Origin of the sequence: Mucilaginibacter lutimaris (genome assembly GCF_042676625.1) — a bacterium.
Taxonomy (GTDB): Bacteria; Bacteroidota; Bacteroidia; order Sphingobacteriales; family Sphingobacteriaceae; genus Mucilaginibacter; species Mucilaginibacter lutimaris.
This window is the reverse complement of sequence record NZ_JBHTIA010000003.1, coordinates 1381964-1439634: the sequence shown is the minus strand read 5'-3', so window position 1 is coordinate 1439634 and position 57671 is coordinate 1381964. Positions and strand designations below refer to the sequence as shown.

Here is a 57671-nt window from a genome sequence, read left to right as displayed (position 1 = left end):
TCGGCGGCAATAGACGAACGGTGCACCAACAACCCGTGTGGTTTATTAATGGCAATTAAGTGGTCGTCCTGGTAAATTATCTCAAGCATATATCAATGGGCGAAGATAAGCGTTTTAAGGTCGTTTGAGGGTGAGATAATAACAGACAGAAGCAAGTGTAAGATCTGGACATTATTGTTAGAATGGCATAGTCCAAAATCACAGATCTAACATCTAAAATAAGGTGTTCCATTCCGTCCCGTTTTTACAAAAGTGGGACAGCCCTTTAAAAATTTATAAATAGCTGATTTAAAAATACATTGAGCAATTTCAAAACAAGTAGCACTTTAAGTTAAGTTAAAACTTTTAAATTTACAAATTATTGATTATCAACACATTAAATACTTGTCTCGGACAGTGTAATAAATAGTGGGACACCCTGCTTTTAAACGATCGCAAATTGAAATTGACCGGTGATCTGATTAAGCACAGTGCTTTCTCGGGGTGCCGATGGTAGCGGGTCTATCACAAATACGGGGCTTTCCTCGTAACGGGATGCCACACAAACGTAGGTATCTCCGGCATGTTCTGTAAACATTTTTAGGGCGAGGTCGGGGCAGTTATTATCTTTTGATAAATGTGCCAGTAAAACATGGCTCATATAACCCGGCTTATGTTCAATGAACATATTCAGCGCCTGCTTATTAGATAGGTGGCCCTTGCCCCCACGGATGCGGCGTTTCAGGAAATAAGGGTATCTGCCCTGTTCCATCATTTCCTCATCGTAGTTGGCTTCCAGGAAAACGGCGTGGCATTGCGCGAAATGGCGGATCAGGTGTTCGCAGGGGGCGCCAATATCCGTAAATACCCCAATGCGGGTATCGCCATTACTTATCATAAAGCTATGGGGTTCAACAGCGTCATGGTGTTTGGGGAATGGCATCACCTCAAGGCTGCCGATCTTCACAGATTCGTATGAGCGTAAACTAATGCACAGCTCTTTGGGTACATCACCACAATGGTGTACCGTGCCATCAGTTACATAAACAGGCAGCCGGTATTTTTTAGACAGTACCGCCAGTCCTTTAATATGATCAGAATGTTCGTGTGATATAAAGATGGCCTTTACCTTTTGCATAGATAAACCAAGGCGCAGCATCCGTTTCTCGGTTTCGCGGCAGGATATACCGGCATCAACCAATACAGCTTCGCGCTCGTTACCAACGTAATAGCAATTGCCGTTACTCCCCGAATTTAATGACGCTATATACACCGGCATAGCTACAAAGTAAAACATTTCGGCCAAATACTAAAAGCATTAGCGTGGTTTTATTTTCAACAAGCTCAATCCAGTTGTGGGTGTTCGGATCACAAGTGTTCGGAAGATCCGCCTGACAATCAACTCACCCCGCAACACTTAGTGCGCGCAAAGAGGGTAAAGAAAAAAGTGAATCTTTCCACTTGTGGAGAGAGGGGTCGAGCGAAGCAAAGACCGGGTTAGTTAACAGCGCGTAACTCATTCTCAAATAATTTATCAAACCATCCTCAAACAACATTTACTTACATAATAATAACACTAATGCCCGCGGATATTAACTATAATTGTATTGAAAAACGCTTATACCGATGCTATCTGAACCCACCTACCTGCCGGCCCGTATGGTTGCCCCCGAAATTGAGGCGCATTTTAAAACGCACCAGTTGGCGGCACACAACATACCGGATAGTAACGTGGCCTCCGCGCCCGATGCCCACATCATCGAATCGGTAATTGATATAGCGTTTTGGGCAAGCATGAGGCGCGAGGAAGGACGGTCACCCAATATTTCATTAGCCTTGCTGCAGCCTTCCCAATCTGATAAACCGCTTATTTTTGGCGAGAAACTTAGGCTAACCACCCAAAACCTCATCAAACTTGCCCCTGCTGTTGAGCAGCCGGGCATACATTTGGGTGTTTGGCCCGAGGGCGACGACCTGTTTATTTGGGGCACTACCCATAGCGTACCTGCTATTTGTTTTGTGTTAGAAGTAATTGAACCGGGCCTGCTGGTAATAAAACACCGCCGTGTCGACGGCTTTGGCAAGTTTGTAAACGTTGCCGTTTTACAGGGCGACCAGATAAAAGTTTTAGACGAAGCTACTATGGGTGTAGCCGATTGCCCGCAGTTGCTAAAATCGCTTGCTAATATGCCATTGCCCTCCTATATGGGCGAGTCGTTCAATGTGTTGGTACAATTAGCAGCATCTATGAGGCAGCATAAACGTGGTGGCCTGGTTTTAATGGTACCTGCAGGTACAAGCAAGTGGAAGGAATCGATAGTGCAGCCGGTTAAATACCCGGTGATACCCACCTATGGTTCTATAGACGATCTTTTAAAACTTACAGATAAGGAAAGAAAAAAACTGGAGTGGCAGGAATCGTTATTGGAAGCGATAGACTTGATTGGTGGTTTTACCGCTGTAGATGGGGCAACAATTATAACTGACAAATACGGCCTGCTGGCGTTTGGCGCTAAGGCTGCCCGATCTGAAAACAGCACCCCTGTAGGACAGATCATCATGACGGAACCTGTTGCTGATGGTAAGGCAGTTAGAATGCACCCCGCCCAAAGTGGTGGCAGCCGCCATTTAGCAGCCGCCCAGTTTGTAAGCGACCAGCATGACGCCATTGCCCTTGTAGCATCGCAAGACGGTCAATTTACCGTTTTCGCATGGTCGGTAGAGTTGAATATGGTACATGCCCACCGGATAGATGTGTTGTTACTTTAAAAGATGATAAACAGCGAGCTCCTCTCCCTTTGCTCCAGGTTGCTGCTACGATGGCCTTTGCCTGTGGTATCTTCCATCAACAGCACCTCACCTTGCAGAAATGCGCGCTTCTCTCCTGTCGACGTTTCTATCTCTACACCACCATCAAGCAGAACAACATACTGCTTTTGCGGCGCGTTATGCAGATCATTATAGCCGGCAGGCACTTTTCTGAACTGTACCTGCTTTACCGCTACGTTTTGAGATAAAAAGCCAATTGGCCCTGCATCAGTTAATGGGTACATCACTTCGTCAAAATGGCTTTCGCCAGCTGCATCAGCATAAACACGGGTTACTTTAAAGCTTGCCATATTACACTACGATACGGTTCCATTCGGGATGGCGCTTTAAAAAAAATTGCACATAGGCACATAAAGGCACCAATTTTAACCCCTTTTGTTCTATATAAGTTAACGCCTTCTCTACAAGAGCGGCCGCTATTCCGCGGCCTTCCAGTTCACCGGGCACCTCGGTATGCACCAAATAGATCTTATCGTCTTTCAACCTGTAATCAATAAATGAGCGGTGCCCATCTACAACCAATTCAAAATTATGGATGGCCTGGTTATTAACCAGTTCAATTTCGTCGTAATTCATTTTCTTACTTTTTTAAACTGGCGCGATGTCCATAATGCCAGTAAATAATCTATCAGTTTTTTCATAAAAACACAAGCTGATTAGCTAATGCAATTTCGTTATAACTAATGGTATGCTGGCGGCCTTTATATACTTTTAAAGTCACATTTGCATTCATTCCTTTAAGTACATTTACACTTTCTTTTACCCTGTTCAACGGCACATGCGGATCCGGATCGCCGGTGGTAATCAATACCGGTGTACTCGCAAAATCGCTTTTGTAATTTGCGAGATCAAGTTCTTCGCCAATTAGTCCGCCTGTAAAAGCTACCGCGCCGCCGTATTGTTTGGCGTTGCGGGTTATATATTCGAGTGTTAAGCATGCCCCCTGAGAAAACCCCGCGAAGTAGATCTTATCCGCGGTAAAGCCATCGGCTAAAGCCCGTGCAACTACCTCATCAATCAACGAAAGAGCCGAGCTTAGGGCGGGTTCATTATCCTCAACAGGTGCTAAAAAACTATAAGGGTACCAGCTATTATTAGTAGCCTGTGGCGCGTAAACGGTCATGTCTTTAGCGTTAAGCTCATTGGCAAGCCGCATAATATCTATAGCCGAAGCGCCCCTGCCATGCAACATAATAAGGGCAGCTTTTGCATTGGCGGCGGGTGCGCCGCCAATGCTTATTTGTTTGCTGTGTGTGTACATTACTTAGTTTAATTTGGGTAACGATTTTTCTAAATGGCTGCGTAAACGCTCGTGTTGTTCAGGCAGTTTCAGGTTTCGGCCTAACTCCTCAACCGGTTCGTCAACACTAAAGCCCGGGTTATCGGTTGCTATTTCGAACAATACGCCTCCTGGTTCGCGGAAGTATAGTGAATAGAAGTAGTTACGGTCTATCTTATCGGTAATATGTAAACCTAATGCGGCTATCTTATCGCGATATTGCATCAACACGTCCTCATTTTTAACCCTGAATGCTACGTGGTGAACAGAACCACCTGCAACATGCCCGGCAACTTCACCCTGCACTTCTACAAGGTCTACTATATTTGCGCCATCTGCCGCATCGGTTACAAAGCGGTAACGATTAACATGCTGTTCTAATAATTTATAGCCAAACACATTAGTTAAAATGTCGGCAGTTGGCTGCATTTTGTTGGTTGTGATGGTTACATTATGGAAACCTTTGGTCGCATTGTCAGCTTTTATTTCGTCGGTTTCCCAAGGCAAACGGGTGTCAGTGGTTTTCGAGGCTATCAGTTCCAGTTTCAAGCCATCGGGATCTAAAAAGGTAAGGTATTGCTCGCCAAATTTTTCGGCTACCTTGTTATAGGTTACATTATATTTTTCGAAACGTTTCAGCCAAAAATCTAAGCTACTCTGGGGTACGGAGTAACCTATTTCAGTTGCCTGCCTTGGGCCTCTCCTGCCTGTACCAATGCCTTCCCAAGGGAAGAAAGTAAGGATGGTTCCCGGCGTACCTTGTTTATCGCCGTAGTATAAGTGGTAAGTTTCGGGGTCATCAAAATTCACGGTCTTTTTAACCATGCGCTGGCCTAAAACTTTTGTATAAAAATCATAATTGCGTTTAGCATTACCTGCTATTGCAGTTATGTGGTGTATTCCGTTTATTGTATTTTCCATGATTGCGTGTGTGTGTGTGTTTAAAATTTATGTTTTAATTTAATTTTGTTTAAAATTCGAGTGTGCCGAATAGACCGCTCTTATAGTCCTCAATGGCCTGGTTGGTTTCTTGGGCAGTGTTCATAACAAAGTTGTCCTTAGCGGCAACAGGCTCATCAATAGGTTCGGCGCTTAGATACAGTATCTGTGTATCCTCTTCGGCAGTGATAATGATCTCCTCGTTGTCCTTTTCAAATACCACCAAATTGTACTGCCCTACCGTTTCCTGGTTTACGTTTACACGGCCTTTGGCTATATAAAGCAATGTCCAGTAACCGGGGGTGGCCATCATTTGCACCTGCTTGCCCTGTGCTATCTCTCCTACTATTGATATTACCGGGGTGATGCTTTGTATCGGTCCTGTCTGGCCATCGTAAATACCGCTTGCCAATCTTAATTTAACTCCCTCCTGCTGCAACACGTTTGGCTGCTGCGCTTTGGTGGCCGATTGATAAGTCGGCTGGTCCCATTTATTAGCTTTGGGCACATTTATCCAAAGCTGGATCAGTTCCTGCATACCGCCGTTCTTTAGGAGTTCGGCAGTTGGGCCTTCGCTGTGTAAAACGCCTTTGCCTGCAAACATCCATTGCACATCGCCGGATTTAATAGTGCCGCTATTACCCGCGCTGTCTTTATGGTAACCTTCGCCCTGTAACTGAAAAGTAACGGGTGCAAAGCCACGGTGCGGATGCGGATGGATCCGTAACTCCTGGCCTGGCTTAACTTCTTTAGGCCCCATGTGATGTAGCACAACAAATGGATTAGCAAACCTAAAATCAATGTGGGGCAACGGCTGCCTCACCGTATCTTCTTTTGTTATTTGCTTCTCGCGGCCTGCAAGTATGTGTTGGATCTTCTTTTTCATATCTCTTGCGATTTGATATAACAAAGATAGCCTGCATTCGAACGCGGCCCAATAATGTAGGTTAAGGCCAATACTTATGGCAGGTTAAGAAGAAAACTTAATATAGATTAAGAGCAAGGCTTAATTGTTCTATTGTTTGATGGCTGTATTGTTGAATGCGCTACTTAACTATCTGCGTATTCAGCATCTTACTCAAAAACTCGGGTGTAACACCAATATAGGATGCCACCTGTTTTTGAGGCAGGGTTTTGATAAGTGAGGGATAAAGCTGGCAAAAGTTGGCGTAACGCTCCATTGCTGCGAAGATGGCGTTATCTATTTGCCTGTGCTGGTAGGTGGCTATAGCGTTTTGCCCAATAATGCGGTTAAAGCGTTCAAATTTGGGTACTTTAACATTCAGTTCCTCAAAATCGTTCTTATTGATAAAGATGTACTCGCTATCGTCTATAGCATCAATATTAAGGCGGGCCGGTTCGGCGGTAATGTAGCTACGCATATCGGTTATCCACCAGCCGGCAGGTGCAAATTGCAGTACATGCTCGGTGCCGTTCTTATCAACCGCGTAACTGCGCAGGCACCCGCTTGTCACAAAAATAATTTTAGAGCTTATGTCGCCCTCCTCCAGCACAAGTTGTTTGCGTTTGGCTTTTTTATAGTGGAGTATAGATAACAGCATTTGCTCCTCTTGCGCATCAAGCGTAACGTGTTTGGCAATACTGCTAAGCAAAAGGCTGTTATCCATCGGTATAAACTTAGGCAATTATACCTTTTTAAACAAGGCAATACCATTGTGACCGCCAAAACCAAACGTGTTGCTTAAAGCCACATCAACCTTTTTGTTGATAGCTTCTTTTATTACAATATGTAAGTTAAACGGAACTTCCGGGTCAATCGTTTGTGTGTTGATAGTTGGTGGGATAATACCATCTGTAATGGCTTTTACTGCTATGATAGATTCGATAGCGCCGGCGGCACCTAAGAGGTGGCCTGTCATCGACTTTGTGGCGCTTACAGCAAGGTTTTCGTTACCTCCAAATACCGCGCTAATGGCTTTAGATTCGCTTAAATCGCCAACTGGTGTTGAGGTTGCGTGGGCGTTTACATAATTTACCTGTTCTGCATTCAGCCCGGCATCATGCAGCGCGTATTTCATTCCCTGGATAGCGCCTTTACCCTCTGGATGAGTGGCGGTAATGTGGTATGCATCAGATGTCATGGCGGCCCCGGCAACTTCAGCGTAGATTTTAGCGCCACGGGCTACCGCATGCCCATACTCTTCAAATACCAATACACCTGCGCCCTCGCCCATTAAAAAGCCATCGCGCTCCACATCAAACGGACGAGAAGCGGTTTCGGGAGATTCGTTACGGGTTGATAATGCTTTTAAAGCGTTGTACCCACCAATTGATGCTTCGCTAATAGGCGCATCGGCCCCGCCTGTAACGATAATTTTGGCTTTACCCCAACGGATATAATTAAGGGCATCCATTATGGCGGTATTTGATGAGGCACATGCCGATACCGCAGAAAAATTAATACCCATAAATCCGTATTTAATAGAAATAAGGCCTGCTGCCATATTCACCAGTGTTTTAGGGATAAAAAAAGGATTGAAATGTGGTTGAAAGCCATTGGCTGCATAATCCCTCACCTGTTGTTCAAAGGTTTCGAAACCGCCCTGTGCCGAGCCCATGATAACGCCTATATCAAAAGGCGAGATCTTGTTTAGATCAAAGCCCGAATCCTCTATGGCTTCTTTAGCGGCAACCAGTGCGTATTGGGTGTAAAGGTCGTTACGTTTAATTTCATTACGGTCGAGATGATCGGCCATCGAAAAATCTTTTATTTCCGCGGCAAAATGTGTTTTAAAACCACTCGCGTCAAACCGGGTGGTCTTAGCGGCGTTGCTGCGGCCGTTCACGATGTTTGTCCAAAAACTTTTCAGATCGTTCCCGGCAGGAGATAAAACGCCAAGGCCCGTAATAACAACTCTTTTCATGCTTAATATACTGCTAAAAACCGGCCAAAGTTTTAATACCCCCTGCCGTTGCAATTATGGGCGCAAATGTAAATGAATATGCGCTTAAATAGGTAATAGATATTTAAACTTTTCGGTATGAATTAAAGCCATCTTTTAAAATGGTAAATTGCACCTTTATTTTACGCTATGGAAGAGTTGAAAGAACCATTTGATATATTGGTGGGCGGTGTTGTTTACTCCGTTTTCCCCGAGGAAGATAACGTTTACGCCATTTTTAAGGCGGGTACCGAGTTTGGTAAAATTGAGAAAGACACCGAAAATATTTGGTTATTGCTCGACCCCGAGACAGAAACCCCCATATTTAACAACAACCCCGAAGTTGATGCCATTGGCCAGGCTATCACCAACTATGTGCCCGAACCGGAAGATGATGAAGACGAGGATTTTGAGTAATATAATGCTATATTAGGCCACCAATTCCTAAATAAAATGCAAAGACGTTCGTTCGTAAAAGGCTCGTTAATTAGCGGCGCCGCTGTTGCCGTTGCACCTGTAGCAGCTATGGCACAAACCAAACCCTTAAAAGATAAAATACCTTCTTTAGAACACTACGAATTAAGGGTTTATACTTTTAAGGACGACCGCCAGCAAAAAATTACAGAAGATTTTTACCGTAATGTATTTGTGCCCCTGATGAAACAACAGCGGTACGAAACAGTGGGTGTTTTTACAGAGTTTAACCCCAAAGTGCAAACAAAATTATATGTTCTCATCCCCTTTAATACCTACGTACATGCCGAAGGACTTTATTATTTTTTAGAAAACAACAAAGATTACTGGACCCGCGGCGCGGCTTATCTTAACGCACCTGCCAGTGACCCGGCATTTGAACACCTGGAAACTTCAATGATGAAGGCTTTTAAGCACATGCCATCAAAACAATTACCTGCGCGAGAGCAGCGTATTTTTGAGCTTAGGCAATATAAAAGCGCGAGCGAGGCAGCCGGGAAAAAGAAAATTGAAATGTTTAACGACAAAGGTGAGATAGATATTTTTAAGCGCCTTGGTTTTAAACCCGTGTTCTTTGGCGAAACTATCATTGGGAACGACAGGCCAAACCTTACCTACATGGTTACCTTCAAAAATATGGAAGACAAAGCCGCCCATTGGAAAAGTTTTGTGGACGATGCCGAATGGAAAAAGATAAGCGCCGTGCCGGAGTATGCCGATGCCTTGCTGGTTTCCAAGATCACCTCAACCATGCTGGTGCCTACAGATTATTCGGGGATATAGGCCAACCTTTCATCTCGTTTTTATGATTTTTATACCATTGCTTCGCGTTTTTAACACCGATGGCAATGGCTGCCCCTCCTCCATGTGCTTATCTATAAGCAAAGTATTGGCAATCTCTACCGCTTTATCACGGATGGGTTTGGGCAGGTTTTTACATGATGGCGGGTAGTCGCCGTTTCTCCAGGGCATAACATTTTTTAGATATTACAAACGTAGCCCAATATCTGTTTGCGGCTTTTAAAGCCCACCCGCTCATAAACCCGCACGGCAGGGTTATCTTTAAGGACGTGCAGGAAAGGAATTTTGTCGACAGCCATGATCCGTCTGATCTGTTCATTCAGTAACAAGCCCGCGTAACCTTTGCCCAAATGATCGGGATGGGTGCAAACAGCACTTATCTCTACGTAAGGTAGTGGTTGCATACGCTGCCCGGCCATGGCAACCAGTTTACCATCCGCAAAAATGCCGGTGTACTCTCCAAACTCTATTGTGCGTTGCAGGAACGGGCCGGGCGCGGTTAGTTGAGTTAATGCTATCATTTCGGGTATGTATTCTTCGCCGAGATCAGTTATTTGTACTGATGAATCAACTTCCGGCATCGGTCCATCATAAACCATTTGCTTCATTTCAAAAGCTTTTACAACCTCCCATGGTTCAGGAAAAGTGATCTCATTGGGACTAAAAAATACGTAAGGCCCGCCATCTGTAATTTGGTGTTGAAGAGCGCCAAAGTTCTCATCAGTAAATTCATTAAGGCCGGCAAATGGCGCTACATCTCTGCGGAAGTGAAGGACATTATCTTCCCCTGCTGATAAATGATTGTTACCGCCGGAAAGGGCATTATAAATAGGGTTATCAAGTACGTGCTGCATAATATTACGGAAGCGCAAACTTATAATATTGTACCAAGTGCGCCATCATTTTTAAGCAATAAAAAACCCGCGGCATCTCAAACCGCGGGCTTAAACCAAATATAAATTAACCAATAATTTTTATCTTACTAATACCATGTGCTGGTATGGCTGCAGGTACAGGCTGCTGCCTAATGTTACAGGCGCATTAGTGAAAGCGTTTTTCCAGCCCGCTCCTGCCAATGCGGGTGGCACGGTGTACGTAGCGTTATTGCCTCTTATGTTGGCTATTATCAAAACTTTTTGTTTATCGTTTGATTTTGTGAAAGCCGCCACGTTATCGCTGCTGTATTGTGCAAGGTCGCCGGTTTTAACCGCTTCGCTGCCCGCCCGGAAATTCAGGATGCTTTTGTATTCGGCGGTCATGTCCGGGTTGGTACTCCAATCGATAGGCGTGTTATAAAAGAAATCTATCTTTTGCGTAGTGCCAACTTCTTGACCGTTGTAGATCATCGGTACACCTTTCATGTAAGCAGTAACCAAAAACGCCGCCATAGAACCGGCTTTACCACCATAAATATTTACGGGGCTGCCGTCGCTCAGGTAAACGTCGTGATTGGTTGTGTACCTCACCACTTGCGAACCCGGTAATGCAGGCGCATATTCGGCAGTGTTTGTGTTTTGCAGCACACTTAATGAGTTTGATGCGTCAAATACTTTATTCTTAAGGTCGTAATAATAACCCATGCCGTACACCATCTGGAAACCTGCCTTAAAGTGATCGGCACGGGTACCTTCGGCAAGCATCAGCAATTTATGGGTGGTGATACTTTTCATGGCATCGTTTGCTTCCTTCCAAAAATCAAGTGGTACAAAATCTGCGGCATCGCAACGATACCCATCTATGTTGGCGGTATACACCCAATATTTCATCGCGTCTATCATCGCGGCACGCATATCTTTATTGCCGTAATTAAGCTGTATCACATCGCTCCAGTTGGTACCGGTTGGCGGGATAAAGTTGCCTTTGTCATCCAATTTGTACCAGCTTTTGTTGGCTGTCCAGGCATTATCCCACGAGGTATGGTTAGCCACCCAATCCAACATTACAGCCATGCCTTTAGCATGCGCGGCATCAACTAAAGCCCGCAAATCGTCGAGATTACCAAATTCGGTATTAATGGCTTTATAATCTTTTACTGAATAAGGAGAACCCAGGCCACCTGCCGATTTTACCACTCCCACAGGGTAAATGGGCATCAGATAAACCACATTAATACCAAGGGCTTTGATATCATCGAGCTTGGCGGTTACGCTTTTAAAATCGTGATTTTGGCTAAACGCGCGAAGGTTAACCTGGTATATGGCAGCATCAGTAGTGTTTGGCACACCGGCAAAGGGTGTACCATATTGCGCATAAGCCGAATCTGTTTTTACGTTATTGTTACTGTCCTTTTTACAAAAACTAAAAATGGTTACGAGCGATAAAAGCAGCAGTTTCATTAGAGTTGGTTTGAATTTCATGATATCAAATTAAATGGGGCGACAGATGGCCATCGCCCCATGAATTAATTTTTCTTTAATTTAAAATTGTAGTTTGACGGATCGTGCAGATCCAGGGTGATGGTATAATTACCATCAGACGGTACGGTGATGTTTTGCACCGAGCCATCGTAACCAAATACCGGGTTATCGGCATAAGCCAGGTTGCCATCAGCGTTCACGCCAAAATCTATCACCCAAGCGTTGTTGGCCCTAAACTTGAACGAGCCGTCCTTTTTCATATCGCAGGTGACGGTCCATACCTGTTTGGCAACATCGTAGCTCAACTGCGTATCGGTATTCCAGCCCCCAGGTGAGGCATCGCCCAAAATAGACCAGGTAGTTGGCACCGCCGACCATGTTTTTGTATTCAGGTTGATAGATACCTGTACATAGCCCGGCCCCGGAGATACTAAACCACCTGCCAGGCCATCCTCGGTAATAGAACCGTTACCGCCATCGCCGTAGTTAATATGGTTCCAGTCCTGCGCACTGGTAAACTTAAAGTAGTAGTTATCAGCAACCGGCATGTACACATAGCCCTCATATATCTTTGGCTTTAAAGCCGCGGCAGTTGGCGCAGCACCGGGGTTCCAGCCTTGGTAATTACCCGGGATGTATAGCAGCGGATAAGTTGCAACCGGCTGGTAAGGCGTAACCTTTAATGTAAGTGCCTTGGTGTAAGCGTACTGATCTTGGTAAGACTGGATCCTCACCACCAGCGTACCTTCGGTAGCCGGCAGCAAACCCATATCGAGTGCGATAGTATTCAGGTCTTTACCCAGGTAAGATTTACTTAGCACATCTTTACCTACAACTACTGTTTTGGCGTTTGCCCAGGCGTTGTTACCAACCGTATCGGTAGGGACGTCTATCTGTAAAGCATAAGTTAACTGCGCCTTAACCGGGTATTTAACTGCCGGCCAGGAAAACGTGACAACTGAAGAAGTATCCTTTGCCTTAGTAAGCGTTAAAGAGCTTGCCGAAGCGGTGGGCTCTGAAGAGAATGATACCACCGCCATTTTGGTGATCTCGGCCTCTTTTTTACAAGCCGTAAAGCCTGCAATAAGTATGATAAAAAGGTATATTAATTTTTTCATGATGTTTATTGATTAATAACCGGGGTTTTGTTTTAATGTAGGGTTTGCGTCAAGCGCGCCTGTTGGTATCGGAAAGATCTGCTTATAGGCAGGAGTTGTAGGTACAAAACCATGCGCCAAAGTAAACTTGCCAAAGCGGATCATGTCCTGCCTGCGGTGGCCTTCCATGTTCAGCTCAAAGCCACGCTCATCATAAATATTATCAAGCGTTGGGCTGGCAATGGCGCCTAAACCCGCGCGTGTGCGTACCTGATTTAAGAACGGAGCAGCCGCGCCGGGGTTACCTAAGCGCACGTTACACTCTGCCTGCATCAGCAAAACATCGGCATAGCGGTACATTGGGAAATCGTTTGAGGCCCCGCTTGCATCAACAGGTGCAGCCGGGAAAAACTTCACGTCCCTAATGCCTTCGTTAGGGCCTGCTCCCGGGTCCATTAATGAGGTTACATCCCTGGTGTAAGTTACACTACCGGCCTGCGGGCCAACAAGAAATTGTTTCTTACGGATGTCGTTATCGGCAAACTTGTCGTAAAACTCCGACGGGATAATCGTACCGTTCCAGCCGGCAAAGCCAATTAATGCTGTACCATTAGCGCTATTTAAGCTACGGATACCCAGGATGTTTCCGCTGATGATATTCTCCGTAAGGAAAATAGCCATAATGGTTTCATCATTAGGGCATACATCGCCAAACAATTCGTAATACTGGTTACCCAGCGGGCTTGCGGTATTAGCCGCGCCGCTATGCAGGGTAAAGCCACCTGTAGCTACTTTATTGGCAGCTGCAAGTGCATCTGCCCAGCGTGGTGTGCCTGTGTACACTTCGGCATTAAGATAAAGTTTAGCCAATACCATGTAGCCTGCCCATTTGTTAAAACGGCCATAGTACTGCCCGCCACGGGTTTCAGAAAGCTGGTCAACGTTTTCTTTCAACTCGGTTTCTATGAATTTAAAAACATCGGCACGCTTAGCCTGCGGAATTTTTGATACATCAGTATTGTTATCGGTGTAGAATGGCACATCGCCAAAATCATCTATCGCCAAATAATATAACCATGCCCTTATTACCTTCGCCTCCGCAATTTTTGATGGATCGGCTTTGGCAGCGGTAAGTTGCGCAACAGCAAGGTTGGCGCTGTAAACCGATGAATAGATCCAATTCCAAGTGTTATTGATGATACCCAGGCTTGGCAAGGCTGTGCGTGTATAAAGCTGCGCGAAGTCAAGCTGCCAGTCTCCCGTGTTACGGTGAGGGATCACCTGCTCATCACTCGAGTATGAGTTTAGGTCGTACCAGCAATTATCGCGGCCGGCATAGTTACTGCCCCAGCTACCGGTAACCTTGCTGTAAACATTAGCAAGGGCAACATCGGCACCTGCAGGCGACGCGTAAAATTCGTTGGTACTATATTTATCGTAAACGTTTTCGTTTACCTTGGTGCAACTTTGGGTAACCAGGCCCAAAACCGCGGTAATCATTAATATCTTTTTCATTTTTAGGATTGGTTATTTTAAAACAACATTTAAGCCTACAGAGAAGGTGCGGGTGCGCGGGTAGATACCATTATCTACACCCGAAGAAGCACCGCCACTTGCATCCAGTTCGGGATCCAAACCTTTATAGCCTGTAATAAGCGCCAGGTTTTGCCCGGTTAATGATACACGCAACGCGCTGATGTATTTGGTTTTAACATCTACACGGTAACCGAACGACAGGTTCTCGAAACGCAAGTATGCCCCATTCTCTAACCATAAGTCAGAACCGTATTGTGTAGAGGCTATGCCCAGCGGTACAGCGCTTTGCAGCACATTTGATTTACCCAGGTTTTCAAGCAAACTAAATTTCTGCCTGATAGCGTTGTAAATTTTGTTACCACCCGCGCCTCGCCACACCATTGATACATCAAAGTTCTTGTAACTAAAGCTTGGGGTAAAGGCATAGGTGTATTTTGGCAGCGACTGGCCTTCTTCTACCCTGTCTTTACTTTGAGCGCCCTGGTCAATTACGCCATCGCCGTTCTGATCAACAACCGTTTCGGCGTTGTTGGCGTCTTTGCCATCATGCTGTATGATAAGGTAGGTACCAATCGGTTTGCCTTGTATCAGGTACGCGTTAGCCCCCCAGCCTATAAAATTGGTTGGTATATCGTACCCCTGTATATTACCGCCAAGGCTCAACACTTTGTTTTTCATAATAGAGCCGTTAGCAGCAAGTGTAAGCGTCATTTTATTGTTGCGGATCACAGTATAGCTCAACGCTGCCTCTAAACCCTGACGTTGCAGGCTACCTACGTTTGCCAGTATGTATGGCACTAAAAACGGCCCGACAAGTGGTACCGTGTAGTTAAATAACAAGTTATCTGTTTTTGATGAGTATGCATCAAATGAACCGTTAAGGCGTTGATCCAACATCGAGAAATCTAAACCTAAGTTGGTTTGTTTAACAGTTTCCCACCTTAGATTAGGGTTGGCATTTTGAGTAGCCGCATAGTTAGGAATAATGGCGCCGCCAAAATATACTGAACCTGCCTGGCCTACCAGCGGAATAGAGTTCTGCGGAGATATACCTTGTTGGTTACCCGTTACACCGTAACCGCCACGCAGCTTTAAAGAGCTGAACAGTTGCTGGTCTTTCATAAAACCTTCCTGGTCAATTCTCCAGGCCAACGATGCCGACGGGAAATTTGCCCATTTGTTATTGGCACCAAACACAGTTGAACCATCGCGCCTGAAGCTTGCAGTTAACAGGTATTTATTAGCGAATGAATAGTTAACCCTTCCAAGGAATGATATCAAACGCCTGTCGTTTTTGTATGAAGATATGTCGCCAACAACAGCTTTGGTAATATCGCCCAGTTGCAAAGCATTGTAAGTAGCAATATCATTTATAAAACCTTTCGCCTGCGCGAAGTTACCGTTGTAGGTTTGTGCCTGCCATTCGTAAATTGCGGTCGCGTCGATGTGGTGCGCACCAAAATCGCGTTTGTAGGTCAGGTTTATGTCCATCAACTTCTCGTCGGTATGGCGATTATTTACGTTGGCAACGCCTTTAAAATCTATAGCCGATTGAATGGTTGACGACACCGGCGCATAATAGCCCGAGTTTTCATCGATCTTTCTCCAACTGCCAAACCAACCTGCTGAAAGGCCTTTGTAGATCTCCAGATCAGCTTTTAAACTACCAAACAGGTTGTTGATATTGTTATCGTTTTTGATAGTAGTTGCCACCGCGTAAGGGTTGGTGTACTGGAACACGTTAGGGTCGCGGTAAAAAGTCCCATCGGCGTTTAACACAGGATCAGTTGGGCGGGCAACATATGCCTGGCTAATGAGGTTTGAGTTGAACGCTACGTTACCCACACCTGTTGGGCTGTAAGTGGTTTTGTTGATACCACTGTTCAGGTTCATGGTAAGCGTTAACTTGTTGTCAAGCGCTTTTTGGGTTGCTATAATGCGCCCAATGTATTTTTTATAACCCGAATTGATAACAATACCGGTTTGATCGATAGCGGTTACAGATGCACGATAATTAAAATCGTTTGTGCCGCCCCCAAAGGCTAGCGTATGGTTTTGTGTTACGCCATTTTGGGTAAGGATATTATACCAATCGGTATTTGAACCGTGGTTGGCAGATGCATCTACGCCCTGTGCCTGGGCTTGTGCTGTCCAGCCGGCAGCGTCAAGTATCTTTAGCTTGCGGGCAATCACATCTAACGAGGTATTTTCGGTAAACTCAATGCTTGTTTTGCCTGCCTGGCCTTTTTTGGTTGTTACCAAAATAACACCCGGCGCGCCACGCGAACCGTAGATAGCGGTTGCCGAGGCATCTTTTAAAATGTCTACAGATGCTATCTCGCTTGGCGGCACCTGGTTTAACAGGTCAAGGTTACCCTGTACACCATCAACAACCACTAAAGGGTCGTTACCGCCTTGCAATGAGGTAATACCACGGATACGCACACTTGGCGATACGCCAGGTTCGCTGCCCACCTGCGAAACATTTACACCGGCGGCTTTACCTGCCAGCTGTTGCAGCGGGTTCGTTATGGGGCCTGGATTAAGGTCTTTAGCGGCTACGTTAGATACCGCGCCCGTAATGTCAGATTTACGGCTGGTTCCATAACCCACAACCACTACCTCTGATAATGATTTTGAATTTTTCACCATTTGGATAGTTAGCGGCTGGCTTGCAAGCAGTGTTTTTTCGGCAACATCGTAACCAACAAAGGTTACAGTTACTACAACGGCCTGCTGCGAGCTTCTAACTTCAAAAGCACCGTTAGCATTAGTAGCAGTGGCTACATCGGTCCCCTTTACGCGCACAACCGCTCCGGGTAACGGCTGGTTGTTCTCGTCAACCACCTTACCTTTAAAAGGGACGGTTTGTGCAAAAGTTAGCGTAGCACAAAGAAAAAGAAGCACAGCCAAGCCGTACTTGAATAAGGAAATGTGTTTCATTTAAAACGGTTTAATTGGTTTAATAATCGGGCTGCCGATATGAGGGCGGCAACAGTATCAAAGTAAAAGAGCTTTACGCGTGTGTACAATATGTACAGAAGTTGATATTAAAAAAAACAGACACCATACTTATATAAGTAACTGATTATTAAAAATTTATATAAATAATTAGCAGAAGGATATATAGATAATTATGAACCTGAGTAATTAAAAATTAAGAAGTTTTAGTACACTATGGCGTGCAAAAACAAAACAAACAGGATACTATAACGCAACAAAATAGGGATATGATCTGACAAAAGATCTTTAAATAATAACCGGCACTTCTTTTACAGCTTTAATAGCCATCACTTTTTCCTCAAACAATTCGTTTGGGATAAAAGAGCGGTTCTTCACCTTGGTTTTGTAGGTGTAGATGGTGTTGACGGAGTAATTCAGGATCTTGGCGATAGTTTCGTTCTCGTCAATCCCTAACCTTATTAGCGCGAAGATGCGCAATTCGTTATTAAGCAAATGCCCTTCGGCCAGGTGGGTTTGATGGTCGGCATCAAATAGCAGGTTAAAATCCTCCACAAAATTGGGGAAGATGTTTAAGAACACCTTATCAAAACTGTGCGACAGGTTCTCGCGCTCAAAATTGGTGTTTAAGCGGTTGAGCACCAGTTGCACCTCGTCGTAACGTTTCTCTTTTACTATTTTTTCTATGGAGCGTTTTAGCCTGTCTATCTTCTCAATATAATCTGAGTGAATATTAAAGAAATTACCAATATACTCATCCTTGATCATGTTGGCTTCATCCAGCTTGATGTTGGTATGCGTAAGGGAGCGGTTGGCTTTATCGAGGGTGGTGTTAACCTTTGTAAGCGAGGCATTGGCGGTATTCAGATCATTATTCTTTTTAACAATAATCTCATCGGCAATACGAAGCTTTTTGAGCTGGCGCGATGTTATCACCGCGAAAATGATCACCACCACAATAAGCAATGTAATGATAGAAGCATACATCATCAGCGACCGCTTTTGCTTCTCTATCCCGTTTATCTTCTCATTCTCGATGATGGGCAAAATGCTGCTTATTTGTGCTTCGCGGTGGCGGGCACCGTAAAAGGTAGCATCATTAATAGCGTTGTGTATGTACAGGAAGGCGTTTTTGGTATCGCCCTGCTCATACAGGCGCGTTGCCAAGTTGGTAAGCGCTACCGATTCTTTAGTGGAGTGCATATTATCAATTATTGCCGCCTGCAACAGGTGCTGCATCCCCAAATCGTTGTTTTTATTTACAAAATAAATGTAGCTCAGGCAGCTTAAATTCACCGCGCTATCCTGGTAGGTTTGCGGCAGCTTCATAATGGCCAAATAAGGCGATAAGGCCGTTTTATAGTCGGCGCTACGCAAAGCTTTTAATCCGGCTGCGGATAAGTACTCGTAAGTGCCGGGCTTGTGGTCATTTAGTATCGAATCACAATATTTTAAGCCTATGGCGCTATAGTGATTGTAGTAATCGTCTATTTTATCAAAATCGCCAATATCAAAATGGCTGCGGGCTTGTAAAAAAAGATATTGGAATTTTTGCTTAGCCGTAAGATAGCGGGTGTTTACCTTACTTAAGGTATCGAGCCCCTCTTTAAACATCCCAGCAGATATCAGCACAAAACCCATATCAACCTTGGCATAATTAATTTTATTTTGATCATTTAGCTGATAGGCACACTCGTTAAGCTTCTTACTATACACATATGCCGAATCGTGCACGAACGATTTGTAAGCATCAAAAAGTTCCTGATAGTAACCGTACCTCGCATTTAGCGACGAATAGTTTGCCTTAAGTTTAAGCTTGATCTTATCAATTGCCGCAAACCTTGCCTGGTCATATTGCTTCTTGTTATCCAGGATGGTGTTTAGCACCTTTTGCAGGCTATCAATTCTATTACCGGCTACTGCCCTGTTTGCCTGCAAAAGCACCAGAAGCAATATGATACTATAATTGAGTATTAACTTATATAGGCCACCGGTTCTCATTCACTAATTTAAATAATTGGTACTGCAAAATAAGTAATTTATATGACGAAACATACCGGAGTTTACAGCCTTTAAAAAATGGCCGGAGCACATATCACAGCGTATGCTATTGCAACTAATAATTTTACTTTTTAAGCTATACTAAATCCGGTGGGTAGCTATACACATCCACACTTTTGCGATTTTATTGTATTTTCGTTTTATGCACTACCTTATCATTCAGCTTACCTGCCTGCTTGCTATTATACTGCTGGTGGTAATGATAGCCGAAAAATTAAAAATAGCTTATCCAATTTTACTGCTGCTGGTAGGTTTACCCCTGGGGTTTGTACCGGCTTTGCAGGGTATAGAAATTAACCCCGATGTTATATTTGTAATATTCCTGCCGCCATTGTTGTACGAGGCAGCCTGGAACACGTCATGGAAAGATTTTTGGAAGTGGCGAAGGATCATCTCCAGCTTTGCATTCCCCATTGTTATCCTTACATCAACCATAGTTGCCTGGGTATCGCAGGCAATTATCCCCGGTTTTACATGGTCGCTGGGTTTTTTACTGGGAGGCATCATCTCGCCGCCGGACGCAGTATCGGCTACGGCAATTTTAAAGAACATTAAAGTGCCCAAAAACTTTGTAAGTATTATTGAGGGCGAAAGCCTTCTTAACGATGCATCCAGCCTGGTGGTGTTCCGCTTTGCTTTGGCGGCTGTAGCAACAGGCAGCTTTGTGTTTAGCCATGCCGCTGTAGATTTTGTACTGGTAATTATAATGGGTATTGTTATAGGCCTTGCTGTTGCTATAGTATTTTATGCCATACACCGCTGGATGCCTACCACAACCAATATAGATATTGTACTTACGTTTATTACCCCATACGCCATGTATATGATAGCCGAAGAGTTTCATTACTCGGGTGTATTAGCGGTAGTAAGCGGCGGGCTTTTCCTATCGGTAAGGCGGCAGGAATTTTTAACAAACCAAAGCCGGTTACAAAGTATAAACGTTTGGCAAGCCGTAGCTTTTGTACTCAATGGCTTTGTTTTTATACTTATAGGCCTCGAGTTTCCAATAATAATCAAAGGCCTGGGGCCTGTGGGGTTAAAACCTGCAATAAACTATAGCCTTATTATTATAGGCGTTTTAATTGTAACACGTTTTGCCAGCGCATTTGGGGCTACATTGTTCACGATGTTTATTGGCAGGTACATTAAGGTAGCCGAACGTTACCCGGGCTGGAAAGCCCCTCTCCTTTTTGGGTGGACAGGCATGCGCGGCGTGGTATCATTAGCGGCTGCGTTAAGTATACCGCTAACGCTATCCTCGGGGGCAGGTTTCCCCAACCGTAACCTTATTTTATTTATCACCTTTTCGGTTATTATCGTTACGCTGGTGCTACAGGGCTTAAGTTTACCATTTTTAGTAAAATGGGTGAATATCGGCGACCGCGAGGGAGATATACCGCTGGTAAAGCAAAGGCAGCTTATCCGCAAAAAACTTTCGCACCTATCGTTAACCATCCTGAATGATAAATATGCCGAAAAACTTGAGAGCAACAGCATGCTTAAATCGGCTGTTTTGAGGTTCACGTCAGATGTGGAGTTACTTAAGGACTGGGAAACCGAAGGCAACAACAGTAAGGCTGAAGCATTTTACCAGGAATACCAGGCAATAATGTCTGATCTTATAAAACAGCAGCGCGCTCTACTTAGCACACTTAATAAGAAAGAAAACATCAGCGAAGACCTTATTAAGCATCAACAGGAGCTGCTTGATCTTGAAGAAGAAAAAATCCGCCAGTACTTCGCATAATGATTGCTGCTATTAAACAAGAAGCCCGGGTGAGATCATCCGGGCTTTTTGTGAAATATCAAACAGTAATTATTTTACACGCTCAACATATTCGCCGGTACGGGTATCTACCTTAATTTTATCTCCCTGGTTTACAAACAGGGGTACTTTAACTTCAACACCATTTTCGGTAGTAGCATTTTTTAACGCGCCAGAAGATGTATCGCCTTTAACAGCCGGCTCGCTGTATGTAATTTCTAACTCAACAAAGTTTGGGGCTTGAGCCATAATAGGCTCTTCGCTTTCAAACGAAACAATAACATTCATGCCCTCTTTAAGGAATTTAACAGCAGGGCCAAATAAAGCCTTAGGGATATTATGTTGCTCGTAGCTTACATTATCCATAATTACCATGCTATCACCCTCTTCGTACAGGTATTGAAAATCGTTGGTTTCCACGCGGCAAATCTCAACCTGCTCATCGGTACCCAAACGGGCCTCAACAATTTTACCGGTTTTAATGTTACGGAATTTATCGAGATAAAAAGCGCCCCCTTTGCCCGGTGTGCGGTGTAAAACTTCGGTAACGGTTACTAATTCACCGTTAAAACGTAATATATTTCCTACTTTAATTTCAGATGCCTTTGCCATTTGATCGCTCTTGTAAAATTTTTAAGCCTCAAAGATATATTAACTTCTGATAAACCCCACTTAAAAATTCAGTCTTTTATAACGCTTAAGCAGTTTGCAGATAATGAAAGCTCCTTACCTTGCTTTACGTGGCAAATACTTTTGTAACAGGCCTTACGCGCACAATGCGTTAATGCTGTTAGCTTACATTTTTAACGGGATTAATGATTAGCTAAAAAAAATCAATCCTGAACCAACAAAAACCGCTGATATTCGTTTGAACAAACAATATCGGTCGCATCCAGCTTTATAATATCGAAATTTTGCCCGGTATTCCCGGAGATTACCTTTAATAATGGGTAAGTCCCATTTAAATTTATCGCAATAATATAAGAAAAATACCTCTACCTGATGAAATTAACAAGCGTTCTCCTATTTATTGTTTGTTTGATATTCTTGTCTCCAAATATCTTGTCCGCACAGAACTTACCTATCGACAACGAACAACAACTTCAGCAGGCAATAACAAAGGCCAGGGCCTCCGGCATGACCGACAAGCAAATAATGGACGCTGCAAAAGCTCGGGGCGCAAATGCCGAACAGTTAGAGATTTTACAGCGTAAATTAAACAGTAAGAACACTTCGCCGGAGACTAACAGCGCCGACACCGCTTTACAGCCGTCGGCAAGAAAGCTCAATTACCGGGCCGATAGCAGCAAAATCGGTAAGAAACTAAATGAGCAAAAGAATATATTTACACTGCCCGTTTTTGGCAGCGACCTGTTCTCTGAGACCTCCTCTACATTTGAACCAAACCTCAATTTAGCCACGCCGGTAAACTATACCGTTGGCCCTAACGATCAATTGAACATCAATGTTTCGGGCAGGTCGGTGGTTAACTGGAAACTACAGGTGTCACCAGAAGGCAACATTAACATTCCTGGAATTGGAATGGTGCCGGTTGCCGGCAAAACCATGTCAACAGCTACCGCGCTTATTAAAAGCAAACTGCAGGCCAATCGTTTTGCAATAGGTAACGGTTCAAACCTCTCGGTAACCCTTGGCGATATCCGTAGCATAAAAGTTATCATGACAGGGCAATTAAAACGCCCGGGCACTTATACCCTTCCTTCTCTTGCTACAGCATTTAACGCTTTATATGCTGCAGGGGGGCCCGGTGAACTGGGCAGCTACCGTAACATTGAGATCATAAGGAATAACCATGTGCTTCGCAGGCTGGATGTTTATGATTTCCTGACCAAAGGCGACCAGGAAAGCAATATTAGTTTACAGGACCAGGATATTATTCGTGTACCCTCTTACCAGATACAGGTTGAGCTTGGCGGGCAGGTAAAAACACCCGCGAAGTTTGAAATGCTGCCCGGTGAAACACTTGCCCACCTGCTTCGTTTTGCAGGAGGTTTTACAAATGAGGCATATACTGAGAAAATAAAGGTTGACCAGGTTAGCGAACAGCAACGAAGATTAAGCGATATACCCGAACAAGACTACAAAAACTATCAGCCTTTAAGGGGCGACCGTTTTTTTGTGGACCGCATAATAGACCGTTATATCAACAGGGTAACAATTTCGGGCGCTGTGTTTCGACCGGGTACTTACGCGCTTGAAAAAGGGATGAACTTATCATCGCTTATTTCTAAAGCTTCGGGCCTAAAAGAAGACGCGTTCCCGAATCGCGGTATTATAACCAGGTTAAAACCCGACAATACAAAAGAAATTATCTCATTCGACCCTTCTGCCATAAAAAGCGGTAAAGACCCGGATATAACTTTATTACGGGAAGACAGCGTTGTTGTCCCTTCTATATTTGACCTGCGCGATACATATAAAGTACGTATTACAGGCGAAGTACGCCAGCCGGGTGAATATAACTTTGGCGAAAAAATGACCGTTGAAGACCTTATTATTAAAGCAGGCGGGTTTAGCCAGGGCGCATCAGGAATGCGCATTGAAGTTGCCCGAAGAATAACCGACAGCGACCCAACAGCCGCAAACTCGGCTATTGCAAAAATTTTCACGGTCAATGTAAATAACGATCTGCAATCAACGGGAAATTTTTCGCTGCAGCCTTATGATGTAGTGTCTGTTTATCCGCTGCCCGGTTTTGAAAAGCAGAGGCTTGTTAAGGTACAGGGCGAAGTGCTTTATCCGGGAACTTATGCCATACAGCACAAAAACGAAAAAATATCTGATCTAATTAAGCGCGCCGGCGGGCTTACCGCATCTGCAGATGCCGAAGGTGGTACCATGCAAAGAAAAATGATGGCGCTTAACAGCACACAGGGCAACGGGGCTGATTCTTTGGCCCTGCAAAGGGCGCAACAGCTTAACCGCTTAAAAATACTTTCTAAAGACAGTACACAAACAAGTGCCGAACAATTAGTAAATAACAGGGTGGGAATACAACTTGCCGATATAATTGCTAAGCCCGGTTCTGTAAGTGACATCCCGGTAGAAGATGGCGATGTGCTTATAGTGCCTCAACAACAGCGTACTGTAAGGGTGAATGGAGAGGTGTTATATCCGGGTACTGTGGTTTTTGAACGTGGCAAATCGCTTAGCGACTATATTGATAACGCGGGTGGCTTTGGCCCAAGAGCTTATAAAGGGAAAACGTATGTTGTGTACCCTAATGGTACAGTTAAATCAACCCGCCATTTCCTTTTCTTTAAGAGTTACCCACAGGTTAAAGCAGGCAGTGATATTCTGGTACCTAAAAAACCCGAAAGAAAGGGTTTAACAACTGCAGAGCTTGTTGGTGTAACAAGTGCGCTTGCCTCATTAGCCGCAATTGTTCTGGGTATCATAAGTTTACATAAATAATTTTCACTCAAATAAAAATTATTTACCGCAAAGGCTTTAAACAGAAAATAACTGCATGGTTTTTGTAACGTTATAGGTAATTAATTATCCTATGACGTTAAAATACTCGCGATATCTTTACTTGCTTCTTTTTATAGCTGATTTGGTAGCGCTAAACGCGTCTCTTATTGTATCACATACACTTATTCACGAAATATATACAGATAGTAAAATAACTGTCCTGTTTTTGTGCATAGTAAATGTTACATGGGTAGTAAATTCTATACAGTCTCAAAGCCTGCGGCCACGCCTTGTAGCAAAACTTAGCGATAATTTAATATACCTGGCCAAAGCCATCTTCTATCACCTGCTTTGCATAGGCAGTATTATATATTTTTTTAAGATAAATCTTGTTTCGAGAACCGAGCTTACCCTCGGCTACTCCATGTTTTTTATAAGCGTAGCATTTTTGCGCTTTCTTGTATATACAAGGGTACTTTACAAACGCAGCAAAGCTCCTGTTAAGGATAGGATGATTGTTATTGGAGAGGAAGATGTTGCCATTCGTTTTATAGACACCCTTACAAGGGATATATCACGCGATTACCAGCTAATGGACTTTATATCGCAAAAGAATGCTTTGGATATGCCGTTTTGGGATCTCTCACAAAAAATATCCTCGTTGCGCCCACACCGTATTTACATGTGTGTTGTTAAGGCTGATGATTATTTATTGAAGCAGATATCAGCCATTGCAGAGAACCTTGATATTGAATTTAAGGTAGTAACAGATGTAGTACTCAATAGTGTGCATGCTGTTTCACTGGAACGATATGGCAATTTGCCCGTCTTAAATATTACATCAGAGCATTGCCTAAGCCCCGAGAAGATGTTTCTGAAACGCACATTCGATATACTTTTTTCGGCCCTGGTAATGGTTGCCGGTGCACCAGTTTTTGCCATTGTTGCACTTATTACAAAATTATCATCTAAAGGCCCTGTATTTTACCGCCAGGAGCGTGTAGGATTAGGCGGGCGTACATTTAAGATCATCAAATTCAGGAGTATGATCACCAATTCTGAAACAGCAGGGCCGCAACTCACTATTAATAATGACCCGCGCATTACCAAGTGGGGGTACTTTATACGCAAAACCCGGCTTGATGAATTGCCCCAGTTTTGGAATGTTTTTAAAGGAGAGATGTCTGTTGTAGGCCCAAGACCCGAAAGACGTTATTTTATAGACCAGATCATTCAAAGAGACCCAACTTACGCTACATTGCTAAAACTTAAGCCCGGTATAACTTCATTAGGACAGGTACATTACGGATATGCAGATAGCATTGATAAAATGTGTGAGCGCCTGCAATACGACCTGCATTATCTTAAAAACGTAGACTTTAAAGCCGACCTATCTATTATATACGGTACTGTAAGGGTGATGGTGCAGGGAAAAGGAAAGTAATTAAGGTTTATCAGAGAAACCTTTTTTATATGCCAGCCATTTGTTAGCTATTCTTACAGGTACCAAAGGCAAACTAAAGGGGTTATTTTTAAATACAAACCACAATTGCGAAAACAATAATTTAAAGCCCTCTTTTCCCGGTTTACCAAAATTATCAAACAGCCACAGGTTTCGTTTGTGAAACTTTCCTATCTCGCGGTAGCGGGCAGCTTCCTCTGCCAGGTTATAGCCATGCGAATGTACAACGGTAGCTTCGGCGACATAAGCTATCTTCCAACCCCTTTTAATAATTTTTGCCGTCAAAATAGTATCCTCTCCAAATTGTGCTTTAGGCGGGAAACCGCCGCTCTCCAGGTAAGCTATTTTTCGGTACGCAGCAAAAGAGTTTGAACAAAATATGGTTTTAAAACCCAGTTTAGGGATATCCGCTTCTGACCTGACAGATGATACTTCCGGGTAATTAAAAAGGCGCTCTTGCCGTTCAATGGGGCCTGCTTCGAGGCGAGGCAGTTGACGGCCATAAGCTACTCCTACCGAGTTATCATTAAAAGCTTTAACTAAGTTTGCCAGGCTTTGGTTATTGGCAGGTATGGCATCCTGGGTCATGAAAATAAATATGTCATTATCCGGGAAGCTTTCTGTAAGGCGATGCCTGGAAAGGCCATGGGTAAACTCTTTTTGCGCTATGTTAAGCACCTGCGCCCCGTAGTCCTTTGCAAGCTGCACTGTAGCATCAGATGACCCGGAGTCGATTACGGCGAATACATTGGGGCGAAGGCTTTGCTGTTGCAGTGCATGTAATAATTTAGCCCAGCTATCGCCGGCATTATATGTAGGAATAAAAACTGAGACTCTCATTTGTTTCTCTTGGGCCATAATGTTAGCGTACAATGTTCTTTAATATGGTTTTACCTGTACAAGCGTTAACTTCAATTGTTTTATAGGTGTATGCGTTCTTTACCAGATTGCATCGGCTAAAACTGTTATTTTTTAGGGTTAAACCATCTATTTGCGCCAGATACACGCCGTTAACCGCACAACTATCAACAGTATTACCGGTTACAAAAACATCTTTTATACGGCTTAGCGGATGGCGTATAAAGTCTTCTTTATCGTTCACAGCAATGTATATAGCGCATCGGCCACTGGATAATTGCCCCAGATTATCGTACATCTTGTTTATAATAAACTGACTATATCCGTTACCAAACAACGTGTTTTTACTAACCAGTATTTTTTGGGCACGTGAAGTATGCCCCGGAAACAGGTGCTCGGTATTAAATACCGCAATGCCCGCGTTTACTGTGTTACGGAACTTGTTATTTGTTATTTTAACATCTATACATCCAATAGATGAAAAGCCCTGATAGGTGTTAGTGGTAACATTTCCTGATACCACTACATGGCCGGCTTGTTTATATCCGTTTGCAAGCAACACCTTTTTTTGACCGGCAATGCCATAATCATGAACAGACATGGCATCGTCCTTTATGTTATTAAGCTTGTTGTTAAGATATTTTAAATTGACTGAATAATGGGCGTATATGCCATCCCGAAAACAGTTCTGGATCTGGTTGCCAATAATATTGGCAGTTATTACATTCATTAAACTGATGCCCATTTGGGGCGAACCGTTTATAAAAGCATTTTTTATGGTGATATTCTTACAGGTTTCGAAAGTAAAGGTATGTTCTTTACCTGTTTTACCAATCACATCCGGCATGCGCTGCCGGGCCCAGGTACCGCCTTTTATGGTAATATTGTTACAGTTTTCAAAAAAAAATGAGCCTGCCAAATCATCTGAGTTGATAACAGTGCTGCCTGTAGCAATAATTGTTTTATTGTTTTTTTTACGGATATACACCTGCTTTCCTATTTTGAAATTGCCTTTGGGAATTACAATGGTATCCGCATGGTTTATAGCATCGGTAATAGCTTTAGCATTATCAAAATCGGCGTTGCTTTTAGCACCATACGCTATTATACTCACCCGTTTAAAGGTTTTGCTTTGTGCAACAACATCCGTTGTTATTAATATAAGTATGAGAAGAGCAGTATACCTGTGCAAAATGTTTAACATGCTATAAATTAAAGCTTACGCCGCTGCCATTAAATAAAACGTTGCAATACATCCCAAGTTTGCAGTGATGTTTTATTCCAGTCGAACTTTTTACATTGTTCCGTCCCTTTTGCAGCCAGATCTGTTCTCAGGTTTTCATCGCCTACCAGCCTCAACAGTGCATTTTCACATTCGGCCGGGCTATTGGTATCTACCAGCAAACCGGCATCGCCTACTACTTCGGGCATTGCGGTTTTATTCCCCACCAATACAGGCGTGCCTAAAGCCATGGCTTCCAGTGGTGGCAAGCCAAAGCCTTCGTAAGCAGACAAGTAAACAAAAAACATTGCGTTTTTATAAAGCTGTGTAATATACTCGTCGGTAACATGGCCCGTAAAATGCACCCTATCGGGAATGTTGGTTATACCTGCATCCTTAAAAATTTTTGTATTGCCTCTGGCTCCTACCACTATCAAACCAACATCCTCCGGAAGCTTGGGCAACACTGCATTCCAGGCATTTAATAGCAGCGGGATATTTTTTCGTGGTTCTAACGAACCTAATGATAAAACGTACCTTTTGAACGGCAATTGCATGTCGAAATTGCTTAAAACCGGCAATGGCAGGTCGGCGCCGTTATAGATCATGCTTATTTTGTTTTCGGGGACTCTGTACAACTCTATAAGGCGCTGCCTCGTAAAATCAGATATAGCAATAATATGGGCCGCTTTTTTACAAAGTACCGGCAACATATAGTTGTACCATGTGGTAAACTTTTTATTGAACCACTCCGGGTGATCAACAGTTACAAGGTCATGAATAGTAACCACCTGCTTGCCTACCAGCATTGGCCCCGAGTTACTTGGTGACCAGAGTAAATTGTTTTTAAGTTTGACGGGCAAGATAACCTGCTCCCATAAATGGCCTATCATTCCGCGGGAAATACCGGTAGACGGGGCCAAACGGATCACCTCATCCGGGAACGACGCCAGGATCTTTTGAGTATATCGCTGCGTACCGGTCAAAGTAGCGTTTAAACACCTTGTATTGCAAATAATGGCCATGTTATTTACTCGCCCCCTCCTCTATAGCTTAACTTATCAAAAAAGAAAATCACCTGGAAAAATGATGCCAGCGTTTGCAATAGGCCGTTTCTGAATATGCCGTTAGAGAGCATCACCGTAGCCACTTTAAACCGCCCCGATTGAAACGCGTGCAGGAAGGTTGTTAATATCTTTCTGTCTGGGGCGCTCATTTCTTTTTGATATAGTTGATAAAATTTTTCGAGCATGCGCAGCCTTGTTCTTAAATTATTTAACTCTTTCTCCGGCGCTGTAAAATTTCTTTTTAAACGAGATGTCAAGCTATTATTGCCTGCAACGTTACCCGAGGCATTATGCCCGTGTTGCCTATACCGTAAGAGTGGTTCGTTAATAAACCCGCTTTTGTAAATAGACGCCACAAGGGCTATCCAATAATCGTGGTTAATGGCTATAGCCGGTATTGCGGCTATCCGGTTAATAAGGGCACGGTTTAGCATAGTAGTACAGCCATAAACAAAATTAAAACTCAACAGGTGGCGTAAATGGATGCTGTGCTTTAGCTTAAACTCGCCCGGCATATAAGCACCGTTAGCGTCCATCAGTTCAAAATTGCTGTAAATTAAGGTTGGCTGGCCGGGGTCGCTTTTTTCTATAACCTGCATAGCATCCATCGTTTTTTGTAGCTTTTCCGGCTTCCATATATCGTCCTGATCACAAAACATGATGTAAGCTATTTCGGGATCATGGTAGGCAATGTCGAACAAAGCCGCGAAATTGGCGCACGCGCCTTTTTCGGGCCAGTTTTTTTCAGCTAAAGAAATATGAGGGTATCTATCTGCAAATTCTTTTATAATATCTATCGTTTTATCGGTAGATCCGTCGTCCCTGATAATAAGCTGCCAGTTGGTATATGTTTGTGCAAGCAAGCTATCCAGCTGCTCAGCTAAATAGTGTGCCCCATTGTAAGTGGCCATTAGTATGGTAATTCGTGGCGTTTTTATCATGCTTACTTAAAAATCATTTATGGTTGGCAGTGTGTGTACTAAAAAAATTGTTCGGTGCTAAGCCTATGCACAAACTTTAAAAGGAACGGGTATAAAAGTTGCAGACCAAGCCCCGAGTAAACCAGCATATTATCAAAGAATGAAAAGAAATAAATGTTTGTTAATACTGCAACCCCTAATGGCACAACATCCTTATCGTATCCAAGCAGCCCGAGGTAAACAAAAGGCAACAACAATAAAAAAACCAGCATAAAGATCATTCCGGCCCAGCCCGCGTATCGGTAACTTTCTGCAAAAATGGTAGATACGGTTAACTCTTGTACAAGCAGTACAGGCTTCTTTTGTTCTTGCCCGGTAATGGTATTATATCTTTTAGATAAAAAATCCCAGGTAAACTCGTTAACACCGTAAGAAATCACATCGGGCAAATTAACGGCTGGGGCTTCCTGTTCCACATTATGTTCCAGGTTGCTTAGGGGTGATGAAATATACAGGTAACCCCAAAAATATTCATCGGGGACAAAACTATCCTTGAATTTTTGAGAGGCCGAACCAACTAAAAGTATTGCCTTGCTGCTGTAGCTTTCTGCAGCCCTGCCTGTTTGCGAAGCTATGAGCGTGTTCATGCGGATGTTACCTACCACGCCGAACAGATACAGTACTAACAGGAAAGTTGCGGCGCTACCTGCTATAAAGCCCGGCCGTAGCGTATTCTTCTTTGAAGATAACCAAAGAAAGAACATAGACATAGCCGTCATGGCAATTAACCCCCTCGAAAATATTGCTATAAAACAACCTATACAAACAGCTATATAAACTAAATTGATGCGCTTTTTATTGGTTAGGTAGCGATGGAAAAAATATAAACACAAGAAGCTGTTAAAACTCATGGTGAATACGATAACCGTTGGCATACCAAAATCCCGATAATCAATATCGCTGCCACGCAAAACTTTCAGTATAGGGACTCCACTGTAAGCAAAACTAAGCAGCCACGAAAAAAGATCAATGGCGAGCAGGTAAATACCTATATCTAAACCGGAGGTTTCTGCGGGGCGGTAGGCAAATATCGAGTGCCTGTTTGTTACTACAGCCGCTGCTACACTAAATATTATGGCGACACACAGAAATAAAGTAAGCCCTGCAGAAAGGTTGGGAAAGAGGTCAGACCAGCCAAAAAAGTAAAACACAACAGCCACAGCCCATATAAGGGCAAACATTGTATATGGATTCGATAAGGCCCTTAGTTTCATCTGCCTATCTTTTTTAAAGCCAACTGATAAAGTTCCCTATAAAGTACGTTACGCGTAATAAAAACTTCAACTAATAAATAAACCAGGCCGCATGCACCTATTTGTACAATAAAGGCCACTAAGTGGTTGCCGGCAGGTGCTATATAGGTAAACCCAAGCCTTACTACACCAAAACAAATACAACAACTTATAAAGTTGAGCAAAATGGTTTTTAGAGAAATTTGGATATTTTTAAGATACGGCAATGCATAAAAATATAACAGGCCACATACAAGGCATTCGGTTGCAAGAAGTGATATGGAAGCCCCCACATCCCTGAACGCCGATATAAGGAAGAAAACGATACATAGGTTAAATATCATTCCATACACTGTGGCCTTTAAAAAGTCGCGCTCTTTACCAACCGGGGTAAGTATATTTAATGAAAGTACATTACTGATACTAATAACCAGCACAAGGGGTGCCAGCAGCAACAGATCTGCCCGTGCTGGCAAAAAACGTTCGCCCAATAAAATATGGATCACCGGCCCGGCAAAAAACATCATAACAGCTATAATAGGCAGGCTAAAGTTAATGATGACGTTAAAATTGCGGGATAGCAGCCGGGCACTCTCCTCGTGCATATTGGCCTGATGATAGGCTGATAATTTGGGTATCAAAACCGAACTGAAGGCCAGTATTAAAGTTACACTTACGGTATAAATTTTGTAGGCCGATGTAAAGTAGGCTACATAAACCTTGTTCTCCAGGTAACCTATAAATACCGATAACAGTATAACGTATATACTGGTTACAAACCTTGTAGAGAAAAAGGTCATCACCGGTTTCAAGTGACGTTTCAGATCAAGGCCTTTGAAATTTATATAACTATAACTGGAAGACAGGCTAATTACCATATTAAGCACAACCGCGCCCGACCAGATAGTATAATACAGATATACATCATGCTCGTTCTTAACAAATATCAGGATGGCGGCAATACTTAGTAACCGCATAACAAATGAGCGCAGGGCAACAGCAGCATAATTCTCCATCCCCTGAAAAAACCAATCGGTAACAAAAGCGCTTAGCAGTACCTGCAGAAGCCCTAAATGAAACAACCGTTCTTCTGCATGAAAACGGTCGAGGCATAACACTAAAACAAGATAAACGCAAAATAACACCGCAGAAGTAATGATCTGTATAAGCAATAACTCCGAGAATGTTTTCTTAAGCGCTACGGGCGAACCCACTACTTTAGCTATCTCGCGGATACCATAAATGGGTATTCCCAGTGATGCAGTTATGATAAAATACTGGGTTGCACTATCCACAAAAGAAACCCGTCCAAGTTGAAAAGGCCCTAAAACCCGGGAGATATAAGGCAGGCTGACCAGAGAAAAAGCGATCTGACTGGTTGTTAGCAGGATATTATAAAAAATATTACGTTTTATGCTGGCCAAAATATTTTCTAATTAATCTGCTTTTTATAAAACAGCCCCCAAATTATAAACCATATTGTTATCAATACAGCCCCTGTTATCCCCCCAGCTATGGTATAAATAACCTTGCTTATTTTTTCTTTTTCGAGCGGAAGTTGAGGTTTATCTATAGATTGGATAAGGGGCGTTTCGCGCAGTAAGGTAAGTTTAGCTAATTCCAGGTTTTTAATTAATTCTGCATAAACAGCGGCGTTTGCCTGCAGATCTGCCGATTTACGTTGCGAAGGAACTTTAAGCGACTGCTCCAGCGGGTTGGCATACGGTACATCATCAAGCGCCGCGGCAGCACCTTGCATATTGGCATTTAGTGTGCGCTTAACGCTATCCGTTTGCCGTTGCAGCACCTTAACGTTTTGGGCGGCCTTTGCAGATTTGATCTGCACAAACAACGCGTTAACGTTGCCAACCAACTGTTCATTAAAATTCTTGGCAAAAAGCTCATCTTTTGAGGTGACACTCACGGTTATAATGGTCTTTTTTTCCAGTTTGTCAACAGTGAGCGCTTTTTTACGGATCTCTTTAACTACCTCGTATAAAACGCTGTCGGCAGTGCGGTCGCGCTGTGTACGGTTTGCTGTAAACTTAATATGCTTTTCTGCAACCAGGTCACGCCATTTAGGCTGCGAAGCAATATACCTGTCAATCAACAATTCTGATTCATTTCCGAATGCTGCCCGGGTGAGCAGGGTGTTCTCTAAAAGCGTCCTTGATCTATATAATTCTACGATGTTATCCGCCGAAAATACGCCGCTGCCATTATCCATACTAACACCGGCCAATGCGGCAATACTGGCAAAATTACCCATACCACTACCTGCGTTATTATCAAGAACAAAGCTGCTTTCTGCCGTGTAAGCAGGTTTTTTAATAAAAGATAATATAAGGCCACCAACCGCAAATACCAGGGCGGTAAAAATAATATACCTACGTTTTGACCGAAGGTAATTAAACAAGCCACTAATATTCTGTTGCAGTGTACCGGGAGTTGTATCCTCCGTAAATTCTGTGCTCATGCTATTTACAAAATCATATTTAAAGCTGTATGGTAAGCGGCAGCCGCCAGGTAAATAAACGTTGATACCTTCTTGACAACTTAAATGAATAAGACATTAACCGGATCTGGGCTTTAACACTATTTATAATAAGTGCTGATATAAGGCAAAATGTAGTAAATCCTAACCGAAACACCTTGCAGCCAGTGTTATGCTGAGCCATATAGCTTTTTTATAACCTTGTAACCAATACTTCTCCAAATTTGTTTGTGCGTGTATTAATTTTATAATTATATTTTTTGTAATTAAACACGCTTTTATTGCTAAAGTAGCTAAATTAACCGAGTGGTAAGGTGATCATGTAAACGCTGTTCGCCATTAGAACGGGGATCTAATACGCTCATGTTTCCCGAATTTACGGGTATTGATAAAGGGTTAATCCAAGTAACTTTGTTATATGTTAGCATTATGATTGCTTAGCATGGAAAATTGAAAACTAAAGATATGAAGACACAAACGATAGAATTATAATGATTTAGAGGATTTCATTGTTCGAAAGTATTTCACTTCGTGCCCGCATATTATTCAACCATATATAAATCAATCATATATAGTTGCCAAAAAATCTTTTAAACCAACCGGGCTTCTGCCCAATAGTTGTTTCATATGGCTTTTATTAGTAGCAAATTCTCCGTTAGCTATTGCGCCAGAGAATCTTGCAATGTACGCTGCGTCATCTTCAGAAAGCCCGGCTTGTATAAGCTGTGTCATATATGCGCTTATCTCCGGCTGGTGATAAGTTATTTTTTTTCCTGCAATGTCCGATAGTAGGTCCGCAATTTCTGCGAAGGAAAAAGCAACATCTGCAGCAATAACATATTCTTTATTTTCGTGCCCCGTTGTGGTTAGTACAACAGCGTTCGCTTCAGCCATTTCTGTTATGGGCAAAAAGGGAGTTTTGCCACCCCCGGCAGGAATGGAAATACCATTATTTACTATATCCTTTCCGGCAAGAAAGGGAATCATGTCCGCATACATGGTGTTATTCATTAAAGTGTAAGTAATACCTGTTTGTTTTAAATAATCAGCTGTGTATAAATGGTATATAACCTCTTCCCCCATTATACTTTGTTGTAAGTTTTTCATGCCAAAGCTTGTATAAATAATATGGCCTACACCAGCTTCCCTGGCTGCATCTATCGCATTTTTGTGCTGTTCAAATCTCCTGCTTATATCCGATGAAGATGATACCAGCAGCAACCTGTCTACACCCTGGAACGCGCTTTTAAGAGACTCAAAATCTCCATAGTCGCCGGGTTTTATTTGAAGTCCTTTTGATTTTAATTCTGCCGACTTGGCTTCATCTCTTACTAATGCAGTAATATTATGGGGGGCTACACCCTTTTCCAATAATGCATTAATGGTGGCTTTACCTAAATTCCCTGTTGCACCTGTTACTAAGATCATACTTTTTCTTTTTAGATTAATTACTTTTGTTAGGTAAAGAAACAAATATTGATATTGAAAAGTTGCCCTTGCTTTGGGTAACAAGACAAAAAGTGGTAACCTAAAAGTGACCAATGGAAAATGAATTAGACTATGCAGACTGTCCTGTTACAGCAACGATAGCCTTGTTTGGAGGGCGATGGAAGTTGCCGATTTTATATATACTTTCAAAAAATACCAGACGTTTTGGCGAGATACAGGTAAGGGTGCCTTCCATTTCAAAAAAGGTGTTAACCAACCAATTGAGAGAGCTTGAGGCTGATGGCCTTATCAGTAGGAAACAGTACAATGAAGTGCCTCCCCGGGTAGAATATACACTCACTGATTTTGGAAAGACACTTTGCCCCTTGTTAATTGATATAGCTGCCTGGCAAAAAAAGAGCATTGGCACTCTAACCAGGATGAAATAGAGCTTTTCGATTAAAGCACAACGAATAACCTTTAATCAAAGTGTCCGGCAATAAAGGTATGAAACGTTTTAGGGCTAACATGGAGCGTAAGCAACAATCTTAGCTTTGCGCAAGCGGTAACGTGAAAAAGAAGGTAGAACCTATCCCTTTTTTACTTTCAGCCCAGATGCGGCCGTTGTGACGACGGATGATTTCTGAAGAAAGGTACAGGCCTACGCCGAATCCCGAAATATGGCGGGTGTGTTCGCTTTCCGCACGGTAATACCGGTCAAAAATATTTGGAAGATCCTGCGGCTTAATCCCCATTCCCTCGTCCTGTACACTCATCAATGCGTTTCCATCATTACTTGTACACCTAACGGTGATCGCTTTGCCTTTAGGTGAATATTTTACAGCATTAGATAAAAGGTTTGATATAACGGAGCCGATTTTTTCCCGGTCCGCCCACACCTGAACGGTAGTATCAGATTCGAGGGTAAATATGTGGCCGCTGGTGGTCAGTCTGATCTCGTCGAGTTGTTCGGCAGCTAATTTGGACAAATCAACAAGTTCTTTGACGATTTCCAGCTTACCCGACTCCAATCTGGAAACACTAAGGAAGCCATTGATCAAGCTGCTCATCTTTTTGGTCTGATGTTTCGCTCTGTCCAGCGCATTAGAGACAAAAGAGTCGGCGCTGTTGCCAAGCTTCTGAGATAGTACCTGGATCAGTGCCGATAAAGAGGTGAGCGGTGTCTTGAGTTCATGGCTTGCCATGCCGATAAAGTCAAGCTTGTGCTGCTCAATGTGCTTCTGTTCAGTAATGTCCCGGGCAATCTTAGAAACACCAATCACGTTGCCCTCCTTATCGTGAATTGGCGAAATGGTTAAAGATACATGAATCAACCGTCCATCTGCGGTCTGCCTAATGGTTTCATAATGATCAATTTTTTCCCCGTTACGAAGCCGCTCTAAAATAACAGGCTCTTCATGTTGTAGGTGTACCGGGATCAGGGTTAGAATGGGGCGGCCAACCATATACGCTTCTTTGTAGCCGAAAATCTGTTCTGCTCCGCGGTTCCACGAAGTGATAACCCCATCCAGGTTTTTGCCGATGATAGCGTCATCCGAGGATTCTACAATAGCCACCAGTTTCGCGTTGCGTTCGTCCGCTTGCCGAAGCTCGTCAACCAGTTCCAGCAAGCGCTGCTGGCTTTGGGCCAGTTCCTCATTTGTCGCCAGTAACTGTTCGTTTGTTGCCGCCAGTTCTTCATTAGTGGCAGTAAGCTCTTCGTTCAGCGCCTGCGTCTCCTGCTCACTTTCCTGCAGAGCCTGCGTACGCTCTGAAACCTTCTTCTCCAGCGAATCGTTTGCCTCTGAAAGTTCCTTGCGGGCCTTAACCAGTTCATCATTGGTAGCCATCAGTTCCTCGTTACTTGCTGCTAATTCTTCGTTCAGGGCGCTAAGTTCTTCGTTCAATGCCTGGGTTTCTTCGCCGCCTGCCTCTACAACGCGGTCCATGCGTTCCTTCTCCCTGATGTCAAATACCACCTTCCGGTAAGAATATGCCGTAACCGCGGCAGCCAGTATTGCAGCGAGGATAATAAAAACAGGTACAATCGCCGAATAACGGTCCACTTGTAATAAACGCAACGTTAACACCTTCCGCTCAATAACTTCAGCTTGCCTGACCGCATCGCGGAAAGCATCCATCGCCACCATACCTGCATCCAGGTCATTAATCGCAATATCCGCATGCTGTTTTTTACGGTTCACCAACCGCTCTATATTGATGATACGCTGTTGCAGCAAAAATCTGATATGTGCTATATTCTTCTGCTGCGTTCGATTATCCGCAGTTAGTCGCTGCATTAGAATAATTAACTTATCTGCCCGAAGGTAGGCGTTGTTGTAAGATTGCAGGGACTCTTCTTTACCCGTAAGCAGGTATTCGCGCTGGCCATTTTCAGTGTCTTTTATGAGAGACAACAGTTCACCAAGGCTTTGAATGACCTCAGTGCTGCGCATAACCGACCGGTTGCTACGCACAAGGCTTTGTAAGGTAAGATAGGATACTAAACTGACAACTACCAGTATAAGTAGCGTAAAACCATAGCCCAGCTGCAAGCGGCGCTCAAATTTGTTCATCATGGCAGGTAGGTAAAATTTGACCGTTAAAGATAGTAGTTTTGTTTTACTCCTAAAATGTTTAAACCATGCACCAAAGGGTCGGTATTATATTGCAGTAGCCTTGATGAATAAACCTAATGCTATCGGAGCGCGGTGGAATCAGTCTTCGTTTTACCCCGTTATACGCGCAACTGCCGATATGGTTTTCAAGAATAGAAATAATCGTTTTAAAACGATAGATCTATCACGGCAATTTTAGCGTCAATCTCTAATTACCCAAGAATTTGGATAAGAAAACAATAAGTAAGTTATTGTTAATTATTAATGTTTTGGTTGTTTGTAGGGGTCACTTGCCGATACAGAAAGTAGTTAGGTGGTGATTATCAGTAAGTTATGAGATTTCAGTACCAAATGAGAAACAAACTTTTCGACCTAAATTTAGGTCTATTTTGATACTATCTTGTTACCAGAGGTGTGGATAACTTGGCAATAGTAGGCATTAATTTTCAATTTTAGTCAAATAAGAATGAAAATTTGTTGAGTTAAATTTTAAAATCTTAGTTATCCATTTCGTTGCCCTAATCATTTAGCACAAACCGATAAACTCCCGTATATCAAAATCCCGTTGATCAATAAACGTTCTTCGCCTACCCATTTTTTAATATTAAAACGCTTTAAGGCGTAAGTAATATATTAGATAATAATTCATGCAACTTAGATTTTTGGTATTAAATGAATTAAAATTTTGTCTATTAATACAATGTGACCATAAGCAATTCAAACTCATTATTGGCACAGTCTTATTATAATTTTAATTACCGAAATAGTACGCTATCAATTATACCCTTTTAGAATCGTGCCTTAGAATTTGCCAAAAAAGCTGTTTAAACTATATTTGATCTATTTTATTTTTTACTTTAGCTTGAGATTAAAATAATTTCCTATTAAGACTTTTTTGGGTTGTCGAACGAACCCAAGGCTGCTTATTTAGACCTTTTCAAATGAATAATGTAACCGGATCGGCCGAAAATATTCCTACCTCAGTTCAGTTTCCCGTTGTTGGGATCGGCGCGTCAGCAGGAGGCTTGGAAGCGATCAGAGAATTTGTTCAGGCTATCCCCGAAAAATCCGGTATGGCCTATGTCTTTGTGCAGCATCTTAACCCCGAACACCCCAGCGCCCTTGCCGAGATCGTAGGCAAACTGGCAAAAATTCCGGTTAAGTCAATTACCGACGACATTGATCTGGACACCGATCATTTCTACATCGTACCTGAAAATAAGATCGTGACAACTGTTGACGGTAAACTCAAACTTTCCCCGCTCGATAAAGAGCGGCATACTGTGAAAGTGATCGACCTTTTCTTTTCTTCACTGGCGGTCGTACACCAGAGCTTTGCAGTCGGCGTTGTGCTATCCGGGACGCTTAACGACGGCACACTGGGTTTACAAGTAATCAAAGCCTATGGCGGTATTACCTTCGCGCAGGATGAAGTTTCAGCCACCTACACGGGCATGCCAAAAAACGCTGTTAACAGCGGCGCGGTCGATTTTATCATGGCTCCGGCGCAGATCGTCCAACAATTACTCACGATCAATAATCCATTCCACACCGACGCTACACTAGCGGTATCCGAAAGCACCACCAATCAAAAAGACGAAGATATCTATAAGCAATTGCTGACCGTGTTGCGGGTTCGCAAAAACGTTGATTTCGGTTATTATAAATCCAGCACCCTTAAAAGGCGAATCATGCGGCGGATGGCTTTAAACAATATCGAAAAGCCCGCCGAATACCTGATTTTTCTGCGCGAGAATCGCAGGGAACAGGATGACCTGTATAACGACATGCTCATCTCGGTCACGAGTTTTTTCCGCGACCCGGCAAGTTTCAAATTCCTGTCCGACACCATCATTCCAAGTATTTTAGAGCATAAAAACGAAACCGATTCCCTGCGTATCTGGGTAGCCGGCTGCGCGACGGGAGAAGAAGCCTATTCCCTGGCCATCGCTGTTCAGGAAAACCTGGGTGAAAAGACTGCGGACTATAAAATACAGATCTTCGCGACAGACATTTCTGAGATCGCGATCGCCAAGGCGCGGACGGGTATCTACAGCGCCTCCGATGTCGATGGCATATCAGCTGCCCGCCTGCAGCAATATTTCAGCAAAATAGACGGAAGTTATCATGTCAGTAATCCATCCGGGAAATGTGTGTTTTCGCGCATCATAACTTTTTAAAAGACCCGCCATTTTCAAAAGTCGATCTCGTCAGCTGCCGCAATGTGATGATCTATCTCGAACCGGTATTACAAAAAAGGGCGCTGAACACTTTTCATTATGCGCTTAACGATCAGGGTATACTGGTCCTCGGAAAATCAGAGACCATCGGTCAAAACCCCGATCTGTTCGTTCCCTATACTAAAAAAGAACGGATCTACCTCCGTGCAGGAGAACGCGGGCGGTTCATGCCGGTCACGACCATTAAGCTGGAACAGGACCTGAAGATCATCGACCGGTCGGTACAGAAAGATGATGCTAAAAGCGATATTTTTAAAACAGCCGACGAACTGGTTTTAGCCCGGTATGCCCCCGCCGGCGTACTGGTCAACGAAAATTTTGACATTATCCAGTTCCGGGGGAACACGGAAAACTGGCTGACGCTGACACCCGGAAAAGCAAGCCTGAACGTGATCAAAATGGCCCGTGAAGGATTAGCTTTTGAAATACGAAGTTTACTCCAGCAGGTTAAAAAGACCAGTCAGCCCGCAAAAAAAGAACAGATCAGTTTTTTCGCCGGTACTGGTCAGCACTTCGTCCATGTAGACGTATCCCAGTTACACCATCCTGCGGGGCATTACTACCTGATCCTTTTTCAACATGCACCGCCCGTTATTTCACCGGCGATAGCCACGAGAAGAAAAAAATCTGGCATAGATCCAAAGGATCTGCGCATCGAACAGTTAGAGAAAGAACTGATCCAAATCCGGGCGGACATGCGCATGATCACCGAAGAACAGGAAGTGGTGAACGAGGAATTGCAAAGCGCGAATATGGAACTACTCTCCAGCAGTGAGGAGCTGCAAAGCGTTAACGAAGAACTCGAAACATCCAAGGAAGAGCTGCAAAGCACGAACGAAGAGATCGTGATCGTCAACAACGAATTGCAGGACCGCAATGAACAACTCAACGCCGGGAGGCTCTACACGGAAAGTATCATGAATACGATCCGCGACCCGCTGATCCTCCTGGATAAAAACCTGATCGTTAAAAGGGCCACGTACGCTTTTTATAAAAAATTCCGGGTATCCGAAAAAGACACCGAAGGCCAGTACTTTTACGACCTGGGCGAAGGCCAGTGGAACATCCCCGCGCTGCGCGACCTGCTGGAAAAAGTCCTGCCGCAAAAGAAAATGGTGGTTGATTTTGAGGTTGACCATGTTTTCCCGGACATCGGCCACCGCGTTATGCTTCTGAATACGCAAAAACTGGAAATGAGCCGGAGCGAACAATTTATCATCTTAGCCATAGAAGATATCACAGATAAAAGGAAGGTCGAACAAGGATTGGCTGAAGTAGAACGGCTTTTCCAGGAAAGTAAGGAGCGTTTGCGCCTATCTATCGATGTTGCCGGACTGGGCATCTGGGACTATAACCCGGTTACAGAAGAGCTGATCATGGATAACCGTTGTAAAGAGCTCATTGGTATTCGTCCCGAGAACCAGATTACTTATAAGCAGTTTATCGATATGATCCATTCCGACGATAAGCCTCATGTTGAAACAGTACTCAGGCATACCCTGGCCGGTGATCATAACGGCGAATTTGAACACGAGTTCCGGACCTTTACGGCCAAGGGCGAATTGTTGAAGTGGATCAGGTTTAAGGCAAAAGCCTATTTTAATGCTGCTGGAAATGCGGTACGGTTCGTCGGCACCGCGCTCGATATTACTGCTCAAAAAAATCAGGAAGAAGCCACGGAAAACCTGCTGAAAAGAAAGGATGAGTTTATCAGTATTGCCAGCCACGAGCTCAAAACGCCGGTAACAGTTTTGAAGGCTTCCCTGCAGATCCTGGAAAGGATGAAGGAGAATCCTTCGGCAAATGTGCTTCCAAAGATGATCAGCCAGGCCAGCCGGAGTATGGATAAGATCACTACCCTGATCGAAGACCTGCTCAATGCCAGCAAGATCAATCTCGGCCAGTTGCAGCTTAAAAAAGCAAAATTTAACATCGCGGGGCTGATCGAGGAAAGTTGCGCCCATGTGCACCTGAATGGTTTACAAACGATAAAAACCGAAGGCCAAACCGACCTGGAGCTTTACGCCGATGCTGACCGTATAGAGCAGGTGATCGTCAATTTCGTCAATAATGCCATCAAATACGCCCCCGGGTCTAAGGAAATTTTAATCACGGTGGGGCAAAAAGATCAATTGATAAAAATTTCAGTAACTGATAAAGGCCCTGGTGTTGCCCCCGAAAAGATCCCCCACTTGTTTGAGCGTTACTACCAGGCTGAGGGAACCCAGCCCCAGTCATCCGGCCTGGGATTAGGCCTTTACATTTGCTCTGAGATCATCAAAAGACATGGCGGCGAGATCGGCGTAGACAGTGAAATTGGCAAGGGAAGCACCTTTTGGTTTACCTTACCGGCTTTGTGAGGGTAACAAGCGAAATACTCCTATATTGTTTTAGTTTGGCCGCCATGCTTAAAGTAGTATGCGGAACAGCCATTAATCTTTCTTTACGGATCAGGTTTCCCGTTTCGCGGCATATCCCGTAAGTTTTGTTCCCTATTCTGACCAAAGCCATTTCTAACTGATCAATGAATTTTCGTTGCCGGCCTGCCAATTGATTCATAGATTCTCTTTCGAGCGTCGCAGCTCCATCTTCCAATGTTTGATGTGTTCCTCCTGTATCATCCGTTCCATTCGTATTAGATGCGCTGATCGTTGTTGACAATATATTATATTCTTCCTGTGCAATGGCTATTTTCTGTTCGATGATAGTCTTAAATTCTTCTAATTCAGCGTCTGAATACCTTGTTTTCGTTTTAACTTCACTCATACTAATTATAACGGTGCAACTATTTAAAAAGTCTTCATGCTGAAGTCGGCTCTCATTTGAACCATGACTTAATTTTTTCGGCCAGTGGCTTTTCTTTTTTTCCTTCGTCACCATTACCTATCAGGTAACCATATGGTTTTAATGGTTCAATATGATCGCAAACGATCTTGACCATCCCCAAAACCGGGATAGCCAGCACCATGCCGCCCACACCCCATACCGCTTCCCCCAATACCAAAACCATAATCGTAAAAAGCGGGTTTACATCCACGTCCTTGCCAACGACCAGCGGCTGCAAGATATAGCTTTGTATGAACTGCACTAGGCCATAAGTAATTAGTACACTAATTACCATACTGCTTCCGCCGCCCTGTGCTAAAGCCATCAACACGGTAAGGCCGGTGCCGGTGATATTGCCTACAAAAGGGATGATTTCCAGTGTTCCGCAAAGTATAGCAAAGAATATCGCATTATTTACGCCAATAACGGAAAAGCCTATGCTGTACATGATCCAAAGGCAAAAGATCATTTTGGCCAATCCGGAAACGTAGTTCTGTGCCACTTCTGTTGTTTGCGAGATGATATGTTTCGTATTGGCCTGGTCTTCCGGCTTTACCAATTTTAATATGAATTTTTTAAAATGTGCCCTTGAATTAATAAAGAGGAAGACATAGATCAACATCAAAATTGTTGTGGTCAATGAACCCAATAAAGTTGCTGCAAATCCCGCGGCATAAGTTGCTGCACTTCCAGCCCCGGAAGTTCCTTGCTTCTTGAGCATTTGATCCTGCTGCTGCTTTGATACACCAAAGCTGTCGTTGATATAATTTTGTACCTGCCCAAGGTATTTGTTGAATTGCTGTTCGATCTGATCCAGGTTCGCCTGCAAATTAGAAACCCGCCAGCTTACCAGGAAAACGAACCCGGCAACCATCAGGATAAGGGTCAATACACAGATAACCGCGGCAACCGTACGGTTCACGCCTTTTTTCTCCATCCATCTGCTAAAGGGCAGGAAAAGCATGGCCAAAATCCCTGCCAGTGCAACGGGCGTTAAAAAGCCGGCCGAAAAATAAAGGCCGCCAAAGATCAGGAACATTAATAACAGCGTTTGCACACTGCGGGGAAGGAAATCATTTACTTTATTCATCGCTAACTATTATAGCCATTCCAGGCTTTGAGGAAGGTCAAGCCGCGCAACTCCGATCCGGTTGTCGGCCATCCCATAATAAACATCATAACGGTCAGGCATGCCAATGTCGGTCCGCTGGTCGATACCGGTAGGGAATACAACATCAGCGATAACACCTACTTTTTCTTCAGGAAGCGTTGGCGTCAATATCGGCTCAAATGATCTGAACGCAATATCATAAGGATCTTCTGCTGATAAAAACATTACGCCTGCAGAATAAACCAATTGTTGTTTTTCAGGTGTAGATCGCTCAGCTGCATGAACACCGTGATATAAAAACATCCAGCCGAACTTTGTTCTTACTGGCGGTGTCCGGAACCTATCTTTACTTTTTCCCAATCAAACACGGGCACAGCCAGCGGGCGGTGTGAGGTGAATTCTGCCGGGTTCCATTTTTCGCTTTCCTGCCTATCCGGATGAATATGGCAATAGGACAGCCAGATACTTTCATGATGTTTATCAACCACTTCATCCCATGGATGCGCAGCTTTTTCCTCCGGCGAAGTGCCCGGAAAAAGCGGGCGATGCAGCATGCCTAAAGCTCGATGCCTATGAGGGCTCGGTATCTGCAATGGAAAAACGCAGGCGTCCTTGTTATTTACGTTATCAAAATCAATATTTTCATAAGGCTTATAGTGCACTAAGCCTAAACGCTCCCAATGGAAGAGGTCTTTGGATTGAGCCATCGCTATCCTTGGGCCATCAGGCGAGAATGCGGTATAGGTCATGATATAGCGTTCTAACGGCTCCACATAAGTTACACGGGCATCCTCACAACCGCCGCCGCCATCAGGTCGTTTTTCGTAATCCGCTTCCGGTTCGAGGGCGATACCAAGGCGCTCTACACCCTTTGGATTTCCCTCTTTATCAAACAGGGCTTTAACGATCCCTATTCTTGAATAATTATCTTTGGTGGCCATACGCGGGAACAAATACAAGTTTCCATCTTTTCCCCGTGCGGCGGCCGGGTTTAATACACCGCCTGCCTCCATGGGATTGTTCATATCAGGCTCCATAATGGTATCCAGGCGTTTTAATTGTAATGCTTCCATATTATTTCTGGCAAGTGATGATCGTTTGAATGATGATTTTAGTATCCTCCGGGTCACGCACCTGAATGCAATCTGCACCGGTTGTTTTGGCCGGATAATCATTACCGCCTTCAAAAAGCGCATCGCCTATAAAAAGCATTTCCGCGATACTGATCTTAAGCACTTCTTCCAGCTTATGCATCCCGTATGCTTTATCGATACCGGGCTTGGTAACATCAATAGAAGTAGCACCACCCAGATTGACCGCAAATTCGGGTATCATCTTTTCCAACAGCGACTTGATCCTTTTTCTCTTTTTAAAATCAGGGTCCCAGGCTTTCTTGGGTTCCAGCGGAGCTTTTTGGCCTAAGGCCGAAAAAGTGATCTGGCTGTCACGGTCTTCGATCTGTTTGCCCCATGTCTTTTCTGCTTTGAACCCGGATTCTTCGACAGCTTTTTTTAACGAATCTTCTATTTTTTGTTTTTGTTCACCGGTGAAGTTTTCTGCGTAAAGCTTTTTCCAATCACCATTCTCATAGCGATAGAATTTGGTGCCACAGGTAGGCAAAATAGATAATTTTTTGAGGTCGCTGCCTTTCGGCAAGTGAGCGATCACCTGCTTTTCGAACTGCGGCCAGGCACCGCCCGATATGATAGCTACCCGGGCAACTTCAAGAAGGTCGTGGAATAATTTTGCCATATCTTTATCAATAGCTGCTTTACTCTCCGCAAGCGTCCCGTCCAGATCGAATACAATTAATTTTTTCATAGGATATATTTATGAGGGAATGCCAACCTCCAGTATTTCTATAAGCCCATTGGGTATAATTTGGCAAGCACCCATTTGTGCAGGTAATAGGAATACATTCCCCTTTTTTATCTGGCAGTTTTCATTACTCTCGATCTGCCCATTTCCGCTCACGCACACTAAAACTCTTGGCTCATCAGCGCCGCCAACCGTGAAAGCTTCTTTTTCGCTGTGTTTCCAAACAGTGAAGTAATCGGAGCTTAAAACAACGGGTGGCTGAGATGGAGATGGTTCTACAGGACCTATATTTATCTGATCATAGTCTATACAAGCCAAAGCTTGTTCTACTTGTAAAGGTCGTGGCTTTCCGGTTTTTTTATCCGTCCGGTTCCAGTCAGAAAGCCGGAAGGTGATATCGCTGTTTTCCTGCACTTCGAACACAACTACCCCTTTTAGGGTATGGATTGTGCCTGCTTTTATAAATATGCTGTCACCGTTCTTTGGCTTAAAACTGTGCAAATGTTCTGCTACATTATGCTTATCCAGCGATTTTTTCAAAGATTGGGGTGTAGTGCCTACTGTTAGTCCGGCATAGATCAGGCTGTCATCCTGCGTTTCCAACACCACCCAGCCCTCTGTTTTACCGTGTTCTCCTTTTGGAATATATTGCTTTTGCTCATCGGAAGGATGTACCTGGACGGATAAGACATCATTACAATCCAAAAATTTTAACAATAAGGGAAAACGATCAAAACGGTCTGCAAATTTTCCCATGATACCTTTTTCATCCTGCCGGAGCAACTGTAAAAGCGTTTTGCCTTTTAGTGTGCCGTCCGCTACCACACTGGCATGTTCATCACGGTCACTTAACAACCATGCCTCACCAATCGGGCCATCGGGTAATTTCTCAGTAAGAAGATGTTCTAACTTTCTTCCACCCCATAACCGGTATTGATAAATGGGTGGAAACCGGAGTGGATAATAGGTTATATCTTCCATGACGTAGTGAGTAAGTTATTTTTTGCTGTTTGTGATCTTATCGTTCACCTTATTAAGCATTCCAGTTAATATTTGTTCAGTCTCCTTTTCCGGACCGGAAGATAGCAACTGTGAGATCATTGATTTCAAAGTGTTTTGTATGTAACGGTCATCGCTGCCATAATCCCATATGGGTAATATGCATTCGGTGAATAATTCGCTATAACTTCTGCCGGCCAAATAAATACAAGCCCGGCCGTCCTTATTTTTTATTTCTAATTCAGGATGATGATTTAACCTGTACTCAAAAAGATCTGCCAGGGCATGAAGGCTCAACACTGCCGTCTGGGGGTCGTTAATGCCGGGACTTAAGGCTTTTAGTGCCACTTCTGTTAGCTGATGAAAACCATAATAAAAATTTTGGTCGATAGACTGCCCTGTGTAAAAATCCAGCGATAGTAGCAGGTCTTCGCTATCTTCTTTTTTCAGTAAAGCGTTTGCGTAAAACACTGCTACCGGTTGACCTTTTAAGAGAAAAGTACCCGGGGGATGCAGCAGTTTAACTAAACCATTATGCTGTGCTGTAAATTCAACTAATTGCTTTTTGTCAATACCCTGGTAATATGCGGAAGAATTGGTGACCATAACCTGGCCACCGGATAATGGTAGATCGGTATTTGATTGATCGTTCACCGCACACGCATTTTTGAGTGCATTAAAGGTCTGCTTGTGCACGCGCGAAATGATCGTCTCGAATTTGACGGATTGTGTTACATAATGCAGGAAATAAATGAACATAAAAATGTCTGCAATGGTAACCATTAATAGCAGGTATATACTCAAAGCGGGGACGTAAATACCGGATTCGATATCTCTGATGGTACTTAACAGGAATAGCGCATAAACAATCGTTCCGATATAAAATCCTAATACGATTTGCTGAAACCGGTTCCCGATCATACTTTCCAGCATGCGGTTGCTCATTTGCGATGCCGCCTGGTTCAACAGGATCATCACCATCGAAAAGCTAAATACCATCAGCGAAATGATGCCGCCTGCAATGGTGGACACAATTGTCCGCGCAGTGCTGGCGTCCTTCAGTCTTACCCAACTATAACTTGCCTTTATATGCTTGCCGGCATCCGAAAAATCCAGTTCAAGCATCAGCCAGGACAAGAATAAAAAACCAATTGCGATCAGGGCTGGATAAAAAGCTATGCTGTTTACAGTCTTATTGTAAACAGCCCTTAATGATTTAGAGATCCGGCTGGTCATGATCAGGGATTAACACCGGGTTTCATAGCGTAGATACTGTCCACTACAAAATGGCTTACTCCGCGCCATGGCAATGTGTGCAGATATTCTTTGTAATGCAGTTGCAAAAAGCCACCGGCATGATGATTTAGAGTATCAGCCAGCCGGGAATCAGTCACTGAAAACATAAATTCATTGGAGGCGATCATCCCAGGCTGCTGCGTCTTAACACCGGATTGTATCAGTCGGCCCTCATGTGTTTTAAAAACATATCCCTTCTCTACAAAGTAATTAAGCTGGCCGGCCTTAACGCCCTCTCCGAATACGAAGTAGTAGCGGTAATAGATCAGCGATGCCAGGCCGAGAAAAAGGACGGTACCTCCAATGATCAAGGTTTTCCTGATCAATGGCCTGTTCCCGGAGGATCTTTTGGAAGTCGGCGTTATAATATCTTTGTTGTCTTTCATTTTGAGTTATTTAATTTCAATGTCTACCCCGGACATACGCCCGGAATAAACTATTGAAAAAGCATCTTTAAGCGTTTATACCTTTAATAGGGTTGGAAAAATAAAATCCTCCAATATATTATGATGTGCCCTGGAAACGTGGTTTTTGAATGCTCGCATACTTTTATGCATTACCGTCTTGTATATTTTGCCGAGCTTCAGAAGTATATTGTCAGCATCCGATAAAAAATCTTTTAAGTTTTTATCCCGTTCAGTTTTGCTTTTGGGAAGAGACTTGTCAAGCTCTTTCCAGTTTTGTTCAAATAATTCTTCCGAGCGTTTATAAAAATCACCAAGTACCGGATCGGCTGTATAGGTCTTCGTATGTTCAAATGCTATTGCTGTATTTTTCTCCTGATCGTCTGTTGTGCCGTCCGCATTAGCAGCCAATAAAGAAATATATACGGGAAACTTTAAAAGTTTCTGCTGGTCTGTGGAAGATAACTTGTCGTAAGTGGTCATAGTTTATATTTTTAGGCGCCGAGTGATAAATTGAAAACGATGCGGGCCCCATCCGGCGTCACACATTCAAAACGGACAATACCATTGCTGGCCGTCTTAAAAGCATTAGCCATATCACTGGTGCTATTGATACGGCGGCCGTTTATACTTAAAATAATTGCCCCTCTCTGAATTCCGATCTGGGCAAAAAGCCCTTCAGGGTCAACGCCGGTAACGGCCAAACCCGTGGCCATATGGTAATGTTGTTTAAAGGCATCGCTTAGTGGGGCAAATGTGGCACCAAGCTTTGATGCTAAAGCAGGGGAGTTAGGATTTTTGTCAGGCTCAGGGGTAGCATCCTGGGCTTTAAGGGTTACTTCTGCTTTAATCGCCTCGTTGCCCCGCTTAATCGACAGAGACAATTTATCGCCGGGATTATGCCTGGCGATCCGTTCAGATAATTCTACGGAAGAACCGATCTTCGCGTCATCGATCTGTTGTATGATGTCGCCGGGTTTTAAGCCACCTGTGGCCGCTGCACTGCCTTGCTGTACACCCGTCACATAAGCGCCCTGAATGCTGCCGGGTTTAATGCCCTGGCGGATCAGGAACTGATCTTCTGTTGCGGGTGATGGGAAACTAACACCCAACAATCCACGTTTAACCATTCCAAATTTGATCAGGTCATTGACGATCTTTTTGGCCAGGTTTACCGGTATAGCAAATCCGTAGCCTTCATAGCTCCCGGTTTGTGAGGCAATAGCGGCATTGATACCGATCAATTGGCCGCTGGTATTGACGAGCGCGCCACCGCTATTACCCGGATTGATCGCTGCATCGGTCTGGATATAAGCCTCTACCGCCGAACTCATGGCTGAGGTAGTTGCCGGCTGTCCGTTCTCCGGTTTACCGATAATGCCTATGCTTCGTTCCTTCGCGCTTACTATACCTGCGGTAACGGTTGTATTAAGCGAAAAAGGATATCCTGCGGCTAACACCCACTCGCCGATCTGCACATCATCAGAGTTTCCTATTCCAATCGCTTTAAGATCATTTGTATTAATTCTGATTACTGCCAGGTCTGTGTTTGGATCACGGCCAACGAGTTTCGCCGGGAAAATACGTTTGTCAGTTAATATCACCTCTATTTCGGTAGCACCTTCAACTACATGGTTATTCGTTACGATATAACCATCTTTGCTAAAAACTACGCCCGAACCGGATGCCATTACCTGGGCAGCCGGTTGCCGTGAACCATAATAAGGATCGTATTGATTATTGTCGTCAGCTGTTCTGTTAAGTTTTACTTTAATGTGCACAATGGATTGAGTAACCAGTGCGGCCGCCTGGGTAAATTCCGGCGTATTAGATGGTGCACGACCTCCTTCAGGTGTTTTAGCGAAGTAAATCGATTGTGCGGCTGTATCCGCGGGATCTGCTGCAACCGAATTGGAAGACCCCATGATCTTAAAAGTAGTAAAACTGACCAGGGCAGCCACCACGGCGGTAACGGCAATTAGTCCAAACTTGTTCATATCATATTGGTTATTTAATGGCTCATTTTTTCTAAAGCTGTTGTCAAAACTTTCTTTATCTTTTCAATAGCCGAATTAACAGCACTCTCAACCGTTTCCGAATTAGCAGTCACTGACAAAGGTTCACGGCCTTCCAATCGGGCTTCTAAAAGGCAGCGTTTGTCATCCGGACCGCTTTTCCCGGCGTTATCATCGCTCAGGTGAAGCTCAATTCGGGTAATATGGTTTTCAAAGCGGCCGAGCGCGTTCGTTATTTTATTCTCCAGGAATGCTTGCAGGCGTTCATTGCCTTCAATGTTATGGTCTGTATTGATCTGTATCTTCATTTTATGTAGTTTAATTCATTTTAGATAATAGCTCAGCTGAACGTTGGAAAAATTGTTTCACCTTACTTTTCTGATCCAGTGTCATAACATCCGGATCGATCTGTTGTGCTGCTTCCGAAACTGCTGCTACCTCAGCTGCGAGCGTAGGGTACTTGGCTTTCTGCAGGTTATTTAGCGCCTCAATTAAAATGTCAGCGGCTTTACGGATGTTGTCCGCATGGGTGATCGCCAACGGATCGCGCGTGATCTTATCGGCATCTGTCTCCGCTTCGTTCAAATTTGCCTTAACCACATAATCTGTAGCACGTGCCATAGCGCTGACCGCCCTGGAAAGTTTAATCAATGCCGTATTGGAATATTCGTGATCCAGGCTCATTTTATTAGATCCATCGCTTACATAGCTAATGAAGTCCGTCACCGTTGTGTCGTTTTCATGTCGGTTGATCAGATCGGTTTGCTGTGCGCTCAAATCAATTGTTTTATTTCCTTTAAAACGGTTGACGTAAAGGAAATAGGCCACGAAAGCCATGATTACTATTACCAATAGTACCCAAGCAAATGGGAATAATTTATTTTTATGTTCAGTCATGAAGTTTATTGTCAATTGGTTTTTGAAAAATCTCAGCATCAAGTGCAGTCCATTTAGCATGAATAGCCTTCTCCTCCTGTGCGTTGCGGGGGACCAGTGCCAGCATTATTTTGCCGTTTTTTAAACCTTGTGTGATCAATTCTGATTGTGGCTCAGGTGCTCCAGGAGACAATAATTTCCCAATGATTCCACCTGTCAGGCCACCGGCACCTGCTCCTAAAAGGCCAGCGGCCAGCGGCCCCATCACCACCAGGCCCAATCCCGGAATTAAAAGGTTGCTACCGAGTGCTCCTATCGTAAACGCGATGCTACCGAGCAAGCCACCTGTTATGCCGCCATCTATGGTTCCGTCGTATTTTTGATCCAATGCTGTCTCAGGAGTTCCTATCTGCATCTCCGCTGCTTGCAGCTTATCACGGGTTGTACTGGCCATAGCCACATTGACCTCTTCCGGCTTATAGCCCATAGCGAGTAGTTCGCTGTAAGCTTTTTCCGCTTTACTCATTTCAGTAAAAAGGCCGGAAAGGAAATATTGCTTGTCATTGTCCATGGCTACTTATCTTAATTCTTTCCTTTTGTGGTGAGAATAACCATACTACCGGGATACTGGATATTAGCGTCATTTTCGGCAGTAATGAAAACGCGTTCCGGCTTAAAGGAACTGACTGTATTCAATTCCCCTTCTAAAACACTGGAGAAAAAACCACTGCTGCTTTTAAGCTGGCCGATATTTTTTGTGCCATTGTTCGCGGTCACCATCCACACAACATATAGTTCGCGTTTGGGTTGCAGTCGGCCTGGTTCTGCTAAATGCGTTACCTTAACATGGATAGCATAGTTGTTATTATTGTCTTTATTGACCTTTGCATAGCCCTCGGCAGCCGGCACTACTGAAGATGTATTAAATGAGAGTTTTCTAGAACAAGATGTTAAAGCAATTGATAAAGCAATGCTTATTAAGGTGACAAAACGGATGGAATGTTTCATTGGATTGTTTAATAGAAGTTATAAATAGACTAAGAATAGCTATACTTCTATAGAAACCCTTTATTATATTACATTAACTATTCCTATTTGTTTCCGTTAATAATATTTCACTTTATTTAACAATTTAGCTTTTTGGGAAATTTTACAAAACATAATGCCTTTCCCTTTGTAATAAAAATACCCTCTCTCTTAGCGACCTTGATTTGAATGGTCAAAAATGTCGCTTTCCCAGCAGGCTAAATCTTAATAAAACCCTATATGAAAAAGTTAAGCGTCATACTGATCGCACTTGGAATCGTATTAATAATTTGTGGAAATGTTTTTTACGGACACACCCAAAATGCAGTCGACACCGGAGGTTCTGCATCAATTACAACTTTTAATGGCGCATGGTCAGTAAAAATACCCGCCTATTTTGGGGGTGTTATGCTGTTGTTTGGTTCTATTTTTCTTTATATTTCAATAGATCCGCAGGAGCAGACGAAGGGCGTAGTACGGTAAAAAATAAGTAATTATAATTGTATTTATTGGATACGGTGAAAGATCATGCTTTTACCGATCCATTTAAAATGCCAGTAGCCCCGTACTTTAAGCAACCCTTGTTGATCAATGGACGCTGAGGCATTCCATTCCTTACCATGTTTGGAATCATAAACCATTCCATTTTCCCAGGTTCCTTTTTCGGAATTATATTTAAGCCCCCGCAAAATGCTCATGTCCAAAATAGTTCTGTTGCGCAATTTCGGATCAGGATTTTTTTTATCCATCCAATAATTCATCGGCTTACCTTCGGTATCACTGAACCATATGATCTTGGCTTTAAAGTCATTGTTTTCCGTGTAAACCAGTATCCGCAATGTTTTAGCCTGGTTCTCCCATTTACCACAAATGCGTTCACTTGCAGGTGCAGGCTGAGAATAAGCTTGTGGTGCGGCCAGCTTGATAAAAATGAATGAGGCAAAAAGTGTTTTAAATAGAACTGGCATATATAAACAGACCTTGCCCTTATTTAAAGGTTTAATTTAAGCGTTAACCGGTTAGCCGCTTGAACCGGGACGTTAACAAATCCCCTTTCCGGAATATTTCTTACAAACAGTACCGCTACCTCCGCATTCCGTATCATCCGCTGTGTGAAGTTCCCCAAAAAGAATTCCTTAAAATTTCGTTTGGTATTTCCTTCAATAACGACAAGCTGCGCTTTTTCATCCTTAGATATTCCGATAATGTCTGTTGCGGAACGTATACTATAAACCGACTTCCTGATTACGGATCCCGAAAAGCTTTTTGCCCTTCGTTTGACACTCTCCGAAATATCTCTTACCGAACTTAGAAAGTTGAGATCCTGCTGCTTTATTATCCCAACTATGGATAAGGCTGCATTATTTTTTTCAATAAGGGAGCGGGACATTTTTAGCTTTGCAATTGGATTTTCCTGGCTTAAAACAGGAAAAACTACTCTTTTAAAATCATTTATTTCCGTTCCCGCCGGAACCGTTAGTACATGGCTGCTCGTGTTTTGCAATATCTTATAGGCCAGGCTGTCATTTAGGTAAGATCGCTCTGCTATATCAGGGTCTGTCCCTAAAACAATTACATCAATATTTAATTCAGCTGATTTTTCTGAGATCACTTTTGATCGGTAACCTGTTTCTACATGAAGGAAGCAATTAATTTGGTGCGTGTAAAAAATAGATTGAACAACTTTTTCAAGTAGCAGTTTATCCTTTTCCAATACCTCTTCTAGCATTGGCTCCAGGGCAGCCATCTGGCCCATTTTGGGATAATAGTCCATAATATCCTGGGTGTATAATAAATGCAGTTGCGCGTTGTGCCGTTTAGCCATTTGAATGGCGGTATTCAGGGCATTCAGAGAGGTATCGGAAAGGTCAATGGGTATAAGTATTCTTTTTATTAAAGTAATCATAGCGATGCTGTATTAATGAATTTACAAATGCAGCTGACAGATCGGTCAGCCAATGAAGTAGGCTTAATATACGGAAATTATTCCAAATCCGCAATTAAAACACAGAATTAACCCAAATTATTCAGAAATTTCTTTAAATATCGATCATGGCTACTGTTTTCGGTCTTGCAGCATATCCGTCAGCGGTATGCCGCCTTTGATACCGAAATCCATTGTCCGAATTGGAAAGGGAATCATGATGTCGTTTTCATCATAAGCTTTTTTGATCCTTATGATTGCCTGGCTTTTCACTTCCAGAAAGTTGATCTGCTCTGTAGTGCAAACCCAAAGCCTGATCACATAGTTGATGGAACTATCGCCAAACTCTGTATAAAACATGGTGATCTCATCTTCCTTTGATAGGCCTTCTATCCCACTTACTGCTTCAATTGTTACTTCCTTGACTTTTTCCAGGTCATCCCCGTACGATACCCCAACCGCAAGGTCCATTCTCCGTTTGCCTAATAAAGTATAGTTTTCTATCGGATTCTGAAATACATCTTTGTTTGGGATAATTACCATTTGCCCCTGGTATGTTCGGATAACGGTATCGCGTAAGTTGATCTCTTCTACCTTACCCATATACTCTTTGATCTTGACAATGTCGCCAACAGATAACGGGCTGCGTATGGAAAGGAAAATGCCCGACATGAAATTGGCTGCTATATCCTGGAATGCGAAAGCTAATGCCAAACCTAATATACCCGCGCCGGCAAGAATGGACGTAACCGCCTTGTCCAACTTTAATACGCTTAGGGCGATAAAGATCACAATGCCCAATAGAAATATATAGATAAGGGAACTGAAAAGATTGTCCAGTGTCTCGTTATGAATAAATCGCCGTATCAATTTCTTCAATCCGTTTTTTACAGATTTTGCAATAAAAAAGCCTACGACAAGTATCAGTGCGGCAAGGGCTATGTTCGGCAAAAGCCTGATCAGGTCTTTTGCCCAAAGGGTCAATTTATCAACGATAAGCTGATAGGCATTATTAATATCCATTGTATTTGTAATTACATAATGAGCCGGACACCGCCAAGCTCGGAAACGTGGTAAGGGAACTTATTACTCGGGGAACCTATGAACATGAAATTTTTAGGGATACTCCATTCCTTAGACAGCCGGTCTATGATCTCGGGGCCAAAATGCCCTGCGATCTCCACATAGTCAATATCGATCTCCGGGTAAGCACGGTCCAGCACTTCAATATCCTTTTTAAGGCTTGCGTTATTACTTTCGGTGTTTGCAATGTGGACTATCTTCAGCCGCTTGGTCGCTTCATTGTCTTCTACATACATCATTACACGGTTGAGGATAGATACATTATCCCCCCGCGTAAAAAAGACCAGTTCCTGCGACTTTATTTTTACCAGTGCGCGGTGCAAGCGGACGTTGCTTAAGATAAATTTGCGAACCGGCTCTCCAAGGTAGGTGACAGAATAGATGAGGTACCGGATCACCCGCGCACGGTTCAGCATAATGATTATAAACAGCATAGCAGGTATGAGGTATTTGATAAATACATAGAACGATAAGACATTCAGTTCCATGTTGCCTACAAAGGCTGCAATGATGAAGAATATGGCAATTACCACAGATATTACCGGCGCATTCTCCATCCTGGGCAATTTGCTCCTTTTAGCCTTTAGGAGTAAATTCCCGACGCCGAATAGCGCCATTACCAGCAAAAAGGAAAATGTGTAAACCCCCGCCAGGTTGGCCAGGTTACCTTTGGTGACTAATAAAATAGATACGCAAAGCAGGAAGAACCCGATCACGATGCGGTAGTTAACACCTCTGCGGTTCTTTGCCAGGAAAAAATTGGGCAAGATCCTGTCCAGCGTAATACGTTCGGCCAGCCCGGTAACGCCTACGTAGGACGTTAGCACAGCGCCGCTTAATACCAAAACCGCGTCAATAGAAATGATATAGCTTAGCCACCCGCCGCCGGCAGTTTGTCCCATGAAGGAAAGCAATGATTCCTGGTGGTTATTAATAGAAGGTATAGGAATAATGCATAGCGCCAGTAGCGCTATTGCCGGGTTGAAGAAACTGACTACCCGCCACATATTGCGAAGCGTTTTAGGAAACACCCCTTTCTTTTGCTCTTCTACAAAGTTGGCCGAGCTTTCAAAGCCGGATATACCCAACATAGCCGCCGAAAACCCAAGGAATAAGGCCGTTAAAAGCCCGCCGGATGTTACCGGCATATGCCAGTTTGCCTGAAAAATAGTTAAGCCATTATTGAAAAGGAACCAGCAGCAGGTTAACACCAGCAGGCTAAGGGATGCTAAATGCGTGATAAAAATGATGACGGCCACAATAGCTGATTCGCCCATGCCGATGATCGCCAGCATCATAAAAATGAGCAGGATCATGATGGTAGCCGGAATAAGCGGAAGAGAACGTACAATATCGTGGAAATAGAACATGGCTTCGTAAGCCGAGATCACAGCGGTTGCCATGTAGGATAATATGGTGAGGCAGGCTGCAAAGGATGCCGTCCTTTTTGAGGCCGTGTTGAGCAGCACATTATAAGCACCGCCATTCAGCGGTAATGCGCCAACCACCTCGCCGTAGATCTTTCGGAAAAGAAACAACACCAATGCAACGATCAACAGCGAGATCCATGCATACTGCCCGGCGTAAGCGATGGTCAAAGCCGAAACATACAAACAGGAAGAACTGATATCGTTGCCGCAGATGGATGTTGCCTGTAATTCATTTAGCTTCGGGTGGGCAACATCTTCTTTTTTCATTAGGTGGCTTTATTGTACTATTAGTTTCAGCGAGGGTGATTGGTACCGCTGTTGCAACCAATGCTGTAATTTTACAACATCAGCTTTGCGTAATGGTTTGCTAAATCGCGCCAAAGCGATCCTTTGGCTGTCAACCCGGAGGGAATCGGAGGTGCGGATAGCCAGTTTAGTTACTCCAAAAGTTTTTAATGCAGGATAAAGAACTTTCATTTCCTGAATGACCACGCTGTCTAAAGCGACTGTTTTTTTGGGTATTAGCCGAACCGTATCAGTCCTGGTGCTGTTGTTATATACATCCTCCAAAATACTCGCCTTTATTTGTGACAGGTCCAACTGATGCCGGGCATCTAAACCCTGGCGGATGGTTAAAGTAACATGGCGCAGCCGGTATTTATCCATGCGATGCTTTAAAGAATCGATCGTTGGTTTATCTAATATGTCGCCGATCAAAAGCAGGTCAATGCTTTTCTTTTCCCCATCATATTTAAATGATTTGGAAACGACCTGCGTATTGTCAAAATGGAATTGTTCTTCCACAAATTTCCGGGCGTTACTTTCAAAAATACTTCGGTTTACAAT

At 43.5% G+C, this 57671-nt stretch carries 55 protein-coding genes (2 of these 55 running past the window's edge); 10 read left to right on the top strand and 45 right to left on the bottom strand.

The genetic code is table 11. The annotated features are described in order from the left end of the window. Together ACFQZI_RS07420 and ACFQZI_RS07415 are read right to left on the bottom strand one after the other, a co-directional pair. On the bottom strand, nt 1-89 hold the beginning of the coding sequence (locus ACFQZI_RS07420; RefSeq protein ID WP_377140508.1) for a pseudouridine synthase. It extends 598 nt beyond the left edge of the window; 89 of the gene's 687 nt are visible here — the first part of the coding sequence; it begins with the start codon at nt 87-89; its stop codon lies off the left edge, out of view. Nucleotides 90-424: 335 nt separating this feature from the next. Then, nucleotides 425-1276 carry an MBL fold metallo-hydrolase gene (locus ACFQZI_RS07415; RefSeq protein WP_377140505.1) on the bottom strand — a complete coding sequence of 284 codons (852 nt, stop codon included), beginning with the start codon at nt 1274-1276 and terminating at the stop codon, nt 425-427. Between the two features lie 329 nt (nt 1277-1605). Here ACFQZI_RS07415 and ACFQZI_RS07410 point away from each other — a divergent pair, with 329 nt between their 5' ends. Further along, nucleotides 1606-2748 carry a putative sensor domain DACNV-containing protein gene (locus tag ACFQZI_RS07410; RefSeq protein ID WP_377140503.1) on the top strand — a complete coding sequence of 381 codons (1143 nt, stop codon included), beginning with the start codon at nt 1606-1608 and terminating at the stop codon, nt 2746-2748. Here the strand turns inward: ACFQZI_RS07410 and ACFQZI_RS07405 are convergent. The 7 genes from ACFQZI_RS07405 to fabF all read right to left on the bottom strand — a co-directional run bounded on the left by ACFQZI_RS07405 (nt 2745) and on the right by fabF (nt 7911). Then, complete coding sequence (locus ACFQZI_RS07405; protein WP_377140501.1) at nt 2745-3098, bottom strand: hypothetical protein; 354 nt, start codon at nt 3096-3098, stop codon at nt 2745-2747. The genes ACFQZI_RS07410 and ACFQZI_RS07405 overlap by 4 nt on opposite strands. A gap of 1 nt (nt 3099) precedes the next feature. Further along, the gene (locus tag ACFQZI_RS07400; protein WP_377140499.1) at nt 3100-3384 is read right to left on the bottom strand and encodes a GNAT family N-acetyltransferase; all 285 of its coding nucleotides are present in this window, start codon (nt 3382-3384) and stop codon (nt 3100-3102) included. 61 nt (nt 3385-3445) lie between these two features. Next, complete coding sequence (locus ACFQZI_RS07395; protein WP_377140497.1) at nt 3446-4069, bottom strand: alpha/beta hydrolase; 624 nt, start codon at nt 4067-4069, stop codon at nt 3446-3448. A 3-nt stretch (nt 4070-4072) separates the two neighbouring features. Continuing rightward, the gene (locus ACFQZI_RS07390; RefSeq protein ID WP_377140495.1) at nt 4073-5008 is read right to left on the bottom strand and encodes a ring-cleaving dioxygenase; all 936 of its coding nucleotides are present in this window, start codon (nt 5006-5008) and stop codon (nt 4073-4075) included. A 49-nt stretch (nt 5009-5057) separates the two neighbouring features. After that, complete coding sequence (locus ACFQZI_RS07385) at nt 5058-5912, bottom strand: pirin family protein (RefSeq protein ID WP_377140493.1); 855 nt, start codon at nt 5910-5912, stop codon at nt 5058-5060. Between the two features lie 160 nt (nt 5913-6072). Further along, nucleotides 6073-6654: a Crp/Fnr family transcriptional regulator gene (locus tag ACFQZI_RS07380; protein WP_377140491.1), complete on the bottom strand. Its 582-nt coding sequence runs from the start codon at nt 6652-6654 to the stop codon at nt 6073-6075. An 18-nt stretch (nt 6655-6672) separates the two neighbouring features. After that, on the bottom strand, nt 6673-7911 hold the full coding sequence (gene fabF / locus ACFQZI_RS07375; protein WP_377140489.1) for a beta-ketoacyl-ACP synthase II: 1239 nt from the start codon (nt 7909-7911) through the stop codon (nt 6673-6675). A 168-nt stretch (nt 7912-8079) separates the two neighbouring features. Between fabF and ACFQZI_RS07370 the strand changes: the two genes are divergently transcribed. Then, entirely contained in the window at nt 8080-8346 is a 267-nt protein-coding gene (locus ACFQZI_RS07370; protein WP_377140487.1) for a hypothetical protein, read from the top strand. Nucleotides 8347-8382: 36 nt separating this feature from the next. Continuing rightward, nucleotides 8383-9186: an NIPSNAP family protein gene (locus ACFQZI_RS07365; RefSeq protein WP_377140485.1), complete on the top strand. Its 804-nt coding sequence runs from the start codon at nt 8383-8385 to the stop codon at nt 9184-9186. Nucleotides 9187-9195: 9 nt separating this feature from the next. Here the strand turns inward: ACFQZI_RS07365 and ACFQZI_RS07360 are convergent, their stop codons facing one another. The 7 genes from ACFQZI_RS07360 to ACFQZI_RS07330 all read right to left on the bottom strand — a co-directional run bounded on the left by ACFQZI_RS07360 (nt 9196) and on the right by ACFQZI_RS07330 (nt 19156). After that, on the bottom strand, nt 9196-9375 hold the full coding sequence (locus ACFQZI_RS07360) for a hypothetical protein (RefSeq protein WP_377140483.1): 180 nt from the start codon (nt 9373-9375) through the stop codon (nt 9196-9198). An 8-nt stretch (nt 9376-9383) separates the two neighbouring features. Further along, entirely contained in the window at nt 9384-10058 is a 675-nt protein-coding gene (locus tag ACFQZI_RS07355) for a GNAT family N-acetyltransferase (RefSeq protein WP_377140480.1), read from the bottom strand. A gap of 120 nt (nt 10059-10178) precedes the next feature. Next, nucleotides 10179-11561 carry an alpha-amylase family glycosyl hydrolase gene (locus ACFQZI_RS07350; protein ID WP_377140477.1) on the bottom strand — a complete coding sequence of 461 codons (1383 nt, stop codon included), beginning with the start codon at nt 11559-11561 and terminating at the stop codon, nt 10179-10181. A gap of 44 nt (nt 11562-11605) precedes the next feature. After that, nucleotides 11606-12679, bottom strand: coding sequence for a SusE domain-containing protein (locus ACFQZI_RS07345; protein WP_377140474.1), 1074 nt, complete (start codon nt 12677-12679; stop codon nt 11606-11608). Nucleotides 12680-12691: 12 nt separating this feature from the next. After that, nucleotides 12692-14173 (bottom strand): RagB/SusD family nutrient uptake outer membrane protein, encoded by a 1482-nt coding sequence (locus ACFQZI_RS07340; RefSeq protein WP_377140471.1) that lies wholly within the window; start codon nt 14171-14173, stop codon nt 12692-12694. A gap of 12 nt (nt 14174-14185) precedes the next feature. Beyond that, a complete protein-coding gene (locus ACFQZI_RS07335) occupies nt 14186-17137 on the bottom strand; it encodes a SusC/RagA family TonB-linked outer membrane protein (RefSeq protein WP_377140469.1) in 2952 nt (983 codons plus the stop codon). Nucleotides 17138-17443: 306 nt separating this feature from the next. After that, nucleotides 17444-19156 (bottom strand): DUF6377 domain-containing protein, encoded by a 1713-nt coding sequence (locus ACFQZI_RS07330; RefSeq protein WP_377140466.1) that lies wholly within the window; start codon nt 19154-19156, stop codon nt 17444-17446. A gap of 202 nt (nt 19157-19358) precedes the next feature. On the opposite strand from ACFQZI_RS07330, the gene ACFQZI_RS07325 reads away from it, so the two are divergent. Continuing rightward, nucleotides 19359-20963, top strand: coding sequence for a Na+/H+ antiporter (locus ACFQZI_RS07325; protein ID WP_377140463.1), 1605 nt, complete (start codon nt 19359-19361; stop codon nt 20961-20963). 69 nt (nt 20964-21032) lie between these two features. Here ACFQZI_RS07325 and efp read toward each other — a convergent pair whose 3' ends face one another. Continuing rightward, the gene (gene efp, locus ACFQZI_RS07320; protein WP_377140461.1) at nt 21033-21593 is read right to left on the bottom strand and encodes an elongation factor P; all 561 of its coding nucleotides are present in this window, start codon (nt 21591-21593) and stop codon (nt 21033-21035) included. Between the two features lie 450 nt (nt 21594-22043). Here efp and ACFQZI_RS07315 point away from each other — a divergent pair, with 450 nt between their 5' ends. Continuing rightward, entirely contained in the window at nt 22044-24416 is a 2373-nt protein-coding gene (locus ACFQZI_RS07315) for an SLBB domain-containing protein (RefSeq protein ID WP_377140458.1), read from the top strand. 91 nt (nt 24417-24507) lie between these two features. Beyond that, nucleotides 24508-25860 carry a sugar transferase gene (locus ACFQZI_RS07310; protein WP_377140454.1) on the top strand — a complete coding sequence of 451 codons (1353 nt, stop codon included), beginning with the start codon at nt 24508-24510 and terminating at the stop codon, nt 25858-25860. Here the strand turns inward: ACFQZI_RS07310 and ACFQZI_RS07305 are convergent, their stop codons facing one another. The 8 genes from ACFQZI_RS07305 to ACFQZI_RS07270 all read right to left on the bottom strand — a co-directional run bounded on the left by ACFQZI_RS07305 (nt 25861) and on the right by ACFQZI_RS07270 (nt 35159). Further along, entirely contained in the window at nt 25861-26718 is an 858-nt protein-coding gene (locus ACFQZI_RS07305; protein ID WP_377140452.1) for a glycosyltransferase, read from the bottom strand. A gap of 22 nt (nt 26719-26740) precedes the next feature. Continuing rightward, nucleotides 26741-27940, bottom strand: a complete 1200-nt coding sequence (locus ACFQZI_RS07300) for a NosD domain-containing protein (protein WP_377140449.1) — start codon at nt 27938-27940, stop codon at nt 26741-26743. Between the two features lie 29 nt (nt 27941-27969). Further along, nucleotides 27970-28983: a glycosyltransferase family 4 protein gene (locus ACFQZI_RS07295; RefSeq protein ID WP_377140447.1), complete on the bottom strand. Its 1014-nt coding sequence runs from the start codon at nt 28981-28983 to the stop codon at nt 27970-27972. Between the two features lie 5 nt (nt 28984-28988). Continuing rightward, nucleotides 28989-29966 carry a glycosyltransferase family 2 protein gene (locus ACFQZI_RS07290; RefSeq protein WP_377140444.1) on the bottom strand — a complete coding sequence of 326 codons (978 nt, stop codon included), beginning with the start codon at nt 29964-29966 and terminating at the stop codon, nt 28989-28991. Between the two features lie 38 nt (nt 29967-30004). Then, complete coding sequence (locus tag ACFQZI_RS07285) at nt 30005-31186, bottom strand: hypothetical protein (RefSeq protein WP_377140443.1); 1182 nt, start codon at nt 31184-31186, stop codon at nt 30005-30007. Nucleotides 31187-31215: 29 nt separating this feature from the next. After that, nucleotides 31216-32661, bottom strand: a complete 1446-nt coding sequence (locus ACFQZI_RS07280) for an oligosaccharide flippase family protein (RefSeq protein WP_377140440.1) — start codon at nt 32659-32661, stop codon at nt 31216-31218. 8 nt (nt 32662-32669) lie between these two features. Beyond that, nucleotides 32670-33713: a Wzz/FepE/Etk N-terminal domain-containing protein gene (locus ACFQZI_RS07275; RefSeq protein ID WP_377140438.1), complete on the bottom strand. Its 1044-nt coding sequence runs from the start codon at nt 33711-33713 to the stop codon at nt 32670-32672. Nucleotides 33714-34292: 579 nt separating this feature from the next. Then, the gene (locus tag ACFQZI_RS07270; protein WP_377140435.1) at nt 34293-35159 is read right to left on the bottom strand and encodes an SDR family oxidoreductase; all 867 of its coding nucleotides are present in this window, start codon (nt 35157-35159) and stop codon (nt 34293-34295) included. A 113-nt stretch (nt 35160-35272) separates the two neighbouring features. Here ACFQZI_RS07270 and ACFQZI_RS07265 point away from each other — a divergent pair, with 113 nt between their 5' ends. Further along, on the top strand, nt 35273-35608 hold the full coding sequence (locus ACFQZI_RS07265; protein ID WP_377140432.1) for a winged helix-turn-helix transcriptional regulator: 336 nt from the start codon (nt 35273-35275) through the stop codon (nt 35606-35608). Between the two features lie 99 nt (nt 35609-35707). Here the strand turns inward: ACFQZI_RS07265 and ACFQZI_RS07260 are convergent, their stop codons facing one another. Continuing rightward, entirely contained in the window at nt 35708-37738 is a 2031-nt protein-coding gene (locus tag ACFQZI_RS07260; protein WP_377140429.1) for a sensor histidine kinase, read from the bottom strand. Nucleotides 37739-38718: 980 nt separating this feature from the next. On the opposite strand from ACFQZI_RS07260, the gene ACFQZI_RS07255 reads away from it, so the two are divergent. Beyond that, the gene (locus ACFQZI_RS07255) at nt 38719-39957 is read left to right on the top strand and encodes a chemotaxis protein CheB (RefSeq protein ID WP_377140426.1); all 1239 of its coding nucleotides are present in this window, start codon (nt 38719-38721) and stop codon (nt 39955-39957) included. Beyond that, nucleotides 39927-42377, top strand: coding sequence for an ATP-binding protein (locus ACFQZI_RS07250; RefSeq protein ID WP_377140424.1), 2451 nt, complete (start codon nt 39927-39929; stop codon nt 42375-42377). Before ACFQZI_RS07255 ends, ACFQZI_RS07250 begins: the two co-directional genes overlap by 31 nt. On the opposite strand, the gene ACFQZI_RS07245 is transcribed toward ACFQZI_RS07250, so the two are convergent. The 14 genes from ACFQZI_RS07245 to ACFQZI_RS07180 form a co-directional block, all read right to left on the bottom strand. After that, nucleotides 42358-42783: a TraR/DksA family transcriptional regulator gene (locus ACFQZI_RS07245; RefSeq protein ID WP_377140421.1), complete on the bottom strand. Its 426-nt coding sequence runs from the start codon at nt 42781-42783 to the stop codon at nt 42358-42360. The two genes, ACFQZI_RS07250 and ACFQZI_RS07245, sit on opposite strands and share 20 nt — an antisense overlap. Before the next feature lie 52 nt (nt 42784-42835). Continuing rightward, on the bottom strand, nt 42836-43933 hold the full coding sequence (locus ACFQZI_RS07240) for an AI-2E family transporter (protein ID WP_377140418.1): 1098 nt from the start codon (nt 43931-43933) through the stop codon (nt 42836-42838). A 9-nt stretch (nt 43934-43942) separates the two neighbouring features. Then, entirely contained in the window at nt 43943-44257 is a 315-nt protein-coding gene (locus ACFQZI_RS07235) for a glycoside hydrolase family 130 protein (RefSeq protein ID WP_377140415.1), read from the bottom strand. A 17-nt stretch (nt 44258-44274) separates the two neighbouring features. After that, nucleotides 44275-45027: a glycoside hydrolase family 130 protein gene (locus tag ACFQZI_RS07230; protein ID WP_377140413.1), complete on the bottom strand. Its 753-nt coding sequence runs from the start codon at nt 45025-45027 to the stop codon at nt 44275-44277. Nucleotide 45028: 1 nt separating this feature from the next. Further along, nucleotides 45029-45775: an HAD-IIB family hydrolase gene (locus ACFQZI_RS07225; protein WP_377140410.1), complete on the bottom strand. Its 747-nt coding sequence runs from the start codon at nt 45773-45775 to the stop codon at nt 45029-45031. Nucleotides 45776-45784: 9 nt separating this feature from the next. Further along, complete coding sequence (locus tag ACFQZI_RS07220; protein WP_377140407.1) at nt 45785-46753, bottom strand: type I phosphomannose isomerase catalytic subunit; 969 nt, start codon at nt 46751-46753, stop codon at nt 45785-45787. A 15-nt stretch (nt 46754-46768) separates the two neighbouring features. Next, nucleotides 46769-48007, bottom strand: coding sequence for a DUF2254 domain-containing protein (locus ACFQZI_RS07215; protein WP_377140404.1), 1239 nt, complete (start codon nt 48005-48007; stop codon nt 46769-46771). 2 nt (nt 48008-48009) lie between these two features. Further along, nucleotides 48010-48393, bottom strand: coding sequence for a hypothetical protein (locus ACFQZI_RS07210; RefSeq protein ID WP_377140401.1), 384 nt, complete (start codon nt 48391-48393; stop codon nt 48010-48012). A 135-nt stretch (nt 48394-48528) separates the two neighbouring features. After that, a complete protein-coding gene (locus tag ACFQZI_RS07205; protein WP_377140398.1) occupies nt 48529-48954 on the bottom strand; it encodes a hypothetical protein in 426 nt (141 codons plus the stop codon). Nucleotides 48955-48965: 11 nt separating this feature from the next. Beyond that, complete coding sequence (locus tag ACFQZI_RS07200; protein ID WP_377140395.1) at nt 48966-50468, bottom strand: trypsin-like peptidase domain-containing protein; 1503 nt, start codon at nt 50466-50468, stop codon at nt 48966-48968. 14 nt (nt 50469-50482) lie between these two features. After that, the gene (locus tag ACFQZI_RS07195) at nt 50483-50794 is read right to left on the bottom strand and encodes an HPF/RaiA family ribosome-associated protein (RefSeq protein ID WP_377140392.1); all 312 of its coding nucleotides are present in this window, start codon (nt 50792-50794) and stop codon (nt 50483-50485) included. Nucleotides 50795-50804: 10 nt separating this feature from the next. Then, nucleotides 50805-51383 carry a hypothetical protein gene (locus ACFQZI_RS07190; protein WP_377140389.1) on the bottom strand — a complete coding sequence of 193 codons (579 nt, stop codon included), beginning with the start codon at nt 51381-51383 and terminating at the stop codon, nt 50805-50807. After that, the gene (locus tag ACFQZI_RS07185; RefSeq protein ID WP_377140386.1) at nt 51376-51933 is read right to left on the bottom strand and encodes a hypothetical protein; all 558 of its coding nucleotides are present in this window, start codon (nt 51931-51933) and stop codon (nt 51376-51378) included. Before ACFQZI_RS07185 ends, ACFQZI_RS07190 begins: the two co-directional genes overlap by 8 nt. Before the next feature lie 11 nt (nt 51934-51944). After that, a complete protein-coding gene (locus tag ACFQZI_RS07180) occupies nt 51945-52370 on the bottom strand; it encodes a hypothetical protein (protein ID WP_377140383.1) in 426 nt (141 codons plus the stop codon). Between the two features lie 258 nt (nt 52371-52628). Here ACFQZI_RS07180 and ACFQZI_RS07175 point away from each other — a divergent pair, with 258 nt between their 5' ends. Beyond that, a complete protein-coding gene (locus ACFQZI_RS07175) occupies nt 52629-52871 on the top strand; it encodes a hypothetical protein (RefSeq protein ID WP_377140380.1) in 243 nt (80 codons plus the stop codon). A 23-nt stretch (nt 52872-52894) separates the two neighbouring features. On the opposite strand, the gene ACFQZI_RS07170 is transcribed toward ACFQZI_RS07175, so the two are convergent. The 5 genes from ACFQZI_RS07170 to ACFQZI_RS07150 all read right to left on the bottom strand — a co-directional run. After that, nucleotides 52895-53356, bottom strand: coding sequence for a DUF2147 domain-containing protein (locus ACFQZI_RS07170; protein ID WP_377140377.1), 462 nt, complete (start codon nt 53354-53356; stop codon nt 52895-52897). A 23-nt stretch (nt 53357-53379) separates the two neighbouring features. After that, nucleotides 53380-54294 (bottom strand): universal stress protein, encoded by a 915-nt coding sequence (locus ACFQZI_RS07165; RefSeq protein ID WP_377140375.1) that lies wholly within the window; start codon nt 54292-54294, stop codon nt 53380-53382. 150 nt (nt 54295-54444) lie between these two features. Next, nucleotides 54445-55335, bottom strand: coding sequence for a mechanosensitive ion channel family protein (locus ACFQZI_RS07160; RefSeq protein WP_377140372.1), 891 nt, complete (start codon nt 55333-55335; stop codon nt 54445-54447). An 11-nt stretch (nt 55336-55346) separates the two neighbouring features. After that, on the bottom strand, nt 55347-57092 hold the full coding sequence (locus ACFQZI_RS07155) for an APC family permease (RefSeq protein ID WP_377140369.1): 1746 nt from the start codon (nt 57090-57092) through the stop codon (nt 55347-55349). Nucleotides 57093-57101: 9 nt separating this feature from the next. Beyond that, nucleotides 57102-57671 carry the 3' portion of a TIGR00341 family protein gene (locus ACFQZI_RS07150; RefSeq protein WP_377140366.1) on the bottom strand. The gene runs 753 nt beyond the window's last position, so only the last 570 of its 1323 coding nucleotides appear in the window; its start codon lies beyond the right edge, outside the window — the gene reads right to left on this strand; it ends in the stop codon at nt 57102-57104.

Bases quoted from the DNA above. Each gene is read 5' to 3' on its own strand.
- ACFQZI_RS07415 (WP_377140505.1), bottom strand. From the start codon at position 1,276: ATGTTTTACTTTGTAGCTATGCCGGTGTATATAGCGTCATTAAATTCG.
- ACFQZI_RS07410 (WP_377140503.1), top strand. From the start codon at position 1,606: ATGCTATCTGAACCCACCTACCTGCCGGCCCGTATGGTTGCCCCCGAA.
- ACFQZI_RS07405 (WP_377140501.1), bottom strand. From the start codon at position 3,098: ATGGCAAGCTTTAAAGTAACCCGTGTTTATGCTGATGCAGCTGGCGAA.
- ACFQZI_RS07400 (WP_377140499.1), bottom strand. From the start codon at position 3,384: ATGAATTACGACGAAATTGAACTGGTTAATAACCAGGCCATCCATAAT.
- ACFQZI_RS07395 (WP_377140497.1), bottom strand. From the start codon at position 4,069: ATGTACACACACAGCAAACAAATAAGCATTGGCGGCGCACCCGCCGCC.
- ACFQZI_RS07390 (WP_377140495.1), bottom strand. From the start codon at position 5,008: ATGGAAAATACAATAAACGGAATACACCACATAACTGCAATAGCAGGT.
- ACFQZI_RS07385 (WP_377140493.1), bottom strand. From the start codon at position 5,912: ATGAAAAAGAAGATCCAACACATACTTGCAGGCCGCGAGAAGCAAATA.
- ACFQZI_RS07380 (WP_377140491.1), bottom strand. From the start codon at position 6,654: ATGGATAACAGCCTTTTGCTTAGCAGTATTGCCAAACACGTTACGCTT.
- fabF (WP_377140489.1), bottom strand. From the start codon at position 7,911: ATGAAAAGAGTTGTTATTACGGGCCTTGGCGTTTTATCTCCTGCCGGG.
- ACFQZI_RS07370 (WP_377140487.1), top strand. From the start codon at position 8,080: ATGGAAGAGTTGAAAGAACCATTTGATATATTGGTGGGCGGTGTTGTT.
- ACFQZI_RS07365 (WP_377140485.1), top strand. From the start codon at position 8,383: ATGCAAAGACGTTCGTTCGTAAAAGGCTCGTTAATTAGCGGCGCCGCT.
- ACFQZI_RS07360 (WP_377140483.1), bottom strand. From the start codon at position 9,375: ATGCCCTGGAGAAACGGCGACTACCCGCCATCATGTAAAAACCTGCCC.
- ACFQZI_RS07355 (WP_377140480.1), bottom strand. From the start codon at position 10,058: ATGCAGCACGTACTTGATAACCCTATTTATAATGCCCTTTCCGGCGGT.
- ACFQZI_RS07350 (WP_377140477.1), bottom strand. From the start codon at position 11,561: ATGAAATTCAAACCAACTCTAATGAAACTGCTGCTTTTATCGCTCGTA.
- ACFQZI_RS07345 (WP_377140474.1), bottom strand. From the start codon at position 12,679: ATGAAAAAATTAATATACCTTTTTATCATACTTATTGCAGGCTTTACG.
- ACFQZI_RS07340 (WP_377140471.1), bottom strand. From the start codon at position 14,173: ATGAAAAAGATATTAATGATTACCGCGGTTTTGGGCCTGGTTACCCAA.
- ACFQZI_RS07335 (WP_377140469.1), bottom strand. From the start codon at position 17,137: ATGAAACACATTTCCTTATTCAAGTACGGCTTGGCTGTGCTTCTTTTT.
- ACFQZI_RS07330 (WP_377140466.1), bottom strand. From the start codon at position 19,156: ATGAGAACCGGTGGCCTATATAAGTTAATACTCAATTATAGTATCATA.
- ACFQZI_RS07325 (WP_377140463.1), top strand. From the start codon at position 19,359: ATGCACTACCTTATCATTCAGCTTACCTGCCTGCTTGCTATTATACTG.
- efp (WP_377140461.1), bottom strand. From the start codon at position 21,593: ATGGCAAAGGCATCTGAAATTAAAGTAGGAAATATATTACGTTTTAAC.
- ACFQZI_RS07310 (WP_377140454.1), top strand. From the start codon at position 24,508: ATGACGTTAAAATACTCGCGATATCTTTACTTGCTTCTTTTTATAGCT.
- ACFQZI_RS07305 (WP_377140452.1), bottom strand. From the start codon at position 26,718: ATGAGAGTCTCAGTTTTTATTCCTACATATAATGCCGGCGATAGCTGG.
- ACFQZI_RS07300 (WP_377140449.1), bottom strand. From the start codon at position 27,940: ATGTTAAACATTTTGCACAGGTATACTGCTCTTCTCATACTTATATTA.
- ACFQZI_RS07295 (WP_377140447.1), bottom strand. From the start codon at position 28,983: ATGGCCATTATTTGCAATACAAGGTGTTTAAACGCTACTTTGACCGGT.
- ACFQZI_RS07290 (WP_377140444.1), bottom strand. From the start codon at position 29,966: ATGATAAAAACGCCACGAATTACCATACTAATGGCCACTTACAATGGG.
- ACFQZI_RS07285 (WP_377140443.1), bottom strand. From the start codon at position 31,186: ATGTTTGCCCTTATATGGGCTGTGGCTGTTGTGTTTTACTTTTTTGGC.
- ACFQZI_RS07275 (WP_377140438.1), bottom strand. From the start codon at position 33,713: ATGAGCACAGAATTTACGGAGGATACAACTCCCGGTACACTGCAACAG.
- ACFQZI_RS07270 (WP_377140435.1), bottom strand. From the start codon at position 35,159: ATGATCTTAGTAACAGGTGCAACAGGGAATTTAGGTAAAGCCACCATT.
- ACFQZI_RS07265 (WP_377140432.1), top strand. From the start codon at position 35,273: ATGGAAAATGAATTAGACTATGCAGACTGTCCTGTTACAGCAACGATA.
- ACFQZI_RS07260 (WP_377140429.1), bottom strand. From the start codon at position 37,738: ATGATGAACAAATTTGAGCGCCGCTTGCAGCTGGGCTATGGTTTTACG.
- ACFQZI_RS07255 (WP_377140426.1), top strand. From the start codon at position 38,719: ATGAATAATGTAACCGGATCGGCCGAAAATATTCCTACCTCAGTTCAG.
- ACFQZI_RS07250 (WP_377140424.1), top strand. From the start codon at position 39,927: ATGTGTGTTTTCGCGCATCATAACTTTTTAAAAGACCCGCCATTTTCA.
- ACFQZI_RS07245 (WP_377140421.1), bottom strand. From the start codon at position 42,783: ATGAGTGAAGTTAAAACGAAAACAAGGTATTCAGACGCTGAATTAGAA.
- ACFQZI_RS07240 (WP_377140418.1), bottom strand. From the start codon at position 43,933: ATGAATAAAGTAAATGATTTCCTTCCCCGCAGTGTGCAAACGCTGTTA.
- ACFQZI_RS07235 (WP_377140415.1), bottom strand. From the start codon at position 44,257: ATGTTTTTATATCACGGTGTTCATGCAGCTGAGCGATCTACACCTGAA.
- ACFQZI_RS07230 (WP_377140413.1), bottom strand. From the start codon at position 45,027: ATGGAAGCATTACAATTAAAACGCCTGGATACCATTATGGAGCCTGAT.
- ACFQZI_RS07225 (WP_377140410.1), bottom strand. From the start codon at position 45,775: ATGAAAAAATTAATTGTATTCGATCTGGACGGGACGCTTGCGGAGAGT.
- ACFQZI_RS07220 (WP_377140407.1), bottom strand. From the start codon at position 46,753: ATGGAAGATATAACCTATTATCCACTCCGGTTTCCACCCATTTATCAA.
- ACFQZI_RS07215 (WP_377140404.1), bottom strand. From the start codon at position 48,007: ATGACCAGCCGGATCTCTAAATCATTAAGGGCTGTTTACAATAAGACT.
- ACFQZI_RS07205 (WP_377140398.1), bottom strand. From the start codon at position 48,954: ATGACCACTTACGACAAGTTATCTTCCACAGACCAGCAGAAACTTTTA.
- ACFQZI_RS07200 (WP_377140395.1), bottom strand. From the start codon at position 50,468: ATGAACAAGTTTGGACTAATTGCCGTTACCGCCGTGGTGGCTGCCCTG.
- ACFQZI_RS07195 (WP_377140392.1), bottom strand. From the start codon at position 50,794: ATGAAGATACAGATCAATACAGACCATAACATTGAAGGCAATGAACGC.
- ACFQZI_RS07190 (WP_377140389.1), bottom strand. From the start codon at position 51,383: ATGACTGAACATAAAAATAAATTATTCCCATTTGCTTGGGTACTATTG.
- ACFQZI_RS07185 (WP_377140386.1), bottom strand. From the start codon at position 51,933: ATGGACAATGACAAGCAATATTTCCTTTCCGGCCTTTTTACTGAAATG.
- ACFQZI_RS07180 (WP_377140383.1), bottom strand. From the start codon at position 52,370: ATGAAACATTCCATCCGTTTTGTCACCTTAATAAGCATTGCTTTATCA.
- ACFQZI_RS07175 (WP_377140380.1), top strand. From the start codon at position 52,629: ATGAAAAAGTTAAGCGTCATACTGATCGCACTTGGAATCGTATTAATA.
- ACFQZI_RS07170 (WP_377140377.1), bottom strand. From the start codon at position 53,356: ATGCCAGTTCTATTTAAAACACTTTTTGCCTCATTCATTTTTATCAAG.
- ACFQZI_RS07165 (WP_377140375.1), bottom strand. From the start codon at position 54,294: ATGATTACTTTAATAAAAAGAATACTTATACCCATTGACCTTTCCGAT.
- ACFQZI_RS07160 (WP_377140372.1), bottom strand. From the start codon at position 55,335: ATGGATATTAATAATGCCTATCAGCTTATCGTTGATAAATTGACCCTT.
- ACFQZI_RS07155 (WP_377140369.1), bottom strand. From the start codon at position 57,092: ATGAAAAAAGAAGATGTTGCCCACCCGAAGCTAAATGAATTACAGGCA.